The sequence below is a fragment of the Neisseria sp. N95_16 genome (assembly GCF_002551535.2).
Taxonomy (GTDB): Bacteria; Pseudomonadota; Gammaproteobacteria; order Burkholderiales; family Neisseriaceae; genus Neisseria; species Neisseria brasiliensis.
On sequence record NZ_PDBT02000003.1, the window covers coordinates 1 to 57,402 of the forward strand.

Annotated in this window: 58 protein-coding genes, 2 tRNA genes and 1 other RNA gene (1 of these 61 only partly in view); 31 read left to right on the forward strand and 30 right to left on the reverse strand. The window is 49.9% G+C overall.

Features of this window, described 5'->3' with window-relative positions; translation table 11 throughout:
• Positions 1-185: 185 nt before the first annotated feature.
• Positions 186-521, reverse strand: coding sequence for a hypothetical protein (locus CRG49_RS00850; RefSeq protein ID WP_095502823.1), 336 nt, complete (start codon positions 519-521; stop codon positions 186-188).
• A gap of 223 nt (positions 522-744) precedes the next feature.
• Here CRG49_RS00850 and CRG49_RS00855 point away from each other — a divergent pair, with 223 nt between their 5' ends.
• The 4 genes from CRG49_RS00855 (at position 745) to CRG49_RS00875 (ending at position 6,711) form a co-directional block, all read left to right on the forward strand.
• Positions 745-1,596 (forward strand): mechanosensitive ion channel family protein, encoded by an 852-nt coding sequence (locus CRG49_RS00855; RefSeq protein WP_095502806.1) that lies wholly within the window; start codon positions 745-747, stop codon positions 1,594-1,596.
• A 321-nt stretch (positions 1,597-1,917) separates the two neighbouring features.
• Positions 1,918-3,969, forward strand: a complete 2,052-nt coding sequence (locus tag CRG49_RS00865; RefSeq protein WP_095502808.1) for a M3 family metallopeptidase — start codon at positions 1,918-1,920, stop codon at positions 3,967-3,969.
• Positions 3,970-4,095: 126 nt separating this feature from the next.
• Positions 4,096-5,163, forward strand: coding sequence for an AI-2E family transporter (locus tag CRG49_RS00870; protein ID WP_198515130.1), 1,068 nt, complete (start codon positions 4,096-4,098; stop codon positions 5,161-5,163).
• A gap of 306 nt (positions 5,164-5,469) precedes the next feature.
• A complete protein-coding gene (locus CRG49_RS00875) occupies positions 5,470-6,711 on the forward strand; it encodes an aromatic amino acid transporter (RefSeq protein WP_095502809.1) in 1,242 nt (413 codons plus the stop codon).
• Between the two features lie 137 nt (positions 6,712-6,848).
• Here CRG49_RS00875 and CRG49_RS00880 read toward each other — a convergent pair whose 3' ends face one another.
• On the reverse strand, positions 6,849-8,246 hold the full coding sequence (locus CRG49_RS00880; RefSeq protein ID WP_095502810.1) for a TonB-dependent receptor: 1,398 nt from the start codon (positions 8,244-8,246) through the stop codon (positions 6,849-6,851).
• 464 nt (positions 8,247-8,710) lie between these two features.
• Between CRG49_RS00880 and CRG49_RS00885 the strand changes: the two genes are divergently transcribed.
• The 6 genes from CRG49_RS00885 to CRG49_RS00910 all read left to right on the forward strand — a co-directional run bounded on the left by CRG49_RS00885 (position 8,711) and on the right by CRG49_RS00910 (position 13,335).
• Positions 8,711-9,967 (forward strand): NAD(P)/FAD-dependent oxidoreductase, encoded by a 1,257-nt coding sequence (locus CRG49_RS00885; RefSeq protein WP_095502811.1) that lies wholly within the window; start codon positions 8,711-8,713, stop codon positions 9,965-9,967.
• 123 nt (positions 9,968-10,090) lie between these two features.
• Entirely contained in the window at positions 10,091-10,534 is a 444-nt protein-coding gene (locus CRG49_RS00890) for a cell surface protein (protein WP_095502812.1), read from the forward strand.
• 43 nt (positions 10,535-10,577) lie between these two features.
• A complete protein-coding gene (gene gmhB, locus CRG49_RS00895) occupies positions 10,578-11,153 on the forward strand; it encodes a D-glycero-beta-D-manno-heptose 1,7-bisphosphate 7-phosphatase (RefSeq protein ID WP_095502813.1) in 576 nt (191 codons plus the stop codon).
• 34 nt (positions 11,154-11,187) lie between these two features.
• Complete coding sequence (locus CRG49_RS00900; RefSeq protein WP_095502814.1) at positions 11,188-11,922, forward strand: 1-acyl-sn-glycerol-3-phosphate acyltransferase; 735 nt, start codon at positions 11,188-11,190, stop codon at positions 11,920-11,922.
• 3 nt (positions 11,923-11,925) lie between these two features.
• On the forward strand, positions 11,926-12,621 hold the full coding sequence (locus CRG49_RS00905; protein ID WP_095502815.1) for a M48 family metallopeptidase: 696 nt from the start codon (positions 11,926-11,928) through the stop codon (positions 12,619-12,621).
• Between the two features lie 183 nt (positions 12,622-12,804).
• Complete coding sequence (locus CRG49_RS00910) at positions 12,805-13,335, forward strand: lipocalin family protein (protein WP_157798097.1); 531 nt, start codon at positions 12,805-12,807, stop codon at positions 13,333-13,335.
• A gap of 60 nt (positions 13,336-13,395) precedes the next feature.
• On the opposite strand, the gene CRG49_RS00915 is transcribed toward CRG49_RS00910, so the two are convergent.
• The gene (locus tag CRG49_RS00915; protein ID WP_095502817.1) at positions 13,396-14,577 is read right to left on the reverse strand and encodes a cytochrome-c peroxidase; all 1,182 of its coding nucleotides are present in this window, start codon (positions 14,575-14,577) and stop codon (positions 13,396-13,398) included.
• A gap of 337 nt (positions 14,578-14,914) precedes the next feature.
• Here CRG49_RS00915 and CRG49_RS00920 point away from each other — a divergent pair, with 337 nt between their 5' ends.
• From CRG49_RS00920 to hpaC, 10 genes are all read left to right on the forward strand, one after another.
• On the forward strand, positions 14,915-15,904 hold the full coding sequence (locus tag CRG49_RS00920; protein ID WP_095502818.1) for an NAD(P)H-dependent glycerol-3-phosphate dehydrogenase: 990 nt from the start codon (positions 14,915-14,917) through the stop codon (positions 15,902-15,904).
• 112 nt (positions 15,905-16,016) lie between these two features.
• Complete coding sequence (locus tag CRG49_RS00925; RefSeq protein WP_095502819.1) at positions 16,017-16,343, forward strand: hypothetical protein; 327 nt, start codon at positions 16,017-16,019, stop codon at positions 16,341-16,343.
• Between the two features lie 9 nt (positions 16,344-16,352).
• On the forward strand, positions 16,353-16,655 hold the full coding sequence (locus tag CRG49_RS00930; protein ID WP_095502820.1) for a cell division protein ZapA: 303 nt from the start codon (positions 16,353-16,355) through the stop codon (positions 16,653-16,655).
• A gap of 5 nt (positions 16,656-16,660) precedes the next feature.
• Positions 16,661-16,840: non-coding RNA, 6S RNA (ssrS, locus tag CRG49_RS00935), on the forward strand.
• Positions 16,841-17,036: 196 nt separating this feature from the next.
• A complete protein-coding gene (gene rplM, locus CRG49_RS00940) occupies positions 17,037-17,468 on the forward strand; it encodes a 50S ribosomal protein L13 (RefSeq protein ID WP_095502821.1) in 432 nt (143 codons plus the stop codon).
• A 9-nt stretch (positions 17,469-17,477) separates the two neighbouring features.
• Positions 17,478-17,870: a 30S ribosomal protein S9 gene (gene rpsI, locus CRG49_RS00945; RefSeq protein ID WP_095502822.1), complete on the forward strand. Its 393-nt coding sequence runs from the start codon at positions 17,478-17,480 to the stop codon at positions 17,868-17,870.
• A gap of 269 nt (positions 17,871-18,139) precedes the next feature.
• Complete coding sequence (locus CRG49_RS00950) at positions 18,140-18,385, forward strand: GlsB/YeaQ/YmgE family stress response membrane protein (protein WP_095502326.1); 246 nt, start codon at positions 18,140-18,142, stop codon at positions 18,383-18,385.
• A gap of 71 nt (positions 18,386-18,456) precedes the next feature.
• Positions 18,457-18,966 carry a protein disulfide oxidoreductase gene (locus tag CRG49_RS00955; protein WP_095502329.1) on the forward strand — a complete coding sequence of 170 codons (510 nt, stop codon included), beginning with the start codon at positions 18,457-18,459 and terminating at the stop codon, positions 18,964-18,966.
• Between the two features lie 358 nt (positions 18,967-19,324).
• Entirely contained in the window at positions 19,325-19,762 is a 438-nt protein-coding gene (gene hpaR / locus CRG49_RS00960) for a homoprotocatechuate degradation operon regulator HpaR (protein WP_095502325.1), read from the forward strand.
• Positions 19,763-19,776: 14 nt separating this feature from the next.
• Complete coding sequence (hpaC, locus tag CRG49_RS00965) at positions 19,777-20,277, forward strand: 4-hydroxyphenylacetate 3-monooxygenase, reductase component (RefSeq protein WP_095502324.1); 501 nt, start codon at positions 19,777-19,779, stop codon at positions 20,275-20,277.
• A gap of 51 nt (positions 20,278-20,328) precedes the next feature.
• Here the strand turns inward: hpaC and CRG49_RS00970 are convergent, their stop codons facing one another.
• Positions 20,329-20,808, reverse strand: coding sequence for an META domain-containing protein (locus CRG49_RS00970; RefSeq protein ID WP_095502323.1), 480 nt, complete (start codon positions 20,806-20,808; stop codon positions 20,329-20,331).
• A 218-nt stretch (positions 20,809-21,026) separates the two neighbouring features.
• On the opposite strand from CRG49_RS00970, the gene murU reads away from it, so the two are divergent.
• Positions 21,027-21,725 (forward strand): N-acetylmuramate alpha-1-phosphate uridylyltransferase MurU, encoded by a 699-nt coding sequence (gene murU / locus CRG49_RS00975; protein ID WP_095502322.1) that lies wholly within the window; start codon positions 21,027-21,029, stop codon positions 21,723-21,725.
• 138 nt (positions 21,726-21,863) lie between these two features.
• On the opposite strand, the gene ftsZ is transcribed toward murU, so the two are convergent.
• The 18 genes from ftsZ to mraZ form a co-directional block, all read right to left on the reverse strand.
• The gene (gene ftsZ / locus CRG49_RS00980) at positions 21,864-23,072 is read right to left on the reverse strand and encodes a cell division protein FtsZ (protein WP_095502321.1); all 1,209 of its coding nucleotides are present in this window, start codon (positions 23,070-23,072) and stop codon (positions 21,864-21,866) included.
• A 235-nt stretch (positions 23,073-23,307) separates the two neighbouring features.
• The gene (ftsA, locus tag CRG49_RS00985; RefSeq protein WP_095502320.1) at positions 23,308-24,552 is read right to left on the reverse strand and encodes a cell division protein FtsA; all 1,245 of its coding nucleotides are present in this window, start codon (positions 24,550-24,552) and stop codon (positions 23,308-23,310) included.
• Positions 24,553-24,599: 47 nt separating this feature from the next.
• On the reverse strand, positions 24,600-25,316 hold the full coding sequence (locus CRG49_RS00990; protein WP_095502319.1) for a cell division protein FtsQ/DivIB: 717 nt from the start codon (positions 25,314-25,316) through the stop codon (positions 24,600-24,602).
• On the reverse strand, positions 25,306-26,217 hold the full coding sequence (locus CRG49_RS00995; protein ID WP_095502318.1) for a D-alanine--D-alanine ligase: 912 nt from the start codon (positions 26,215-26,217) through the stop codon (positions 25,306-25,308). The genes CRG49_RS00990 and CRG49_RS00995 overlap by 11 nt, the downstream gene beginning before the upstream one ends.
• 59 nt (positions 26,218-26,276) lie before the next feature.
• Complete coding sequence (gene murC, locus CRG49_RS01000; protein ID WP_195714675.1) at positions 26,277-27,683, reverse strand: UDP-N-acetylmuramate--L-alanine ligase; 1,407 nt, start codon at positions 27,681-27,683, stop codon at positions 26,277-26,279.
• A 153-nt stretch (positions 27,684-27,836) separates the two neighbouring features.
• Entirely contained in the window at positions 27,837-28,904 is a 1,068-nt protein-coding gene (gene murG / locus CRG49_RS01005; protein WP_095502316.1) for an undecaprenyldiphospho-muramoylpentapeptide beta-N-acetylglucosaminyltransferase, read from the reverse strand.
• Between the two features lie 5 nt (positions 28,905-28,909).
• On the reverse strand, positions 28,910-30,103 hold the full coding sequence (gene ftsW / locus CRG49_RS01010) for a putative lipid II flippase FtsW (RefSeq protein WP_095502328.1): 1,194 nt from the start codon (positions 30,101-30,103) through the stop codon (positions 28,910-28,912).
• Positions 30,104-30,220: 117 nt separating this feature from the next.
• On the reverse strand, positions 30,221-31,558 hold the full coding sequence (gene murD / locus CRG49_RS01015; protein WP_095502315.1) for a UDP-N-acetylmuramoyl-L-alanine--D-glutamate ligase: 1,338 nt from the start codon (positions 31,556-31,558) through the stop codon (positions 30,221-30,223).
• Between the two features lie 35 nt (positions 31,559-31,593).
• Complete coding sequence (locus tag CRG49_RS01020) at positions 31,594-32,076, reverse strand: group II truncated hemoglobin (RefSeq protein WP_095502314.1); 483 nt, start codon at positions 32,074-32,076, stop codon at positions 31,594-31,596.
• Positions 32,077-32,127: 51 nt separating this feature from the next.
• Positions 32,128-33,210, reverse strand: coding sequence for a phospho-N-acetylmuramoyl-pentapeptide-transferase (mraY, locus tag CRG49_RS01025; RefSeq protein ID WP_095502313.1), 1,083 nt, complete (start codon positions 33,208-33,210; stop codon positions 32,128-32,130).
• Positions 33,211-33,324: 114 nt separating this feature from the next.
• Positions 33,325-34,692 carry a UDP-N-acetylmuramoyl-tripeptide--D-alanyl-D-alanine ligase gene (murF, locus tag CRG49_RS01030; RefSeq protein WP_095502327.1) on the reverse strand — a complete coding sequence of 456 codons (1,368 nt, stop codon included), beginning with the start codon at positions 34,690-34,692 and terminating at the stop codon, positions 33,325-33,327.
• 118 nt (positions 34,693-34,810) lie between these two features.
• Complete coding sequence (locus CRG49_RS01035) at positions 34,811-35,332, reverse strand: M23 family metallopeptidase (protein ID WP_095502312.1); 522 nt, start codon at positions 35,330-35,332, stop codon at positions 34,811-34,813.
• 49 nt (positions 35,333-35,381) lie between these two features.
• Complete coding sequence (locus tag CRG49_RS01040) at positions 35,382-35,750, reverse strand: hypothetical protein (protein ID WP_095502311.1); 369 nt, start codon at positions 35,748-35,750, stop codon at positions 35,382-35,384.
• Positions 35,751-35,767: 17 nt separating this feature from the next.
• Complete coding sequence (locus CRG49_RS01045) at positions 35,768-37,243, reverse strand: UDP-N-acetylmuramoyl-L-alanyl-D-glutamate--2,6-diaminopimelate ligase (RefSeq protein WP_095502310.1); 1,476 nt, start codon at positions 37,241-37,243, stop codon at positions 35,768-35,770.
• Positions 37,244-37,267: 24 nt separating this feature from the next.
• On the reverse strand, positions 37,268-39,019 hold the full coding sequence (locus CRG49_RS01050) for a penicillin-binding protein 2 (protein WP_095502309.1): 1,752 nt from the start codon (positions 39,017-39,019) through the stop codon (positions 37,268-37,270).
• A gap of 83 nt (positions 39,020-39,102) precedes the next feature.
• Positions 39,103-39,366, reverse strand: a complete 264-nt coding sequence (gene ftsL / locus CRG49_RS01055) for a cell division protein FtsL (protein WP_095502308.1) — start codon at positions 39,364-39,366, stop codon at positions 39,103-39,105.
• Positions 39,367-39,419: 53 nt separating this feature from the next.
• Entirely contained in the window at positions 39,420-40,379 is a 960-nt protein-coding gene (gene rsmH, locus CRG49_RS01060; RefSeq protein ID WP_095502307.1) for a 16S rRNA (cytosine(1402)-N(4))-methyltransferase RsmH, read from the reverse strand.
• On the reverse strand, positions 40,376-40,831 hold the full coding sequence (mraZ, locus tag CRG49_RS01065) for a division/cell wall cluster transcriptional repressor MraZ (protein WP_095502306.1): 456 nt from the start codon (positions 40,829-40,831) through the stop codon (positions 40,376-40,378). The genes rsmH and mraZ overlap by 4 nt, the downstream gene beginning before the upstream one ends.
• Positions 40,832-41,180: 349 nt before the next feature.
• Between mraZ and CRG49_RS01070 the strand changes: the two genes are divergently transcribed.
• The 3 genes from CRG49_RS01070 to CRG49_RS01080 all read left to right on the forward strand — a co-directional run bounded on the left by CRG49_RS01070 (position 41,181) and on the right by CRG49_RS01080 (position 42,689).
• Positions 41,181-42,332 carry a class I SAM-dependent methyltransferase gene (locus CRG49_RS01070; protein ID WP_095502305.1) on the forward strand — a complete coding sequence of 384 codons (1,152 nt, stop codon included), beginning with the start codon at positions 41,181-41,183 and terminating at the stop codon, positions 42,330-42,332.
• A gap of 162 nt (positions 42,333-42,494) precedes the next feature.
• Positions 42,495-42,571: transfer RNA gene (locus tag CRG49_RS01075), tRNA-Met, on the forward strand.
• 42 nt (positions 42,572-42,613) lie between these two features.
• A tRNA-Ala gene (locus CRG49_RS01080) sits at positions 42,614-42,689 on the forward strand.
• A gap of 138 nt (positions 42,690-42,827) precedes the next feature.
• Here CRG49_RS01080 and CRG49_RS01085 read toward each other — a convergent pair.
• Entirely contained in the window at positions 42,828-43,427 is a 600-nt protein-coding gene (locus CRG49_RS01085; RefSeq protein WP_095502304.1) for an RDD family protein, read from the reverse strand.
• Positions 43,428-43,578: 151 nt separating this feature from the next.
• On the opposite strand from CRG49_RS01085, the gene asd reads away from it, so the two are divergent.
• Positions 43,579-44,691 (forward strand): aspartate-semialdehyde dehydrogenase, encoded by a 1,113-nt coding sequence (asd, locus tag CRG49_RS01090; protein ID WP_095502303.1) that lies wholly within the window; start codon positions 43,579-43,581, stop codon positions 44,689-44,691.
• 100 nt (positions 44,692-44,791) lie between these two features.
• On the opposite strand, the gene CRG49_RS01095 is transcribed toward asd, so the two are convergent.
• The 6 genes from CRG49_RS01095 to CRG49_RS01120 form a co-directional block, all read right to left on the reverse strand.
• On the reverse strand, positions 44,792-45,199 hold the full coding sequence (locus CRG49_RS01095; RefSeq protein ID WP_095502302.1) for a ClpXP protease specificity-enhancing factor: 408 nt from the start codon (positions 45,197-45,199) through the stop codon (positions 44,792-44,794).
• A gap of 22 nt (positions 45,200-45,221) precedes the next feature.
• Positions 45,222-45,827: a glutathione S-transferase N-terminal domain-containing protein gene (locus tag CRG49_RS01100; protein WP_095502301.1), complete on the reverse strand. Its 606-nt coding sequence runs from the start codon at positions 45,825-45,827 to the stop codon at positions 45,222-45,224.
• 192 nt (positions 45,828-46,019) lie between these two features.
• Entirely contained in the window at positions 46,020-46,808 is a 789-nt protein-coding gene (locus CRG49_RS01105; protein ID WP_195690064.1) for a cytochrome c1, read from the reverse strand.
• Between the two features lie 14 nt (positions 46,809-46,822).
• Entirely contained in the window at positions 46,823-48,172 is a 1,350-nt protein-coding gene (locus CRG49_RS01110; protein ID WP_095502299.1) for a cytochrome bc complex cytochrome b subunit, read from the reverse strand.
• A gap of 18 nt (positions 48,173-48,190) precedes the next feature.
• Positions 48,191-48,772 (reverse strand): ubiquinol-cytochrome c reductase iron-sulfur subunit, encoded by a 582-nt coding sequence (gene petA, locus CRG49_RS01115; protein ID WP_095502298.1) that lies wholly within the window; start codon positions 48,770-48,772, stop codon positions 48,191-48,193.
• A gap of 124 nt (positions 48,773-48,896) precedes the next feature.
• On the reverse strand, positions 48,897-49,646 hold the full coding sequence (locus CRG49_RS01120) for a Nif3-like dinuclear metal center hexameric protein (protein ID WP_095502297.1): 750 nt from the start codon (positions 49,644-49,646) through the stop codon (positions 48,897-48,899).
• 186 nt (positions 49,647-49,832) lie between these two features.
• Here CRG49_RS01120 and CRG49_RS01125 point away from each other — a divergent pair, with 186 nt between their 5' ends.
• The 4 genes from CRG49_RS01125 (at position 49,833) to CRG49_RS01140 (ending at position 54,723) form a co-directional block, all read left to right on the forward strand.
• A complete protein-coding gene (locus CRG49_RS01125) occupies positions 49,833-50,762 on the forward strand; it encodes a LysR family transcriptional regulator (protein ID WP_095502296.1) in 930 nt (309 codons plus the stop codon).
• Between the two features lie 239 nt (positions 50,763-51,001).
• The gene (gene mgtE / locus CRG49_RS01130) at positions 51,002-52,459 is read left to right on the forward strand and encodes a magnesium transporter (protein ID WP_095502295.1); all 1,458 of its coding nucleotides are present in this window, start codon (positions 51,002-51,004) and stop codon (positions 52,457-52,459) included.
• Between the two features lie 134 nt (positions 52,460-52,593).
• Positions 52,594-53,853 carry a putative DNA modification/repair radical SAM protein gene (locus tag CRG49_RS01135; RefSeq protein WP_095502294.1) on the forward strand — a complete coding sequence of 420 codons (1,260 nt, stop codon included), beginning with the start codon at positions 52,594-52,596 and terminating at the stop codon, positions 53,851-53,853.
• 75 nt (positions 53,854-53,928) lie between these two features.
• The gene (locus CRG49_RS01140; RefSeq protein WP_095502293.1) at positions 53,929-54,723 is read left to right on the forward strand and encodes a TIGR03915 family putative DNA repair protein; all 795 of its coding nucleotides are present in this window, start codon (positions 53,929-53,931) and stop codon (positions 54,721-54,723) included.
• Positions 54,724-54,993: 270 nt separating this feature from the next.
• Here the strand turns inward: CRG49_RS01140 and CRG49_RS01145 are convergent, their stop codons facing one another.
• On the reverse strand, positions 54,994-55,677 hold the full coding sequence (locus CRG49_RS01145) for a 2,3-diphosphoglycerate-dependent phosphoglycerate mutase (protein ID WP_095502292.1): 684 nt from the start codon (positions 55,675-55,677) through the stop codon (positions 54,994-54,996).
• A gap of 305 nt (positions 55,678-55,982) precedes the next feature.
• Between CRG49_RS01145 and CRG49_RS01150 the strand changes: the two genes are divergently transcribed.
• Entirely contained in the window at positions 55,983-56,291 is a 309-nt protein-coding gene (locus CRG49_RS01150; RefSeq protein WP_095502291.1) for a YfcZ/YiiS family protein, read from the forward strand.
• Positions 56,292-56,502: 211 nt separating this feature from the next.
• Positions 56,503-57,402, forward strand: the 5' portion of a protein-coding gene (locus tag CRG49_RS01155; RefSeq protein WP_095502290.1) for a hemolysin family protein. It continues 396 nt past the right edge of the window; 900 of the gene's 1,296 nt are visible here — the first part of the coding sequence; it begins with the start codon at positions 56,503-56,505; the stop codon falls past the right edge of the window.

The window sequence follows — 57,402 nt, forward strand, 5'->3', positions numbered from 1 at the left end:
CCGCCGACCGAGAAAGACATTGGACTATGAGACACCGGGTGATCTGTTTTCAGCAGCCCTTGCCAATGGCATTTGAGCGTTGCACTTGAAATGCGAATGTAAGGCCGTCTGAACGGGTTAAACGAAATCAATCGATTTCCAAACCTGTTCAGACGGCCTTTTAATAGTGAAGCGTTGAATCTGTTTTATTTGACGATTTCTACCGGACCATGGTCATCGCAGTGGTCGCCGTGTTGGTGGTGCAGGCGGCCGTTGACGATGTAGTCAACGTGGTCGCCGTGTGGCACGGCTTCGTGGCCACAGCCTTCGCCGTGAACGTGGTCGCCGCAGTCGCTGACCGGATGGCAGCCGTCTGGATTGGTGTCGTTAACGGCTAAGGTGTGTTCGTCGTAGTGGCCGTCGTGTTCGTGGTGCAGATGACCGTCGTGCAGGTAGTCGATGTGGTCATCGTGTTTGATGGCAGTGTGGCCGCAACCTTGGCCGTGAACGTGATTGTGTTCGTGATGTGTTTTGCAGGTCATGATGGTTTCCTCCATAAGATGGTCGCCTGTTCAGGCAGAATTAGTATGTGTTATCTTATTCTCTTCTCGAAATTTAGTCAATAACTTTTTGATTTTAAACAGTTTTGTTATATTATATCAGTTATGGTATAGCATTCTCATATGAGCGGCACAAGCATTTTTTTCAGACGGCCTTTATAATGCGTGTTCATCATAACATGCTGTCTGAAACGGAAAACACAATATGTGGGATACTGTAAAACTTTGGCTGCAAGAGATTCCGGTCAGCTATGAAATCATTGAATCGGTGCTGATGATTATCGGCATTTTGGCGGTGCGCTCGCTGCTTTTGAGCGCGCATTTCCGCAGCCATCCGGATTTGTCGATTGATGCCAAGCGCCGCGCGTTGGTGGTGAGCCGCAATGTCACGCTGATTTTGGTATTGCTCGGTTTGGCGATGATCTGGGCGGCGCAAATTCAGACGGTGGCTTTGTCGATGTTTGCGGTGGCGGCGGCGATTGTGGTGGCCACCAAAGAATTGATTATGTGCTTGTCGGGCAGCATCCTGCGCTCGATTACCAAGCAGTATTCGGTGGGCGATTATATTGAAATCAACGGCTTGCGCGGGCGGGTGGTCGATATTAATTTGTTGAACACGTTGATGATGGAAATCGGCCCCAATGCTTTGGTCGGCCAGCTCTCGGGCGACACGATTTCGTTCCCCAACAGCCTATTGCTCAATCATAATGTGCGCCGCGACAATGTGTTGGGGCCTTATGTGATTCACACGGTGCAAATTCCCGTGCCGATTCATTTGGATTCGGATGCGGTGGTGCCACGTTTGAAAGCGGTGCTGGAGCCGTTGTGCGCGCCTTATATTGCCGATATTTCCAAGTATCTGGAAGCGGTGCAGGTGGAAAAGCTGTTTATCACGCCTGCCGCCGAGCCGCGCGTGACCCGTGTGCCGCATGATGACAAGGTGTACAACATTATCGTGCGTTTTGCCGCGCCGGTGGCGAAGCGTTTGGAAATTCAGCAAACGGTGTTGGATGAATTTTTGCGGGTGCAGCATCAATTATTGCATGCCGATTCATAATCCGCGCTGATGCTTAAACCACCCTATCGGGTGGTTTGATTTTTTTCAGACGGCCTGAGACCTTTGCAAAATCCTAGATTTGAGTACAGTTCAAAGTTGTAGCAGCGCAGAAAGCGCAGACATATCAGCAAGATAGGCAAGCTTTCGAGCAGCGCACAACGAAGAAATGTGCCAAAGATAGGGATTTTGCAAAGGTCTCGGCCTGACTGTTTTCAATGTTGAACTTGAGTTCAACCAAATTGGCTCTATATATTGTTTATCGTTTTTTCGTTCAGACGGCCTCACATCACAAGGCCGTCTGAAAACACAAAGGAAAGCCCCATGACCGACAACGTTTTATTATCTCTTGGCGACGAGCCGAAATTCGACCAAATCCAAACCGAACTCATCAAACCGGCCATGCAAACCGCCATCGCCGAAGCGCGCGAGCAGATTGCGGCGGTTAAAGCCGAGCCCGACACCACTTGGCGCAACACGGTCGAAGCGCTCACCGACATCACCGAGCGCGTCGGCCGCATTTGGGGCGTGGTGGCGCATTTGAATTCGGTGGTCGATACGCCTGAATTACGCGCGGTGTATAACGAATTGATGCCGGAAGTCACCGTATTTTTTACCGAAATTGGCCAAGATATTGAATTATACGATCGTTTCAAAGCGATTAAAGCCTCTGCCGAATTCGACCGCCTGACCGAAGCGCAGCAAACCAAGCTGGCGCACGATTTGCGTGATTTTGTGTTGAGCGGTGCGGAACTGCCGCCCGAACAACAAGCCGAACTGGCCGCGCTGCAAACCGAAGGCGCGCAATTGTCTGCCCAATTCTCGCAAAACGTTTTGGACTCAACCGATGCGTTTGCGCTGTATTTTGATGATGCCGCGCCGCTGGCCGGTATTCCTGAAGATGCGCAAGCCATGTTTGCCGCCGCAGCCGAAGCGGAAGGCAAAAGCGGCTACAAAGTCGGCCTGCAAATGCCACATTATCTGGCCGTGATGCAATACGCCGACAACCGCGAACTGCGCGAACAAATCTACCGCACCTATGTCACCCGCGCCAGTGAATTAAGCAACGACGGTAAATTCGACAACACTGCCAACATCAACCGCACCTTGGAAATCGCCTTACAAACCGCCAAGCTGCTCGGTTTTGCCAACTATGCCGAATTGTCGCTGGCCACCAAAATGGCCGACACACCGGCGCAAGTCACCGATTTTCTGCGCGATTTGGCCAAACGTGCCAAACCGTTTGCCGAAAAAGACTTGGCTGAAGTACGCGCCTTTGCCGCCGAAGAATTGGGTTTGGCCGATCCGCAACCGTGGGATTTGACTTACGCAGGCGAGAAATTGCGCCAAGCCAAATATGCCTTCAGCGAAACCGAAGTGAAAAAATATTTTCCGGTCAGCAAAGTGCTGCACGGCCTGTTTGCCCAAATCAACCGCTTATACGGCGTGAATTTCATCGAAAAACGCGTTCCCGTGTGGCATCCTGACGTGCGCTATTTTGAATTGGAAAACGGTGGCGCGATTATCGGCGGCGTGTACATGGATTTGTATGCCCGCGAAGGCAAGCGTGGCGGTGCGTGGATGAACGACTACAAAGGCCGCCGCCGCTTTATGGATGGCGACCGCGCCGGTCAAATCCAAACCCCGACCGCGTATTTGGTGTGCAACTTCACCCCGCCGGTGGGCGGCAAAGAACCACGCTTGAGCCACGATGAAATCCTGACCCTGTTCCACGAAACCGGCCATGGACTGCACCATTTATTGAGCCAAGTGGAAGAACTCGGCGTGAGCGGCATCAACGGCGTGGAATGGGATGCGGTCGAGCTGCCGAGCCAGTTTATGGAAAATTTCGTGTGGGAATACGATGTCTTAGCGGAAATGTCTGCCCACGAAGACAACGGCGCTGCCCTGCCGCGCGAATTATTCGACAAAATGGTCGCCGCCAAAAACTTCCAACGCGGCCTGTTTATGGTACGCCAAATGGAATTCGCCCTGTTTGACATGCTGATTCACAGCGAAACCGATGCAGGCCGTCTGAACAACTGGGCGCAAGTGCTGGATAATGTGCGCGAAGAAGTCGCCGTGATTCGTCCGCCGCAATACAACCGCTTCGCCTTAAGCTTCGGCCACATCTTCGCCGGCGGCTACTCGGCCGGCTATTACAGCTACGCATGGGCGGAAGTATTAAGCGCGGATGCCTACGCCGCCTTTGAAGAAAGCGACGATTTGCGCGCCACCGGCAAACGCTTCTGGCGCGAAATTCTGGCTGTCGGCGGCTCCCGTCCTGCTGCCGAATCGTTTAAAGCCTTCCGCGGCCGCGAACCACAAATCGATGCCCTGCTGCGCCACAGCGGCTTTGATGTCGATGCGGCTTAATTGAAGGTTGATTGAGTGGTGATAAAGGCCGTCTGAAACTGTATGTTCAGACGGCCTTTTTTCCACCATCTACCTACTTTTACGGCATAATACGCCTTAACTTTACGCTTAAAAACTACACACACCATGAGCCTACACCCTCCTTCGCCCACGCTTTACCGCAACGCTACTTACCTGATGATGGCCGTCAGCTTATGGGGCATTTTGTATTTCCGTTTGCTGCCGTTGTTGTTTGCGGTGATTCTGACCTATGTGTTCATCACCAAAACCAACGGCATCATTTTGTGGTTGCGCCGTCGTTTGTTGTCACGCAATACGCTGCTCGACCGCTCGTTAAGCGTGCGAAACATCAACCTGCTCTCAACTACGCTGACCATCGGCATTGTGTCGCTGATTTTGTTTTTACTGTCGATGGGGATTTATCATTTGATACACGGTGGCAATGTGTCGGTAATGATGAATAAGCTGGCGGCGATTTTGGCCGATACCAAAAGCAGCGAGAATTTGCCCGAGTTTGTGTTGAACCTGCTGCCTGATAATTTGGAACAAATCAAGCAATACGGCATTAAGCTGATCGAAGAATACAGCGCCGCGCTGACCCGCATCAGCACCCACAGTATCGCGTCTTTCGTGCATATTCTGCTGGGCATCATCATCGGCGTGATGTTGAGCTACCACCGTTTGCGTATGCGCCGCCAACGCCGCAGCATGCCGGCCTTTAAACGTGAAATGGTACAGCGCATTGTCAATTTCGAGCTGAGTTTTGAACGCGTGTTTATCGCGCAGGCAAAAATCTCCTTGGTCGATACTTTCCTTACCGGCCTGTATCTTTACCTGATTCTGCCGCTTTTTGATATCGAGCTGCCGTTTCGGGTGACGGTGTTGATTATTGCCTTTATCGTCGGGCTGATTCCGGTAGCGGGCAACCTGATTTCCAACACCATCATCATCATTTTGAGCTTGGGCATTTCGCTGTATGTCGCTATCGCTTCGTTGGTGTTTTTGGTGGTGATTCACAAATTGGAATATTTTTTAAACGCCAAAATCATCGGCTCAGAAATTGAAGCCAGCGCGTGGGAGTTGCTGGTGGCGATGATAGTATTCGAGCGCATATTCGGCGTCGGCGGCATTGTGGTCGCGCCGGTTTATTATGCGTATGTGAAAAACGAAATGAAGTGGCAGAAGCTGATTTAAGCTCATACTAAAGGCCGTCTGAAAATTATTTCAGATGGCATGAGAGACCTTTGCAAAACCCCAGATTTGAGTGCAGTTCGAAGTTAGAGCAGCACAGAAAGCGCAGGCATATCACTTAGATAGGCAAGCTTTCGAGCAGTGCACAACGAAGAAATGTGCCCAAAATGGGGATTTTGCAAAGGTCTCGGCATTTTTATTTTCATTCCCACCACTTTACGGCATAATAACCGCTTTACAAATATTAATACTTTCAGACGGCCTACCCCTTTGCCATGCCGTCTGAAACCTCATCCCAGAAAGTTAATTATGTCTGCCAAACAACCGTCGCTCTTGGGCGGCGCGATGATTATTGCCGGTACGATTATCGGTGCCGGCATGTTTGCCAACCCCACGGCCACCTCGGGCATTTGGTTCACCGGCGCGCTGCTGGTGCTGCTCTATACATGGTTTTCCATGCTTTCCAGCGGCCTGATGATTTTGGAAGTAAACACGCATTACCCGCATGGTGCAAGTTTCGACACCATGGTGAAGGACTTGCTCGGCAAAGGCTGGAACATGGTGAACGGCTTGGCGGTGGCGTTTGTGCTGTATCTCTTAACCTATGCCTATATTTTTGTCGGCGGCGATTTGACCGCGCAAGGCTTGGGCAGCCTGACTGGCAGCGAAGTGGCCTTGCCGGTCGGCCAATTGGTGTTTTTCGGCGTATTGGCGTTTTGCGTGTGGGCTTCCACCCGCTTGGTTGACCGCCTGACCACCATCTTAATCGGCGGCATGGTCATCGCCTTTATCTGGGCGACCGGAGGCCTGATTTCCACGGTGAAGCTACCGGTGTTGTTCGACACCCAAGCCGCGCCGCACACCAGCTATTTGATTTATGTGGCGGCCGCGTTACCGGTGTGTTTGGCCTCGTTCGGCTTTCACGGCAATGTGTCCAGCCTGCTGAAATACTTCAACGGTGACGCGCCTAAAGTTGCCAAAGCCTTAAGAATCGGCACGCTGATTGCCTTGGCGATTTATGTGTTGTGGCAGTTGGCGATTCAAGGCAATCTGCCGCGCAACGAGTTCGCCCCCGTGATTGCGGCAGAAGGCCAAGTATCGGTATTGATTGAAACCTTATCCAAATTTGTACCCACCGGCAGCATGGGTAAAGTGTTGTCGTTCTTCGCCTACATGGCGATTGCCAGCTCATTTTTGGGCGTGACTTTGGGCTTGTTCGACTACATCGCTGATATTTTCAAATGGAAAGAATCCGCTGCCGACCGCAGCAAAACCGCCGCCGTGACCTTTCTGCCGCCGCTGGTTTGCTGTTTGCTGTTCCCCACCGGTTTCGTAACCGCCATCGGCTACGTCGGCTTGGCCGCAACGGTGTGGACAGCATTAATCCCTGCCATGCTGCTCTACAAATCACGCCAAAAATTCGGCCTCGGCAAAGGCTACCGCATCAGCGGCGGCGTATGGCTGATGGTGTGGGTATTCGCTTTCGGCCTCATCAACATTGCCGCGCAAATTTTGAGCCAAATGGGTGCTGTGCCTGTGTTTAAAGGCTGATATCAGGCCGTCTGAACAGTTATCTCCCATCATTCAACGCTGTTCACTTTAAACATAAAACCTGAGTTCCTCACAGAACTCAGGTTTTTTTATTGCACTCCACCGTTTTTCAGACGGCCTCAATAATCTTGACTCAATTAAAACGTCATGTTCACCCCGAACACAAAATTGCGGCCGATTTGCGGCACATACGGTAAAAACGAAGTATGGGTGTAGATTTTCTTGTTCAACACATTATTGGCATCGGCGTAAATGCGGTATTTCATCGAGCCGACTTTGTTGCGGTAAGCAACACCTAAATTCAGCAGATGGTAGCCTTTGGTTTTACGCTCTACCAAATCAGGGCGTTCATCGCTGAATGACTCAAAAAACGACACTTTGTTTTGCGTAAACACACGCGTGTAGTCGATTTTGGTTTGCCAGCGTTCGTTCCAATTGTTGTTGATGCGTAAGCCAATGCGGGCAGGTGGTACGCGCGGTGCATTGCGGTCGGCCTTTTTATGCACTTCATCGACGCTGCCTATGGTGTCGTAGCGGATATAATCAGGTAGGTTCACCAGTTTGCCACGCACATAATCGCCCCACAGGGTGATTTGGTGTTTGTCGTCCGGACGGTAGCTCACGCTGCCTTCCAGACCATGAAAACGGGCTTGCGATTGGGCATAGCGGTATGTGGCCAAGGTGCCGTATTGGAAAATGGTTTGTTTGTAAATATAGTTTTCAAAGCGGTTGTGGTAGGCGCTGATGTTGTAATCCCATTTGTCAGACGCATGACGCAGGCCGATTTCAACATTATCTGATTGCTCTTTATCCAAATCTTTTTTGCCGTATTCAAACGAATTGGTGGCCAAGTGTTCGCCGGTATAGTAAAGCTCCATCGGGCTGGGATGACGCTCGTTGTGCGAATACATCAGCGACAGGGTGTAATCGGGATGAAAATCCCAATTCATAGAAGCGGCATAAGAATTGGCGCGTTTGTTGTATATTTCCGGCGCAGGGGCATATACGGTCGGCTTAGGCCGCCAGCACAGCCAGCTTGTTTTCGGGTCGCAACCGCGTTGGATAATCAATTTTTCGCGCTCGTATTCAATCGGGATTTCCTGTTTCTCGGTGCGGCCGCCAAATTCAAGCGTTAAATCTTTCCAACGCCATTGGCCGGTGGCAAACAGGCCGAATTGTTTGTTGGTGTTTTCTACCAGCATCCAGTTTTCTTTCAACTCGCCCGATAGGATTTTGGAATGGTGGGTGCTGCTTTTATTGCGCTGCCATTGTGCGCCCCACACGCCGGTAAAGCCGTGATATGGTTTGTGATGCACTTCGATTCTGCTGCCAAAACCTTTGTTTTTGAAAATATTATTGGCTCGATCGTAATTATCGGCGGTGCCGTGTGAATCGTAGGGATTCAAATCGATTTCTTTGCCGGCATCTTTTTCGTCGTGGTAGTAATCGGTGTGCGACAAACGCAGACTGATTTTGGCCACACTAGGCAAAGGTTCTTTCCATTCACCGTGCAAATCGGCGCGGCGGGTGTTCATGTCTACCCACGGCCCCGGTTTGGTATGGTCGAATTTAGGGCCTAATTCTTCATACTCTGCATCGTTTGGTGTTTTCCTTTGACTTCTACCGTTTGCAACTCGGCAGTGTGCGCAGATCCATCAACCACTTCTGCCTATACGGTCTGCATAGCAAATAAAGACAATACGGCCGCAGCCGCAGGCTTCACTGTAAACATTTCGTTATCCCTTGTTAAAAAATAAAATGTTATAACATAACATTTTTATATGCAATAACCATGTTTTCAAATTTAAGGCCGCCTGAAACCTTCTAAACTCAATCCGCAGCAAACGCTTCAATATTCATGCTTCCAGATTATGACCATCACATAAGCATTCAATTTTAAATAAACGCTGATTTTTCAGACGGTCTCAACAAATCTTCCCTATGCCGTCTGAAAACACGGATAATAGCCATCTCTTTAGATAATTTTATTCAGCACACCATGCTCCAAACTTTCCACACCGCCATCATCGGCGCCGGCGCAGCCGGTATGTTGGCCGCCGCGCGTATCGGTCAGGCCGGACACCGTGTTGCACTGATTGACCACGCCACCAAAATCGGGGAAAAAATCCGCATTTCCGGCGGTGGCCGCTGCAATTTCACGAACCGCCACCTCAACGGCCACGACGGTTCGGCTTATTATGTGTCGCAGCAGCCGCGCTTTGTGCGTCATGCTCTGGCGCAGTTTCATGCCGCCGATTTTATTGCTTTGGTGGAAAAACACGGCATTGCCTATCATGAAAAGCACAAAGGCCAGCTTTTTTGCGACGGCAGCGCGCAGGAAATCATCGCCATGCTGCAAAATGAATGCGAACAAGGCAACGTGGCATGGCATACGGCTTGCACAGTCGAAACCGTCAATCTGTTTCAGACGGCCTCTGCTGATGCGCCGCGCTTCCAACTCCACACCAGCCACGGCGAATTTCAGACGCACAATTTGATTGTGGCCACCGGCGGCTTGGCCGTGCCTGCGATTGGCGCGTCGCCGTTTGGTTATGAATTGGCCAAACAATTCGGCCACAGTATCGTGCCGCCTGAAGCGGCGTTGGTGCCGTTGCGTTTCGAGCATTGGGCGGAACACGGCTACGACCAGCTTTCCGGCATTGCCCTACCCGTGCGCATCAGCGTGGGCAGCGGCAAAGCACGGATATCGTTTGATGAAGATTTATTGTTTCGCCACAAAGGCTTGAGCGGCCCGGCAATTTTGCAGATTTCCAGCTATTGGCACAGCGGTCAAACCATCGCCATCGATCTGGTGCCCGACACCGACCTTGCCACGGCATTGTGTGAAGGCAAAAACGGCCAAAAAATCCAGCTCAACACCGCCTTGAAATCACTCTGCCCGACCCTGCCCGAACGTTTGCTGGAAACATGGCTTGGCCGCGCGGAGTTTGCGCCGTATGCCGCGCACAAATGGGCGGATGTGCCGAATGCAGTCTTAACCCGACTCGGCCAAAGCCTGAACCAATGGACGCTTCTACCCAGCGGTTCAGACGGCCACAAAAAAGCCGAAGCCACGCGCGGTGGGGTAAATGTAAAAGAAATCGACCCGAAAACCATGCAAAGCAAATTGCAACCGGGCTTGTATTTCATCGGCGAAGTGATGGACATCACCGGCTGGCTCGGCGGCTATAATTTCCAATGGGCATGGTCGTCGGCCGTGTGCGCGGCAGCAGCGGTTTGCCGCGAATCGGCGTAAATATTAACCGCGTTCAGACGGCCTGAGTTTGCAGATTAACGATGCGAAATACAGCAGATTACTGATAAAATAGGCCGTCTGAAACCTTGTTGTTCAGACGGCCTCAACACACGAAAGCCCACCATGTACGATCACTTTCAATTTCATATCGAAGAAGACTACCCCGCCGATTTGTCGCCCGACCATGCCGCCACCCACATGGGCATGTATTTCCAATGGGCGGCCGGTCAGGGGCTGGTAAACCCGGTGTGGCAGACTGCCCCTGAAACCGCCGCCGATTTCGCTGCCATGTTAGACGGCACGTTCAGCGGCGCGGCGTTTGTGCGCAACCATTTGAACAGCGTGCTCACGCCTGAAGATTTTACCGAGCTGGGTCAACGCTTTACCGATTTTTATTACGACGATGAAGACGAAGGTTACGGCGCGTTTATGGAAGACTACATCACCACGCTCGATACACCGCAGCTACCGAGCTTTTACCATGTCGCCGACACACCGCAAAACTATGCCCTGCTCGCGCCCGTTTTTCAGGCGGCCTTTGAGCGCTGGAAACATTCTTTAAAATAATCTGACACGGCCATCTTAAAACAGGCCGTCTGAAAGGCACACTATGCCCACCCACAACAAACTCATCATCCTCGACCGCGACGGCGTGATTAACCAAGACCGCGACGACTTCGTTAAATCCGTTGACGAATGGATCCCGATCGACGGCAGCATGGACGCCATCGCCTTTCTCACCGAAGCGGGCTACACCGTCGCCGTCGCCACCAATCAATCGGGCATCGGCCGCAAATATTTCACCCTGCAAGATCTTACCGAAATGCACGCCAAAATGCACCGCTTGGCACTACAGGCCGGCGGCGTAATTGACGGCATTTGGTTCTGCCCACACTTGGCCGACGATAACTGCAACTGCCGCAAACCCAAGCCCGGCATGATTCAAGATATTTTAGACCGCTTCCAAGCCCAAGCCGCAGATACTTGGCTGGTCGGCGACAGCTTACGCGATTTACAGGCTATCGATGCCGTGGGCGGTAAATCGGCTTTGGTATTGACCGGCAAAGGCAAAAAAACCTTGCAGGAAAAAGAAGAAGAATTGCCGGAAAACACGCAAATCTTCGACAATCTGCTGGCTTTTGCGCAATACATCACGCAAGAAGAATTGAAACCAGATGAAGCTTAAGGCCGTCTGAAAGCCACATTTAAAGAAACTGACTATGCTGTTGATTAAAAACCTGATTTACTGGCTGATTTTATCGGTCAGCCTGATTGTATTGTTCCCCTTTATGCTGTTGGCCGCGCCCTTTCTCGGCGGCGCACACAAAATGGCACAAGTTTGGGTGTCGATTTTGAATTGGTCGCTGAAAAACATCATCGGCCTGAAATACCGCTTAATCGGTGCGGAAAACATCCCGTCCGAGCCGTCGATTATTTGTTCCAAACACCAAAGCGGCTGGGAAACCTTGGCTTTGCAGGAAATTTTTCCGCCGCAGGTCTATGTCGCCAAACGCGAGCTGTTTAAAATTCCGTTTTTTGGCTGGGGCTTAAAACTGGTGAAAACCATCGGCATCGACCGCAGCAACCGCCGCGAAGCCAACGACCAATTGATGAAGCAAGGCCTAGCGCGCAAAAACGAAGGCTATTGGATTTCCATTTTTCCCGAAGGCACGCGCCTGCCGCCCGGCACGCACGGCAAATACAAGCTCGGCGGCGCACGCATGGCGAAAATGTTTGAAATGAACATCGTGCCCGTCGCGCTCAACAGCGGCGAATTCTGGCCGAAAGATTCATTTATGAAATACCCCGGCGAAATCACCGTCGTCATCGGCAAACCGATTGCGCACGACAGTGGCAGCGACGCCGAACTGATGGCCAAATGCGAAAATTGGATTGAAGCACGTCAAGCCGAAATCACCGGTCAGGGTCCGTTCGCACCCAAAAAGACCGTCTGAAACATGCCGCGCTTCACCCACACTTTTTCAGACGGCCTTGAAATCGACATCGATTTAAAACGCAGTGCCAAGAAAAACCTCATCCTGCGCCCCATCGACGACCAAACAGTCAGCATCAATATTCCGCCGTTTCTCAGCGCCGCGCGTTTGCAACAATGGCTGTCGGAAAACGAATCTTTACTGCGCCAAACTTTAGCCAAAACGCCTGCCCGTCCGCTTACCAACCCTTCGGAAAAACCGGCATGGATTTGGTATCAAGGCGTTCAGACGGCCTTAACCGATGCGCCGCAAGCCACCATCGCGTTGAGGCCGTCTGAAATTTGTTTGCCGAAAAAAAACTGGCCGCAACAGCAAACCCATTTGCGCCGTTTCCTGCATGAACGCGCCGCCGAATATCTGTTGCCGCGTTTGGCCGATCACGCCGCTGCCATGAATATGCACCCTGCCGCTACTGCTTTGAGCAACGCCAAAACCTTTTGGGGCGTGTGCCGCCACCGCACCGGCATCCGCTTGAATTGGCGGCTGATTGGTGCGCCGGAATTTGTCGCTGATTATGTGTGCGTCCACGAACTCTGCCACCTGCCCCATCCCGACCACAGCGCCAAATTTTGGGCATTAGTTAACCACCACACTCCGCACACCGCCGCCGCCAAAGCATGGCTAAAAGCGCATGGACAGGAATTGTTTGTGTTGGGCTGAATCATGCGGTACATTAGCTTGAGACACTTTGCAAAATCCCCATCTTTGGCACATTTCTTCATTATGCGTTGCTCTAACTTCAAACTGCACTCAAATCTGGGGCTTTGCAAAGATCTCAACTTTATCTTTCAGACGGCCTCAATTTCCGAGCAGGTTGTCTGATTCTCCAAAGAAAGGATGAATATGCGTTTTCCTGCCGAACTTGCCGCCTTGTCTTTAGGTATCCTTGCCGCGACCGCCCAAGCCGCCGAGCCGCAAACCGTGGCCAAAGTGGATATTCCGCGCTACATGGGCACATGGTACGAACAAGTCCGCCTGCCTATGCGTTTCCAAGACGATTGCGTATCGGATGTCAAAGCCCAATACCGTTTGACCGACAAGCAAGTGGTGAAAATCACTAATTCCTGCCGCAAAAAAGACGGCAGCATGATGAGCGCCGATGCGGAAGTGAAAAAAGTGGATGAGAGCGGCAGCAAATTGCGTATTTCATTCTTACCCAAAGCCGTCAACTGGGTGCCGATTGCCCGCTCGTCTTACTGGATTTTGCGCTTAGACGACAATTACCAAACCGCTTTGGTTGGTACGCCAAACCGCAAATATATGTGGGTATTGTCACGCTCACCGAAGCTGGATGAAGCCACTTTGCAAAGCTACATCGAAACCGCTAAACAACAAGGCTACGATGTTTCCAAATTGGTACGCAGCGTACAATAAAGATTGTTCATTATAAAAAAGGCCGTCTGAACATTCAGACGGCCTTTGTTTGACTGCATATTATTTGTTGTCAGGATGAGATTCCATCGGGCTAGACAACGGCAATTCAGGCATGGTGCGCGCTTTTTCTGAAACGGAGCCAGACAAGGTGTGTAAGAATGCAACGATGTTGTCCACATCTTCTTGTGGCAAGTCTTTACCCAATTGCGCTTGACCCATAATTTTCACCGCTTTATCCAATTCCCACACGCTGCCGTTGTGGAAGTAAGGATAAGTTTTGGCTACGTTACGCAATCCCGGTACGCGGAAGAAGTATTGGTCGGCTTCGTTTTTGGTCACGTCAGCACGGCCTTTATCTTGGTTCGGGTCTTCAATAAATTTCCAGTAAGGTCCTTGTACCAAACCAAATTTTTGGAATGAGTTACCGCCCAAGCTTACGCCGGTATGGCAGGCAATACAGCCGTTATCCATAAACGAGCGCACGCCTTTGCGTTCTTGTTCGTTCAGGGCATTGATGTTGCCTTTCAGGTATTCGTCCCATTTGGTCGGCGTCAGCAAAGTACGCTCAAACGCGGCAATCGCGGTGGTGATGTTTTTGAAACTGATGGCGCCGTCTTGAGGGAAAGCCGTTTTAAACGCTTCTTGGTATTCCGGAATATTCACGATTTTGGCCACCACGGCTTCTTCGCTGTCGTTTGCCATTTCTACCGGATTCAGCAACGGACCGCCCGCTTGCTCTTCCACGTCAGCCGCGCGGCCGTCCCAGAATTGCATGTCTAAGGTTGCCGCGTTCAACACGGTCGGTGAGTTACGGCCACCAAAGCTGCCTTTGTGACCTTGGCTGGTCGGCATATTGTCGACACCGGCAGAAGCCAAGTTGTGACAAGAGTTACAGCTTACAGTATTGCCTTTCGACAAACGTGGCTCATACCACAATGATTGGCCAAGCTCCACTTGCTCAGGCGTGAAAGGACGCAGCTTTTGCATTTCTTCAGGAGTCGGCAGTGGTTTGAAAATGCCTTGCGCACGTTGCAGCAAATCTTTGTCTTCTTGCGAAGCGCCGCTGTTGTCATAAGCTGCTTGAGAAGCCGGTGCCGCAGCAGGCTCAGAAGCCGCCGGCGCGGTGGCTGGTGCAGAAGCAGCAGGCGCAGCTGCTTGCTCGGCCGGCTTGTCGCCACAAGCAGCCAATGCCGCCAACACTGCCAGAGAAAGGGTAATTTTGCCGAAAGTTTGGTATTTCATGGCGTATCCCTTTATATATAAAAAGGGAAGACACTGCTCACCTGAAGCAGCCGAACCCTATGGTTAGGTTTGATAAAATCCTACATTTGTTTACTGCTGTTTGTTATTGCTTTGGTTAATTTATGTATAGAGTATAATCAGACTCGGCTAACGGCTTTTTGCGATAAATCAATTTTGATACCGCTATAGCCAAACCCTATATACCAGATAGCTGAAATTTTATTTTCTTATTCATTTCTAAGAGTTGCCCGTATTTAAGCGCAAATCACATCGTATTACTTGCACCCGATGGCCGATTGTTTTAAAGTTAGGCGCAAATCTTATTAGGAAGATTTCTATGAAAATTACTGTTATGGGTGCAGGCTCTTGGGGCACTGCACTGGCTGTTCACTTTGCCCAACACGACAACGAAGTCGCTCTGTGGGCGCGCAATGCCCAACACATCGAAACCTTGCAAAACGACCGTGAAAACAAACACGCGCTGCCGGGTTTCTCCTTCCCCGAAAGCCTGACCGCACACGTTGATTTGGCCGATGCCTTAAAAGGCTCCGAATTGGTGCTGATTGTGACCTCTGTTGCCGGCTTGCGCAGCAGCGCAGAATTATTAAAAGCCAACGGTGCCGCCGATATTCCGGTTCTAGCCGCATGCAAAGGCTTTGAGCAAGACACAGGTTTATTAACCTTCCAAGTCTTGAAAGAAGTCTTACCGGAAAATAAAACTCTCGGCGTGTTGTCCGGCCCAAGCTTTGCACAAGAGCTGGCGCAACAATTGCCTTGTGCCGTGGTATTGGCTTCCGAAAACAAAGCATGGATTGAATCGCTGGTTGAACAATTAAACAACAACGTGATGCGCTTATACGGCAGCACCGATGTGATTGGGGTGGCCGTCGGCGGCGCAGTGAAAAACGTGATGGCCATTGCGACCGGCCTTTCAGACGGCCTCGAATACGGCCTGAATGCCCGCGCCGCTTTAGTAACCCGCGGTTTGGCCGAAATTACCCGTTTGGCCGTTGCCATGGGCGCGCAGCCGAAAACCATGATGGGCTTGGCAGGAATTGGCGACTTGATTCTAACCTGTACCGGTGCCCTTTCGCGCAACCGCCGCGTTGGTTTGGGCTTAGCAGAAGGCAAAGAGCTGCACCAAGTGCTCAAAGAGATCGGCCACGTTTCCGAAGGCGTGAGCACCATCGAAGAAGTGTTCAACACCGCCTGCAAATACCAAATCGACATGCCAATCACCCAAACTCTGCTGCAACTGATTCGTCAGGAAATGACGCCGCAGCAAGTGGTTGAGCGTTTGATGGAACGCAGCGCACGTTTCGAATAACACCAAACTTGGAGGCCGTCTGAAACCCTATTTTTTCAGACGGCCTTTCATTGACAGCCGCCGAGCATATCACTATGCTTACTGTTACGACCTTTCTTACGAATGATTCCCCATGAACCAAGCCCTTGACCAACTGGAAATCAACGTTTACCAGCTCACCCAAAAGTTTGAAACGCTGATTGGCGAAAACCGCCGTTTACACGAAGAAATCAACCGCCTCAAACTCGAGCAAGAGCAACAAAAGCGCGAGCACGAAACCGCCGTTGACGAATTGAGCGAAGCCTTGCTGGTGCAAGTAGGCAAATTGAAAGAAGATTTGCAGACCAAAATCGACAGCCTCACCGCCGAAAAAGACCAATACCGCAGCGCCTTAGAACAAAGTGCCGAAGAAGTGAGCCGTCTGCTCGCCCGCCTACCGCAAGAAGAATCTTCACATTAAGGACAACACATGAGCATCGAACAAGTCAATCTCGACATCATGAATGTCAACCTGTCCATCAACACACCAAGCGAAGAAAAAGACACCCTGATTCAAGCCGTTGAAATGCTGAATAAAAAAAGCGAAGCCATTAAAGAAAATGGCCGCATCGTCGGCACCGACAAAATCGTGGTCATGGCCGCTTTAAATGTTGTACACGATTTATTAAAAGTCAGCCTCAAAGATGATTTGGCAATCGGCGAATTTCAGCGTAAAATAACAGACATGAACAACGCTTGCCAAAAAGCATTGTCCCGCTTAGAGCAAAATTGATTTTCTTTTCCCTGCAGTGTACGCGAAGGCATATATTCCTTTGAACCAATAAGTTCGCTTCAGGTTGCCGGGAGCAGTAGTGGGTGCGATCGTCTTTTATAGATGAACCCGAAACTACCCGAGGTGACCGCCTTGTCAGACAAGGTTCAAGCGGATTCAGCCGAAACGGCATGTGCGGGGATTCCCTATATAAAGCCATACCCTCGCGGTATGGCTTTTTCAGTCTCTCATTCAATCGCGTAAAAACAACAAATTCCCATCGAAAAAACTTTTATTGCCGTTTTATTAAAACAATTACTTTCAGACAGCCTCAATACGATTGACAAAAGCCAGTAGCGTCTTTAAAATCCATAACTTTCTATATCTATCTGGATTTCCACTATGAAAACCTTTTCAGCGAAACCGCATGAGGTGAAGCGCGAATGGTTCGTCATCGACGCTCAAGACAAAGTTTTGGGTCGCGTTGCTGCCGAAGTCGCACACCGTCTGCGTGGCAAACACAAACCTGAATACACCCCTCACGTCGACACTGGTGACTACATCATCGTCATCAATGCAGACAAATTGCGCGTGACCGGTGCTAAATTCGAAGACAAAAAATACTACCGTCACTCAGGCTTCCCTGGCGGTATCTATGAGCGTTCATTCCGTCAAATGCAAGAGCAATTCCCAGGCCGCGCTTTGGAACAAGCCGTAAAAGGCATGTTGCCAAAAGGTCCTTTGGGTTACGCCATGATCAAAAAACTGAAAGTGTATGCCGGCGAAGAGCACGGCCATGCTGCACAACAACCTAAAGTTTTAGAATTGAAATAAGGACACGACATGAACGGTAAATACTACTACGGCACAGGCCGCCGCAAAAGTTCAGTGGCTCGTGTATTTCTGACCAAAGGTAACGGTCAAATCACCGTTAACGGTCGCCCTGTTGACGAATTTTTCGCCCGCGAAACCAGCCGCATGGTTGTTCGCCAGCCATTGGTTCTGACTGAAAACGCAGAATCATTCGACATTAAAGTTAATGTTATCGGCGGCGGCGAAACCGGCCAATCTGGCGCTATCCGTCACGGCATCACCCGCGCCCTGATCGACTTCGATGCTGCTTTGAAACCTGCTCTGTCTGCTGCCGGCTTCGTAACCCGCGACGCCCGTGAAGTGGAACGTAAAAAACCAGGTTTGCGCAAAGCACGTCGCGCAAAACAATTCTCAAAACGTTAATTCGTTTTCAGATATTATCCAAAAAAGCCCGCAATTATTGCCGGGCTTTTTTATTACCTTTGCCACCCGTTACCGAATTTTTCAGACGGCCTACCCACCCATTAACGCCCCTTTCATCTAAAGTTCGATGATCCAATCTTGCAAAATATCTTAATTTTTGAAAAGATATGCAATAAAAAAAGACTTCAACCCGCCGTCTCGGTATGATAAAACCATCCGCACTACATCAAAACAGGCGGCAAGAATATATTAATGATGAAAGGAATATTATGGGCTGGTTAGGCACAATTTTAGTAGGTTTTATCGTTGGCGTATTGGCTAAATTTTTACATCCGGGTAACGATAAATTAGGTTTCATCATGACCACGCTTTTGGGTATTGCCGGCGCGGCATTGGCCGGCGTGGTTGGTGAAGCGTTAGGTTGGTACCAAGTCGGCGAAGGCGCAGGCTGGATTGCTTCCACCATCTTCGCAATCATCATTTTGGCTGTGTACACGCGCATTGTGAAAAAATAATGATTCACTAGATGCCAAAAACAAAAGCAGGCCGCGCATGGCCTGTTTTTCTTGCGATGAAACTTCTTACTATGTCACGCACACTACTCTCTTATCTCAAATCTTTTCTACAAGCCGCGCTGATTTTTGCGCTGATTTCTATTGCTATTGACTGGTGGCGCAAACCCAACCAGCCTATTGCTTTTGCTGAACAGAATCTAATTACCCTTAATCAAAACCACACTTCACTAAATCAACTTAGCCAAGACCGTGTCGCAATTGTGTATTTCTGGGGAACATGGTGCGGGATCTGCAAATATACCTCTCCGACGGTTGAGAAACTTCACCAAAACCATATTCCTGTGATTAGCATTGCCTTGAAATCAGGTGACGATACAGCATTACAACAATACCTCAACCAAAATCAATTATCTTTCCCAACCGTCAACGATTCAGACGGCCTGATTGCCCAACAATGGGACATCAATGTCACACCCACCATTGTTTTCGTGAAAAAAGGCCAAATGCTCCACGCCACTACCGGCATCAGCAGCTATTGGGGCTTGCGCCTGCGTATGCTGATCAGTAATCTAATGTATTGATATTTGTATCTAAGAAATCCGATTATTTTAAACATAAAATCGGCTTGTCAAAATTAAACGGTATTATTGTGTAAATCATCGTTATTTTTAAAATAAACAAACTATCTTAACATTAATACTTAATGATTCTATTGAGATTATTTCTAAAATATACTAATATAGGCTTAGAGGATAGCTCAAAAATCTTATCATTATTATCATCAAAACAAATTAATACCGTATTCAATCAAAGCTCAAGCAGCATGCCATTTGTTTCAATCTGAATTTGTACAACGGCATCCCATAACCTTAGGCGTAAGCCCTTATTACCCTGCCACGCTTCCATGATTTGAACCATAGTTACAACGGAGAACTTCTCATGCCTAACCAATCTAAACACGCATCGATTAATATTGCCCTGATTCAAGCGCGAGAAGCCTTGATGACGCAATTTCGCCCAATTTTGAACCAAGCCAACGTGACCGACCAACAGTGGCGTATTATCCGCCTACTGGCCGAAAACGGCACCTTAGATTTCCAAGATTTAGCCAACAAAGCCTGCATCTTGCGTCCTAGCCTGACCGGCATTCTGACCCGTTTGGAAAAAGCCGGCTTAGCCGTACGCCTGAAACCTTCCAACGACCAGCGCCGCGTGTATCTGAAGCTGACCCAAGAAGGCGAAAAGCTTTATCAGACCATTGGTGCGCAAGTGGACGACCGCTACGATGCCATTGAGGCCATTTACACCAAAGAAAAATTAGACGCACTACAAAAATTGCTGGCCGAGCTCTCTGAAATCGAGCAGGCTTTAAAATAAAAAGTTATCACAGAATGACTGATTCCACACACACACTTAAGCAACCGTTTCGTGATGCCATGGCTTCTGCAGCAGCAGGTGTACATGTCATTACGACAGACGGTGCTGCTGGGCGTTACGGCATTACCATGACCGCCGTAACATCTGTAACCGACGAGCCGCCTACCATTATGCTGTGCATCAACCGTGAAGCGGCGATTATCCCGATTTTGCTGCAAAACCGTGATTTATGTATCAACACGCTTTCAGACAGCCAGCAAGACATTGCCGAGCATTTTGCCGGCATGACCAATCTCTCACCGGAAGAGCGCTTTGAATACCATATTTGGCATCGCGGCCAAACCGGTCAACTCGAAGTAGAAGGCGCGTTGGCTCATCTGCATGGCCAAGTTATCGAGCAGCATGAAATCGGCACGCACTATATTTTTTATGTCCGTCTCAATGAAATCAAAGTGGCCGACACCATCTCGCCTGCTTTATTGTATTTCCGCAGACAATTTAAATCATTGGCATAGCAAAAGGCCGTCTGAACAACAAAGTTTCAGACGGCCTTTTCTTATCCATACTTAATTGCGGCGTGCATCCAATAAATAAGGCGTCTCACCCGAATCCGCTTGACCTGTGGCTTTTTCAGTACGCAAACGCTTACCCACCAACACTACGCGGCCTTGTTCATTCAACAATTCCAAATGACGCGAATTGAAGCGGTAGCTACGCACATTTTGCAATTCACTTGGCAAATAGCGTTCGGCCACATTTTCAGTGCATTGATTATCCGCTTGAATTTGATTAAACGTCAGCGCATGGTTACCACCCACATTGTAGCGGCCGGATACCTTCATACATTCCGACACCGCGCTAAAGCCATCATCACTATTGTTAATGGTAAAAATCGCATTAGGATCATTCGGTGAATAGCCGCCGACATCGCTTAAGCGCCAAGCACCATAAATATTCGGTGCTTTATCCAAAGGATTCGCTACCGGAATTACCACTGGGAAACAGGCTGACAACAACAAAGGTAAGAGGAGTGCAGTTTTCTTCATCTTTATTCTTTCTGAATGGTTTAAAATCACGCAGACCCCATAATCATTATTTCTTTTTTTATGCCGATACTATAATAGATGATAAAAAGGTCATCTGAAATTTATGCTTATCGGAAGTTAAACTCGATAAACTGCATGAATCATTCATACCCCAACTTGTCGAAGTATGCTATCGGCTATACAATTTCAAATATTTCATAATTTTTTTGGACACACACATGAAAGCAATGATTCTGGCTGCCGGCCGTGGCGAGCGCATGCGCCCCCTGACCGATACCTGCCCCAAACCGCTGTTAAAAGTTGGTAAAGAGCCACTGATCGGCTGGCATTTACGCCGCCTGAAACAAGCCGGAATCACAGAAATTGTCATCAACTACGCATGGCTGGGCGAACAAATCGAACAAACTTTGGGCAACGGTGCACAATACGGCGTCAATATTGCCTATTCACCCGAGCTATCCGGCGGCCTGGAAACTGCCGGTGGCATCGCCACCGCTTTGCCTTTATTGGGCAATGATCCCTTTTTGGTCATCAATGGCGACGTTTTAACCGACATTGATTTTCAAGCAGCTGCTTCTGTGGCGCACACCTTAACGCAAAAACAGCAACTAGCGCATTTATGGCTGGTTAACAATCCGGCACACAACCTAAAAGGCGACTTTGGCCTGCTTTCAGACGGCCTGATTGCCTCCGATCCACATAACGGCCAAGGATTAACATTTAGCGGCATGGGTGTTTATCACCCTGACTTATTTCAGCACACCCCTGCCCATCAAGCCGCCAAATTAGCGCCACTTTTACGAGCAGCAATGGATCAACAACAAATCAGCGGCCAAAAGCATAATGGGCTTTGGCTGGATGTCGGCACCATCGAACGATTAGAAGAAGCCAACCACCTGGCTGAAAACTGGGCGTAAATCCCGTTTTATCTGATGGTTCAGCAAACGACAACATACGAAGGCCATCTGAAACATAACATTCAGACGGCCTTTCATTTCAATTATCTCAAACAAAAAAGCCTGCTATTTCAGCAGGCTTTTTAAAGGTTCATCTAATCAATTATCAGAAGAATTTTGACGACGCAAAATAGCCGGAATTTCAAAATCATCCAAAACCGATTGATTACCGAAGTCAGCAGCAGTCAGGTTCATACCGCGTGTGCCACGGCCTGAACGTACCAAACCATCGATGTTGTGCGATTGCTGTGCTTGTTGTGGTGCATACTCTTCGCGACCACCCAAGCTTTGCTGTACGCGTGAAGAAGTGCGTACTGGTGCGACTTGTTGATGGCCGTGTTCTTGCAAACCGGTGGCAATAATGGTCACTCGAATCGCATCTTCGCTCATGTTTTCATCTTCAGCGGTACCAAACTTACATTCGGCATCAGGGTGAGCATTGCTGTTCACCACTTTCATAATTTCGCCGTATTCAGACATTTTCAGGCAACCTGGTGCAGTGGTCACATTCACCAATACACCGCGTGCGCCATCCAAGGTTACGCCATCCAGCAATGGGCTGGAAATCGCTTGTTCGGTCGCCAAACGTGCACGATCAATACCTTGAGCAAAGCCCGAGCCCATCATGGCCATACCTTTAATGCCCATCACGTTTTTCACGTCGGCAAAGTCAACGTTGATGAAACCAGGGTTGGTCACCACTTCAGAAATACCGGCAACGGCGTTACGCAATACATCGTCTGCCGCACGGAATGCTTCACGCATGGTGGCATCTTCACCCAAGACGGTGAATAATTTGTCATTCGGGATCACGATCAGAGAATCCACTTGGCTCTTCAATTGCTCCAAACCGTTTTGAGCGATATGTCCGCGTTTATTACCTTCAAAATTGCTCGGACGGGTTACCACGGCAACGGTCAGAATACCCATTTCTTTGGCGATTTCTGCCACTACAGGTGCCGCACCGGTACCGGTACCACCACCCATACCGGTGGTAATGAACAACATATTGGCGCCACGAATGGCATCTTCGATGGCTTCACGCTCTTCTTGAGCAGCCGCACGTCCAATTTCAGGATTGGCACCCGCACCCAAACCACGGGTCAGATTTGTGCCCAATTGAATACGTTTGGCCGCATTGTTTTTACCCAATGATTGGGCATCTGTATTGGCACTGATGAATTCCACACCTTGAATGGTGTTTTCAATCATGTTGTTGATGGCATTGCAGCCACCGCCACCCAAACCAATCACTTTAATGACTGCAGGGCTTGCGGCTGATTCCGCTACGTCGTAAACAAATTCCATTCAATACTCCTCCGCGCCCTGCTGTGAGGACGGTTAAAAATAAATTCTCACTGTATATTATATAAGAAGTATCCGATCACTTGCAAAATACTTCTGCCATGAACCATATCTGTTCGTTTTCCTCAGCGCTTTTTAAACAAAAAACATACAGTCTGCTTTCAGACAGCCTAAACAATGATACCAACCGAATAGGCCGTCTGAACATCTACCATAACAAATTAGCAACTTTAACGGATTAAAAATTATCTTTTAAGAATTTTTGGAAGCGCGCCCACAAGCTGAGTTTTTCACCGCTATCACCGCCAACATGTACCGCGCCGGTTACCGGGCTACCGTCTTCTTCGCCGCGTGCTACTTGTAATAAGCCGATGGCAGTCGCATAGCGCGGATTACGGATACGCTCTGATACGCCTCCCATTTCTTGCGGTACACCGATACGCGCCGGCAGATTGAAGATTTCTTCTGTTAACTCGACAATACCGGTCAACATAGATGCACCACCGGTCAACACGATACCGGAAGTCAACACTTCTTCAGGGAAGCCTGAGCGGCGCAACTCGTTTAAGGTCAATTCCAAAATTTCTTCCACACGCGGGCCAATCACACTAGCCAATACACGGCGTGAAATTTGGCGCGGCAAACGGTCGCCCACGCTTGGCACTTCAACCATTTCGTCCAAGCCTTCCATGGTTGGAATGGCCACGCCGTAATGGATTTTGATGTATTCGGCGGCGCTGTGCGGCGTACGTAAAGCTTGCGCCAAATCTTTGGTGATCAAGTCGCCTGCTACCGGAATGACGGCGGTATGGCGAATGGCGCCGTTGGTATAAACCGCAATGTCAGTCGTGCCACCACCGATATCGATCACACACACGCCCAAATCTTTTTCATCTTCAGTCAACACGGCTTGGCCGCTGGCCAAAGGTTGCAGCATGATTTGATCCATCTGCAAATCGCAACGCTGAATGCATTTTTGGATGTTTTGCAAAGCGGTATTGGCGCCGGTAATGATGTGCACCCGCGTATCCAAGCGCACGCCGCTCATGCCGATTGGCTCCTTTACGCCCGGCTGGTTATCGATGATGTATTCCTGCACCACGGTATGCAAAATATTGTGGTCAGGCGGGATGTTGATGGCTTTGGCGGTTTCGATGGCGCGGTCGATATCGGCCTGCGTCACCTCGCCGTCTTTGATTTTCACCACGCCTTGCGAATTCAGGCTGCGGATGTGGTTACCGGCAATACCCGTGGTGACACGGGAAATTTTGGTATCGGCCATTAATTCGGCTTCATTTACTGCTTGTTTGATGGCTTGTGCAGTCGCATCGATATTGGTCACCATCCCGGCTTTCAAGCCGCGTGATGGCGCCTGACCCAAACCGACAATATGGATTTCATTGTCTTCTTGCACTTCCCCGATGAGTGCAATCACTTTTGACGTGCCGATGTCTAATGCACTGATGTATTTGCCTTGTTCCATAAATTCCCATTCATTTCGCTAATGTTGTATTTTTTTACTGAGCCTGATTATTCAGACGGCCCATCCAAAGGTTGTTTGTATCGCACCGAAAAACCGTCTTTATAACGCATATCGACATACGATAAACGGTCGCGATGTTTTTGCAGCAGGCTTGGCCAAATTTCGGCGAAAAACTGCAAGCGTTTGATTTCATGCTCGCGCCCTAAGCGCACGGTAATGCCGTTGTCCAACACCACCGACCAAGCCGAACGCGGCGTGTAAATCAGCTCTTTCACTTTCAAATCACGCGCACCGAGAATGCCGGTAAATTCGTTGTAGTGTTTCACCATATCTTTACCGGTACCGGGCTGGCCTTCGAAAACCGGCAAATCCTGCTCCAGCGTGGCTTGGAACACATTGCCTTTGGTATCGACCAAACCCGATTTTTTCCATTTTGCGATGGCTATGCGCTCGGTCAGATGAATTTCAACGGTATCCGGCAAGCGTCGGCGCACCAAAGCCGAATCCACCCAAGGCAATTGTTGAAAAGCTTCTTGCGCGGCATTCATGTCGGCGCGAAAAATATTGCCGACCAAATGTTTTTGCGCAATGGTTTGCAGCTCTTTGCCATCAATATGGGTCAGCTTGCCTTCAATAGCAACCTGTTTGATGGGAAAGTGGTCTGAATGATACACCCATGCCACACCTGTGCCGATGAGCAACAGCACCACCAACACACTCAACCATCTTGTTAACCGCCTCAAGGCGCCGGCATCATCCCACATGAGCAGTTTTCAAAATTTCAAGACATAAATCGGCAAAATCCAAGCCGGTTTGTGCGGCGGATTTCGGTACTAAACTGTGACTGGTCATACCCGGCAAGGTATTGATTTCCAACAGATACAGCTTACCATCTGTATCTTTCAGAAAGTCAACGCGCACACAACCTTCCGCGCCAATCGCCTGCGCACCGCGTACCGCCAACTCGCGCATCAAGGCTTCATCGCTCTCGCTCAAATCAGATGGACATTGGTAAACGGTATCGTCGCGCTGGTATTTGGCTTCCCAGTCGTAGAACTCGGTTTGCGGAATAATGTGGATGCTCGGCAAACCGCGGTTGCCCAATACCGGACAAGAATATTCACCGCCGCCAATGAAACGTTCGGCAATAATCTCACCCTGCAAATGCTTTAATTCTTCGTAAACCGCTTTCAGACGGCCTGCTTCTTTCACTTTTACCACGCCGACGCTGCTGCCTTCTGCCGCCGGTTTGACAAACATCGGCAAACCTAAGGTTTTTTCAACCGCATCGAAATCGCTGTCGTCACGCAAAACAGCAAATTCCGGCACAGGCAAGCCCAAAGCCTGCCAAATCAGTTTGCAACGGTATTTATCCATACCGATGGCCGAAGCGGCCACACCGCTGCCGGTGTAAGGCATGTTCATCAATTCCAACGCGCCTTGAATCACGCCATCTTCGCCGTAAGTGCCGTGTAAGATATTGAAGGCCGTCTGAAAACCTTGGGTTTTCAATTCGCCTAACGGGGTTTCTTTCGGGTCGAACGCATGCGCATCAACACCTTTGCTTTTCAGAGCCGCCAAAATCGCGGCGCCGCTATCTAAGGAAACGTCGCGTTCGGTTGAGAAACCGCCCATCAACACGGCCACTTTGCCAAAATTCTGCATACTGCTTGTCTTTCTAATCTTTCAGACGGCCAAACTTATTCAGACGGCCTTTCCCATTATTATTGTTTGCTCGCATCCAACATGGCTTGCGGTACTTTATTGATGCTGCCAGCACCCATGGTCAACACCACATCGCCATCTTGCAACACATTCAGCAACATTTCCGGTAATTCGGCTACGTTTTCGCAGTAAATCGGCTCTAGTTTACCCAATACGCGAATGGCGCGCGCCAAGGCACGCGAATCGGCGGCGGCAATCGGTTCTTCACCGGCGGCATACACTTCGGTCAACACCAGCGAATCAACGGTATTCAATACCTTGGTAAAGTCTTCAAACAAATCGCGGGTACGCGTGTAGCGGTGTGGTTGGAATGCCAACACCAAACGCTTATCCGGATACGCACCACGCGCGGCGGCCACAGTGGCGGCCATTTCCACCGGATGGTGGCCGTAATCGTCAACCAACAGCGCTTTACCGCCTTTTGGCAAGGCCACTTCACCATATTTTTGGAAACGGCGGCCAACACCGGCAAAGCCGAGCAAGCCTTGTTGGATGGCTTCAACCGAAGCGCCCACTTCTAAGGCCACACCGATGGCGGCCAAAGCGTTCAATACATTATGGCGACCCGGCATATTCAACACCACTTCAAACGGCGCTTGCTCGTGGCCTTTCATGTTGACATGCACGGTAAATTTCATTTGCGCACCGACGTTTTCAATATTGGTGGCGTAAATATCCGCAGTATCGTCCAAGCCATAAGTGGCAAACGGTTTGCTCACTTTTGGCACAATCGCACGCACGTATTCGCTGTCGATACACAAAAATGCTTTACCGTAAAACGGCATGCGGTGAATAAAATCGATGAAGGCCTGATGCAGCTTTTCCACGCTGTGGCCGTATGTATCCATGTGATCTTCATCGATGTTGGTCACCACCGACATAATCGGCGTCAAATGCAGAAAAGACGCATCCGATTCATCGGCTTCGGCCACGATGTATTCGCCCTGACCCAAACGGGCATTCGAACCGGCGGCAGTAAGTTTGCCACCAATCACAAAAGTGGGATCCAACCCGGCGGCCGCCAAAATCGAAGCGGTCAGGCTGGTAGTAGTAGTTTTACCGTGGGTACCGGCAATAGCGATGCCGTCACGGAAACGCATCAGTTCCGCCAGCATCAGTGCGCGCGGAATCACAGGAATATGCTGCTCATTGGCCGCCACCACTTCAGGATTATCGGATTTTACGGCGGTAGAGGTCACCACCACATCGGCGCCATTCACGTGTTCGGCGGTATGTCCGGGGTACACTTGAATACCCAAGGCCGATAAGTGCTCGGTGGTGGCGTTTTTCGACTGGTCGGAACCGGAAACCTTAAAACCCAAATTGTGCAACACTTCAGCAATGCCGCACATGCCGACGCCGCCGATGCCGACAAAGTGAATATTGGTTACTCGATTTTTCATCATGATTTCTGTCCCGAAGTCAATTTTTACGTAAAAGCGTTATTCTAAAGGGCTGCTGCGTTATGCGCCATTGTTTTATTGTAAAGGATAATTAACATAGCATGTCAGGCCGTCTGAAAACTGCCCTACTCTTTTCAAACGGCCTATTTAAAAGACTCAACCCACTATATCAATCGCGGCTTGTGCCACATCATCCGCGCTGTGCGGCAAGGCCAATGTGCGTGCTTGTTCTGCCCATTGCAAACATTGTTCGCGCGTTAAACCGCTCAACACTTCGGCCAATTTTTCCGGCGTCAACTGCGGCTGTGGCAACAGCAAACCGGCTTGCGCGCGCACCATAAAACGGGCATTGGCAGTTTGGTGGTCATCCACCGCATGCGGATACGGCACCAACAACGCGCCGACACCGGCAGCAGTCAATTCAGCAATCGTCAGCGCACCGGCGCGGCAAATCACCAAATCAGCATCGCGATACGCCGATACCATGTCGGTAATAAATTCCACGCACTCAGCTTCCACGCCCAAGGCATCATAGTCGGCCTGTAGGCTGCCCAATTTGTTGCGACCGGATTGATGATACATTTGCGGGCGCTCATTCTCAGGCAATAAAGCCAACGCTTTCGGCAAGGTTTGGTTCAGAATATCTGCACCCAAGCTGCCGCCCATCACCAATATTTTCAGACGGCCTGCTCTACCGGCAAAGCGTTCTGCCGGTGTCGGCAAATTGGCAATATCTGCGCGCACGGGATTGCCGACCAAACCGTTTTCGTGTTCAAACGCTTTCGGGAAGGCATACAGCACGCGTTTCGCCCAGCGTGACAATTGGCGGTTGGACAAACCGGCCACGGCATTTTGCTCGTGAATCACAATCGGCACGCCGCACAATTTGGCTGCCACACCGCCCGGAAAAGTCACAAAACCACCAAAACCAATCACGCAGGCCACGCGGTGTTCTTTGATGATGCGCTGTGCCGCGCGAACGGTTTTAAACAGCGTAAACGGCAGCATCAGCTTGCGTTTCAAACCATTGCCGCGCACACCTTTAATCGCCAAGGTTTCCAATAAAATATTGTATTGCGGCACGATACGTGTTTCCATTGCGCCTTCGCTACCCAGCCAAATCACATGATGGCCGCGCGCACGCAAGGAGTCGGCCACAGCCAATGCCGGAAAAATATGGCCGCCGGTACCGCCGGCCATCAACATAAATGTCTTACCGCCCATTTATTCTATCCTTCTATCTGATAACCGCGCATTTTTTGGCGGTTTTCATAATCAATCCGCAACAACAATGTCATGCAGATTAACATAATCACCACAGCCGAACCACCGTACGACATCAACGGCAAGGGTAAGCCCTTGGTTGGTAGAATACCGATGTTTACACCGATATTAAAGAAACTCTGAATCCAAATCCAAATGCCGATACCGTTGGCTACATAGGCGCTGAAAATCAAATCCAAATCCCGCGCCTGCTTGCCGATGGAAAAAGCTCGCACCACCAGCCAGCCATAACAAAACACCAGCACACACATGCCCAAAAAGCCGAATTCTTCGCCAATCACGGCGAAAATAAAGTCGGTATGCGCTTCAGGCAGGTAAAAGCGTTTTTCCAAACTCGCCCCTAAACCCACGCCCAACCATTCGCCGCGTGCAATCGCCATCAAGGAATGGGTCAACTGATAGCCCTTGCCCAATGGATCTGCCCATGGATCAAGAAAGCCAGCAAATCGTGCCATACGGTAAGGCGCAGCCACAATCAAGCCGCCCATACCGATCAACACCATCATCGACATCATGGCAAAATATTTCGGCGGGAAACCGGCCAAATACAGCATTCCCATAATGATGCCGATAATCACCGCAAACGAGCCGAAATCGGGTTGTGCCATAATCAAAATCAGGCCGACCACCAACAGCGAGCCCGGTTTGATGATTTTTTTCACACTCTGCAACACTTCCGCTTTGCGTGTAAACAAACTGGCTAAATACAGAATCACAGCCAATTTAAACATTTCGGTCGGCTGCAGGTTAATCGGACCGATGTGAATCCAGCGCGTCGCACCGTTAATCTCACGCCCCACGCCCAATACCACAACCAACAATATCCCGCACAAGGCGAAATACCACGGCATAAACTTTTTCCAAGACGTCATTTTGAAAAGAGAAATAATGCCGCACACAACCACACCCAAAATGATAAAAATTGCCTGCTTATACAAAAAAGAATACTGATTACCGCCTTCAGCGGCCGCATACGCAATCGAAGCCGAATAAATCATCAGCAGACTGAATGCCGTCAGCAGAATAATCATCCACAACAACGAAACATCGATTTTTTGACCGCTGCGTACAATAGGCCTGTCTAAGAATCGGGATACATGACGGGATATATAATTAGAAAGTTTAGTTAGGACATTCATGTTAAAAAAGCATTGCAGCTTGAGTAAAGTGTTCAGACGGCCTGACATATTCAGGCCGTCTGAACAGAGATTATTCTTATGAATTAAATGGTTATTTCAGTGGCGCGTTCAGACGGCCTACAAAGCCCGAAATGCCTCGATAAACACTTCCGCCCGATGCGCATAACCAGTAAACATATCAAAGCTGGCGCAAGACGGACTCAACAACACCACATCGCCCGCTTCAGCTTGGGCATAGGCCGTCTGAACCGCTTCTTGCAGAGTAGCGCAATCGGTCATCGCCACGCCGCAATCGGCTAAATCACGGCGAATCAGCGGCGCGTCTTCGCCAATCAGCAACACGCCTTTAGCCTTGCCTGCCAACACGTTTTTCAGCGGCGAGAAATCTTGGCCTTTACCCACACCGCCCAAAATTACCCACAGCGGATTTTGCAAACCGGCAATTGCGGCAGCGGTGGCACCGACATTGGTGCCTTTGCTGTCGTCGATAAAAATCACGCCGTTTTTCTCACCGATTTTTTCCACGCGGTGCGGCAGGCCTTGGAAGGTTTTGACGTGTTCCAACAAAGCTTCGCGCGGCAAACCAATGGCTTCACACAAGGCTACTGCCGCCAGCACATTGGCCGCATTGTGCAGACCTTGCAGCGGAATATCGGCTGTGGCCAGCAAATTATCGCTACCGTGTTTCAGACGGCCTGTTTCGCGTTCCAGCCAATAATCGGCCGTATGTTCAATCGAAAACCATTTTACTTCGCACTCGGCCCGTTTCATGGCGCGGCAGAATACATCGTCCGCATTCAATACCTGCACGCCTTCGCCACGGAAAATTTTGTCTTTGGCATGGGCGTAATCAAGCAAATCATCGTAGCGGTCGAGATGGTCTTCGGAAATATTCAATACCGTCGCCGCGCTCGGGCGCAGGTTTTCGGTGTTTTCCAATTGGAAGCTGGACAATTCCAACACCCACACATCGGCTTTTTTGCCTTCACGCTGCAATTCGGCTTCCAACACCGGCGTACCGATATTACCCGCAATCACGGTATCCAAGCCGCATTTGATACACAAATAGCCGACCAAACTGGTGACGGTGGTTTTGCCGTTGCTGCCTGTGATGGCAATCACTTTATCGCCGCGCTCGTTCAACACACCGGCCAATATTTCAATGTCGCCCAACACGCGGCCGCCATTGGCTTTAAATTCGGCAATATCCGGCTGACGCTCGCTGATGCCCGGACTGATGGCCAGCGTATCGAAACCTTCTGCCAACGCATCTTTCAGACGGCCTGTATAAAACTTCAAGCCGTCAAACATTTTACCGATTTGCGCCACGCGCTCAGGCTTAAGTGCCGCATCGTAAGCCGCCACTTCGGCACCGGCTTGACGCAGAAATGCAATCATCGAAATGCCCGAGCCGCCCAAACCTGCGACCAATACTTTTTTATTTTGCCAATTCATTTTGTGTTCGATTCAATAGGTTTTATTGTGGATATTCAGGCCGTCTGAAAAAATCCGTTTACATCATAACGCGGCAGCATTTCCTGCAACGCGGCCAGTCTGTCTTCCGGGCTGCTGGCGCCGGGTGGCATCGGCGGCGCAACACCGTCTTCATGTTGATTGCGCATCCAATCGGCCATGGCATAGATTTGCAGCAGCAAAGGTTCGGCCAGCTTTTTGTCGACTTCTAATTCACTCAAGGCTTGGGCAAAACAGGCCACCCATTCGTCGCGCACTTGGCTTTTTACGGCAAACGGCATATGGCGCGCACGAAGTTGTGGATGGCCGTATTTTTGTTCAAACAAAGGCGGCCCACCGAGCCAACCGCTGAAAAATTCGTAGAGCTTGTCGCGAATCAAGGCCATATCGTCGCCATGCATTTCGCGCAAGGCTTGATATTTTGGCTCGAGTTCCATTAAGTCGTAAAAACGGTCAGTCAAGGCACGCACACCTTGCTCACCGCCTAATGCGTGATACATAGCTGCTCCAAAGCCGTCTGAACGATAAAGCATTCAGACGGCCTGTTTTCATTAGCGAATTTTCAAGGTGCTCAAACCAATCAGCACCAACACAATGGTGATAATCCAAAAGCGCACCACCACTTGCGTTTCTTTCCAGCCTTTTTGTTCGTAATGGTGATGAATCGGCGCCATCAGGAAAATGCGTTTTTTGGTGCGCTTATACCAGCCGACCTGCAACATCACCGAAATCGCTTCCACCACAAACAAACCGCCCATGATGAACAACACGATTTCCTGACGCACAATCACGGCCACCGTACCCAAAGCCGCGCCCAAGGCCAATGCACCCACGTCGCCCATAAAGACTTGCGCCGGATACGCGTTAAACCACAAAAAGCCCAAACACGCCCCACACATCGCCGCGCAGAATATCACCACTTCATTGGCGCCGGCCACATAAGGCAATTGCAGATAGCGGGCAAATTCGGTGTGGCCGCTGGCATAGGCAAAAATGGCCAAACCGCCGGCTACCAACACCACAGGGAACGCAGCCAAACCGTCCAAACCGTCGGTCAGGTTCACCGCATTGGATGTGCCGACAATCACCAGATAAGTCAGCACTACAAAGCCGATGCCGCCCAAAGGATAAGCAATTTGCTTGAAAAACGGCACGATAAATTCGGTGCTAGAAGGCAGTTCGGCCGCGTAAAACAGGAAAATACCGGCCAGCAAAGCCACAGTCGATTGCCACACCATTTTGAATTTGGCCGATACGCCGTCTGGGGCTTTATAAACCACTTTGCGCCAGTCGTCGTAGAAACCCAGCGCGCCGGTTGACAGCAACACCGCCAGCAAAATCCAGATATACGGATTGCCCCAATTACCCCACAGCAAAGTCGATACGGCAATCGCGGTCAAAATCAGCGAGCCGCCCATGGTTGGCGTGCCGTTTTTCACCAAGTGGGTTTGCGGACCATCGGTACGCACCGCTTGGCCGACTTTCAACGCCGTCAGCTTGCGAATTGTCCACGGACCGAGCAGCAGTGAAAACACCAGCGCGGTCAATGCCGCCATCACCGCACGGAATGTGGTGTATTGGAAAACGTTCAGCGCAGTAAACCAATCGCTGAAATGGGCAAGCCATAAAAACATTCAAACTTCCTTTTTTACTTTTTGGTCAGCAAGGCAACACCGCTGCCCTGCTAGGTTAAATGATGATGACAGGCCGTCTGAAAAACCAATCGGTTCAGACGGCATTCAATAATTTCAGACGGCCTCTGCATTGATCAATGCTTCGACCACTTCTTCCATTTTCATAAAGCGCGAACCCTTCACCAGCACATGCGCGTTTGGCGGCAAATCATGGCTCATCACTTGAATCAGCGGGTCTTTGGCCGCAAACCACAAGCCATCGGCACCAAATGTTTCCGCTGCTTCCACGCTGTCGTCGCCGACAAAATAGGCAAACTCAATACCTTTGTCACGCGCATATGCACCGACTTCGGCGTGCATGGCGGCAGCTTCGTCTTCGCCCAACTCACCCATATCGCCCATCACAAACACGCGCGGTGCAGGCAGGGCGGCCAATACGTCCAGCGCGGCTTTCATGCTGTCGGGATTGGCATTATAGGTATCATCAATCAGAGTCGCGCCTTTAATGCCTTGTTTGATTTGCAAGCGGCCTTTGATGTTGCTGAAATGTTTGAGGCCGTCTGAAATCTGTTGCAGGTTCAAGCCCGCTGCGTGCGCCAAAGCGGCTGCCGCACAAGCATTGCTGACATTGTGTTTACCTGGCACCGGTAACACCACCGCCGCACGTTCGCCGCCGCACACCAAATCAAATTCGCATGATAAAGGCTTCAACACGATATTTTCGGCGTGCACATCGCCACTTTCCGCTCCGAAAGTTTTCACGTTCAGACGGCCTGTGGCGGCTTTGAAAGTGTCGATATTGGCATCTTCACAAGGAATCAAGGCGAGGCCGTCTGAAGCCAAGCCTTCGTAAATTTCGCTTTTGGCTTTGGCAATATCGCCCACGCCGTCAAAACCGCAACCGACGTGCGCGCGCAAGGCATTGTTTACCAGCGCCACATCGGGCTGGGCGATGCGGGTCAACAGCGACAATTCACCGAAATGGTTCATGCCCATTTCAATCACGGCATAACGGTGTTTCTCATTTAATTTCAACAAGGTCAGCGGCAAGCCGATGTGGTTGTTGAAATTACCGGCGGTGGCCAACACGGCTTCATCGCCGAACTGATGGCGCAACACACCGGCCAGCATTCCTTTTACCGTGGTTTTGCCGCTTGAGCCGGTCACGCCGAACACAAACGGATCCACATTATCCCGCCACGCTTTGGCCAAAGTTTGCAAGGCCGCCAAGGTATCTTCTACCTTCAACGCACCTTCCAGCCACGCACAATCTTCACGCGATACCACTACTGCCGCCGCACCGCATTCCAACACATCGCCGACAAAATCATGCGCGTCGAAATGTTCGCCTGCCAGCGCAAAAAACACATCGCCGCTTTGAATGTCGCGGCTGTCGGTCACAATGCGCTGCACCGGCTGATTTTCAGACGGCATAGACAGGTTGAGGGCTTGGCAGATGAAATGTAAATCTAAAGGTTTCATGGTTTCTTTGGCTGGTTTATTTTTTTTCAGACGGCCTATCAAAAGCTGAGGCCGTCTGAAAAGATGGCTGTGTACGCCAATAATTAGGCGGCGCATTTTTTAGGGCGGATAATTTTACCTACTTATTCTGATTAATCAAGGGATAAGGATTCACCGCACCGCTTGGCAGATAAACGCCGTAATGCAAATGCGGCCGCGTGCCTTTGGCATTGCCCGTGTCGCCAACATAACCGATGGTTTGTCCGGCTTTCACGCGCTGGTTGAGTTTGATGTTGGCAAATTTATTCAAGTGGGCATAATAATGCCATGCGCCGGGGCCTTGAATACCGATGACTTTGCCGCCAAGTTTGTTGTTGCCGATTTTGGTCACCACGCCGTTGGTGGTGCTGCGGATTTTAGTATTTTTCTTGGCGAAAATGTCCACACCTTCATGTCGGCGGCCGTGACTGCGGGCAGCCTGCCATGTATCGCTGAAGCGATGACCTTTGACCGGATTCATCAAGCTGCCGGCAGTTGGTGGCGTTTGCGCGCGCAAATGGGCGATTTCGGCATTGGGGCGCGGCAGTTTTCCGCTGCTGCAACCAAACAATAAAACGAAGGCGGCACCGATTAAAAAAGCACGGTGAAGTGTGTGGGGCATGAATATTCTTTCTTGTTCAGACGGCCTGCTTCATCAAGGCCGTCTGAAATCAACCTTGTACTTTTTCTGCTTTCAAAATCACCTGATATTGCTCCATGGCCGAACGGAAGGCTTCATCGGCCGCTTCTACTTGGTCGGTTTGGAACGCATTTTCGGCACGGCGGAAATGTTCTTCGCCCAGCGCCCATTGGTCAGGGTGTTTTTTGGCGTATTTTTTGGCATAGGTGCGGTTGTTCATCACCAAATGGCGCAAGCCGTATAAAGTGTATTGTGGATTGACGCTGTGGCTGGTTTTATTGAATTTAAACACTTCGCCGCTGCTATTTTCTGCTTGGGCAGCCGGCTTCTCCACTGCTTTTTCGCCGCAGGCAGTCAATGCCAATATGGCAGCCATGCACAGGCCGATGGTGTATTTCATGGTGTCGCCTTTCCGGATTAACGCTCGTCCAACGCGGCTTTGGCAATTTCAAAGTCGGAAAAATGATGCTTCACGCCCTGCATGTCTTGGTAGGTTTCGTGGCCTTTTCCGGCAATTAAAATGATGTCGTTTGCCGCCGCATGGGCAACGGCATATTCAATTGCCGCTTTACGGTCGGCTTCGACTTTTTCAGGCTGGCGCACTGCAGGCAGAATATCGTTGATGATGTCTTGCGGATGCTCCATGCGTGGATTGTCGCTGGTCACGACCACTTTATCCGCTCCAGCCACTGCCGCCGCGCCCATCAGCGGGCGTTTACCGCGGTCGCGATTGCCACCGCAGCCAAACACACACCACAGCGCGGCATCGTTCGATTTGATTTCCTGCAAGGTGGCCAAGGCTTTTTCCAACGCATCCGGCGTGTGCGCGTAATCGACCACCACCAAAGGCTTGCCACTATTCATGATGCAATCCATGCGACCGGTAGCCGGTCGGATTTGCGCCAAAACCTGCAATACTTTATCCAGCGGATAACCATTGGCACACAGCAAGCCGACACATGAGGCCAAATTCTGCGCGTTGAATCGGCCCAGCAAACCGCTGTTGCATTCGCCTTTGCCCCATGGCGTATCAAACACCACGGTCATGCCGTCTGAAGATGCTTGAAACTCAACAATACGGATATCCGCATCAGCATGAAAACCATAGCCATACACCGCCAATTCAGGCTTATCTTGTTTCAGACGGCCTACTAAAGCCGCGCCGTATTCATCATCGACATTAATCACGGCGTGTTTCAAACCCTGCCAGTAAAACAGACGGGCTTTGATGTCGCCGTACGCTTCCATGGTGCCGTGATAATCGAGATGGTCGCGTGTGAGGTTGGTAAAAATGGCCGTCTGAAACGGTACGCCGTTGACACGGAATTGATCTAAACCGTGGCTCGACACTTCCATCGCTGCCACAGTAGCACCTTGTTGTTTGAATTTATGCAGCAAGGTTTGCACGGTGACCGGATCAGGGGTGGTGTGGCTGGTTTCTTCCAGCTTACCCCAAAAGCCATTGCCGACTGTGCCGATAATGGCGCATGGTTCACCCAATAAATCAGCAGCTTGCGCCAGCCATTGGGTGATGGAGGTTTTGCCGTTGGTACCGGTTACGCCCCATACTTTGAGGCCGTCTGAAACATTGCCGTACACTTCGGCCGCTAAAATACCCGCACGGTGTTTCAAATCTCTAATGCCTTGATTGGGCACATTCCATTCTGGATTCCAAGTAAAGCGGCCGTCATCGTCCCAAAACACAAATACCGCGCCATTGGCAATCGCCGCCGGAATATAGCTGCGGCCATCGGTGTATTCGCCTTGGCAGGCAACGAAAATATCACCGGCCTTGATTTGGCGGCTGTCTGAATGCAACAAACGCCCTGCTGCGTTTTCACACAGCAGAGCAGGTAAGTCGGTTTCAGCCAATGGAATTAACTCGCTGAACATAATATTCTCTTTATTGCTTAAAAATTAAGAGGATGCTTTTTCTTTCGGCTTCAGTGCGCTCAGTGGTTTGGTTGGTGAGACACCCAAAATATTCAAGCTGCCACCCATCACTTCTTTAAATACCGGACCTGCCACCACGCCGCCGTAGTAGCCGTTTTTGGTTGGTTCGTCCACCGTGACTGCCACAATCACGCGCGGATTTTTGGCAGGGGCAAAGCCGATAAAGGTGGCAACGTGCTTGTTGTCAACATAGCGACCGCCAACCAATTTACGCGCCGTACCGGTTTTGGCACCAACATCGAAACCATCCACCGCACCGGCCATACCGGTACCGCCTTCTTCTGTTACCGATACCATCATTTCACGTACTTGTCTCGCGGTCTCAGCCTTGATAACGCGCTTGCCTTTAGGCGCGACAGCTTGTTTTTCAAAGCTTACCGGCAACAAAATGCCATCGTGGGTCAACGTGGTGTACGCGCGCGCCAACTGCAACAAGCTCAATTGCAAACCATAACCGAAAGACATGGTCGCCTGCTCAATCGGCTGCCATTTTCGCCAGCTACGCAACAAACCGGCAGTCTCACCCGGGAAGCCCGAATGCATGCGCACGCCTACACCCAATTCGTGATAGAAATCATACATTTCTTTCGGCTTGAACATCTTCGACAGCTTACTGGTGCCGACGTTAGACGATTTCTGCATGATGCCGCGCACATCTAATTTCGGATAAACATGAGTATCGCGCACAGTCGCATTACCGATGCGATACGGCATGGTATCGAATACTTCATGAGGTGTGGTTTTGCCCGCATCCAAAGCTTTGGCAATGGTAAACGGCTTCATGGCCGAACCCGGCTCAATCATGTCGGTTACCGCTCGGTTACGGCGCTGCTCACTGCTGGCTTTACCTGGAGTATTTGGGTCGTAAGCCGGGCTATTCACCAACGCCAAAATCTCGCCGGTTTGCGCATCCAACACCACCACAGTACCTGCCTTAGCCTGATGGTAATCCACGGCTTTATTCAATTCCTCGTAAGCCAAGGTTTGAATACGCTGATCCAGCGACAACACCATATCCTGACCATTTTTTGGCTCGCTGTTGCGTGGCGAATCCAAGCTGTCAACGATATTGCCCTTGTTATCGCGCAATACGACTTTGGCACCGGCCTCACCGCGCAAGCTGTCTTCGCGCGACAATTCCAAACCTTCTTGGCCTTTGCCATCAATATTGGTAAAGCCGATGACATGCGCAAACAAATTACCCATCGGATAATGGCGTTTCAATTCTTTTTGGAAACCCAAACCTTTGATGCCCAAAGCAGTGATGGTGTCTGCCGTTTGTTGGCTTAATTGGCGTTTCAAATAAACAAAATCGCGATCTTTGCGGTTTAAGCGCTCATGAATGGTTTCAACCGGCATATCCAAAATAGCCGACAATTGCGCCATTTGGCTGGCATTGGGCATTTCATCAATACTTGAAGGCATCGCATACAAAGATTCAGTCGGCGCACTCAACGCCAAGGTTGCACCGTTGCGATCGGTAATCATACCGCGCGATGCAGGCAAGGTCAGGGTGCGCACAAACCGTTGATCTCCCTGATTCTTTAGAAATTCATGCTGCGTGGTCTGCAAATAAAAACCGCGGCCCAACAAACCGACAAATGCCGCGACAATCAGCACCAAAACCACACAAATCCGCCCATCACTGGTGATGGGTTTCTTGGTTTTAACCGGCTTTTGAATCATCTGTGGCTTATATTCATTCTTAATTAACATCGTAAACTTCTCGTTGTGAATACCTGCGCGGCATGGCCGCATGGACGTTTTCTCTCGTTTTATTCTTAAAATGCAGGAGTTTATTATTTACGACGCTCAACCATTACGGTATTACGCGACGTCGGCGGCTGCAGGTTCTGCTTTTCCGCAGCCACTTTAATCAATTTATGATTGGCCAAACGCGCCTGTTCCAGCTTCAAGCGGGCGTAATCTTGATCCAGTTTGATTTGCTGCTTTTGTGCCTTATCTAAGGCGATAAAGTGTAAGCGCGACTGGTTTTGCACAGTCACCACCGCCACACCGGTCGCAAAAACAGCCACTAATAATAATGCGTTTAATTTATTCATTTCACTTCAACCGACCGCCTGACTTTCAGACGGCCTGACAAACCGTAGAGAGATTATTGGGCAGTAAAGCTGCCTGATGTGCGTTCCGCCACCCGCAATACTGCGCTTCTGGCACGCGGATTGGCCGAGGTTTCCGCCTCGCTGGGTTTGATGGCTTTCCCCACCAACACCAAAGGCGGCTGCGGCAAATCAGATTCTTTTACCGCCGCCCAGCGCGGCAATGGCGCATGTTGTGAATGCTTTTTCATAAACTGCTTCACAATACGGTCTTCTAAGGAATGAAATGCAATCACTGCCAACCGACCGCCTTCGTTCAGACGGCCTACCACTTGCGGCAATACGGCCTCTACTTCTTCGAGCTCACGGTTAATAAAGATGCGAACTGCTTGGAAGGTGCGCGTTGCAGGGTCTTGTCCGCGCTCACGAGTACGGACGTTTTGCGCCACGAGCTGCGCCAGCTTGCGGGTTGTATCGATGGGCGCTTCTTCGCGCGTTGCAACAATGGCGCGCGCAATCTGGCGACTAAACCGCTCTTCACCATAATTTTTTATCACCTCATGTAATTCTTGCTCACTCGCCACGGCCAGCCATTCCGCTGCCGACATGCCGCGAGTCGGATCCATACGCATGTCTAAAGGCGCATCGAAACGAAAGCTGAAACCGCGTTCGCCCTCATCAATCTGCGGCGATGAAATACCCAAGTCAAACAAAGCACCGTCAATCTTTTCGATGCCCAATTGATTCAAGGCCGTCTGAAAAGTCGCAAAGCCGTCATGCACCACGCTAACCCGTTTATCCTGCTCGGCCAATTGATTGGCTACTGCAATTGCTTGTGGGTCTTTATCAAACACCACCAAGTGCCCTGCCTCACCCAGCTTCGATAAAATCAGGCGAGAATGCCCTCCCCTACCGAATGTGCCGTCAACGTAAACGCCGTCTTCACGGATATTCAAACCATCCACTGCCTCATGCAGCAGCACGGTAATATGTTGATAATCTTCAGCTTTACTCACAGTTGCAAATCCGTTTGACTCAATTGGAAGGCCAACTCATCAGGATCGATATCCAAAGCCTGATTCATCTCTTCTTCCCAATGTTGGCGACCCCACAGCTCCAAACGGTTGGCGCGGCCTACTAAGGTAACTTCTTTGTCGAAATCGACACGCTTGCGCAAATTGGCAGAAATCAGAATACGGCCAGAACCGTCCCATTCCAGCGTCTCCGCATTGTGCAACAGTAAATTCTGATAACGCTGCAAAACGGGATTACCTGCCACCTTCATGCCCAGCAGTTGCGCCGAAACACGCGCCCACTCAGCTTCAGGATAAAGCAGCAGCTTTTGGCGCGAATCCAGCGTCACCACCAGCGAAGGAGTGTATTGGCGCGACAAAAGGTCACGGAATTTAGCCGGAATGGCCAACCGCCCTTTGCTGTCTATGCTCAATTCATGAGAACCGCCAAACACGTTTCTACCCTCTAGCTTGGTTAATCAAAATCTGGGGACATCTGACACTTTCGCCCACTTTACCCCACCAGCCTACACTATAAGAAATTTTCATACTTCGGTCAAATCAACCCCAGCCCCAAAATAGAGTCGCATTACAAAAAAACTTATTAAAATACAATGATATAAATATAAAGCAGCATTACACCAATCCGTTCCGCATACGCATAAGCCATAAAAAAATACAATATCTTGTGTTTAAAATATAAAACAAACACAAAATATTGTATTTAAAGCCGCTGTTTCGAGACTTATTCATTCACGCTATAATGTTGCGGCAAATTCTGAATTTTTACATTATCTAACAGTCATGAAGCCACATATTCCCCAGCCATCTGACGAAGCCCGCCAATCAAGCCAGCAACTTTGCCAACACATCCGCCAAGAAATTATTGCCCACGACAACTGGCTGCCATTCTCTTGCTTCATGGAACTCGCACTTTATCACCCCGAATTTGGCTACTACACCGGCGGCAGCCATAAAATCGGTGCTTCCGGCGATTTCATCACCGCCCCGACACTTTCCCCTTTATTCGCTCGCACATTGGCGCGCCAACTCAACACCCTTTTACCGCAAACCGCCGGCAATATTTACGAATTCGGCGCAGGTACAGGCCGATTGGCCGCAGATTTGCTAAACCATCTTTCAGACGGCCTAAAAATCTACTATATCATTGAGTTATCAGCTGAATTAGCACAACGACAACGCACTTGGCTAGACCAGCAGCTAAGCCCAGAATTAAGCAAAAAAGTCATCCACCTTTCTGCTTTACCCGACACCTTCGACGGCATCATTTTAGGCAATGAAGTGCTCGATGCCATGCCAATTGAGCGCGTACACTACCAAGCAGGCGAATTTCATCAAGTTGGTGTCAGCATAGAAAACCAGCAATTCATACAAACCGCCAAACCTTTGCTATCCCCAACATTAATGCAAGCCGCACAATCCTACCTCCCCCTTATCGAAGGCTATACTAGCGAACTACATCCCGCGCAATATGCGTTTATCGCCACGCTTTCGCAAAAATTAGCACGCGGCGCAATGATTTGGATTGATTACGGCTTTGATGCGCAACAGTATTACCACCCGCAGCGCAACGACGGCACGTTCATCGGCCATTACCGCCACCACACCATTCACGACCCGTTTTTCCACATCGGCCTGACCGACCTGACCGCGCACGTCAATTTTACCGACATCGCCCAAGCCGCCACCGTTGCCGGGCTGGACTTTATCGGCTACACCACGCAAGCGAATTTTCTGCTCAATCTGGGCATTACCGACTTACTGGCCGCAACCGGTGATGTCGATTCTGCGGCCTATTTACGCGAAGCGGCAGCAGTACAGAAATTGCTCAACCAACACGAAATGGGCGAGCTGTTCAAAGTCATTGCCTTTGGCAAGCACATTGATGTCGATTGGCAAGGCTTTCAATTTGGCGACATCAGCCATAAGTTATGAGCAAGTTTGTAGGCCGTCTGAACATTTTTCAGACGGCCCACTAAGCTGATTTTAGATATTTGACAGATTTTTTTACCATTTAAAATCAATCAACAAGAAAATTTTTAGCAATTAACCCTTGCCAATGATTCAAAAAAACATATAATAGCGACTTCACGAAACGGCGAATTAGCTCAGTCGGTTAGAGCAGAGGAATCATAATCCTTGTGTCCGGGGTTCGAATCCCTGATTCGCCACCATATTTAAACGAGTTGAAATCTGATTTCAACTCGTTTTCCCAAGGGGGTATAGCTCAGTTGGTAGAGCGCTTGCATGGCATGCAAGAGGTCAGCGGTTCGATCCCGCTTACCTCCACCAGATTTAAAAAAGCTCTTGCTTTATGCAAGAGCTTTTTTATTGGCTATCAAATTATGAATCACCAATAGCCGCACCCAACATATTACCTTCCCTTCGCAGCATAAAAGGCCGTCTGAAACATTCAGACGGCCTCATTACTTAACGCTTCGGCAATTCCACCACAACCGTATTCGCCAAATAATCCTGTAAGGTGCGGCGGTCGCTTTTCACTTTAAACAACATCACCACACACGCCACATAAGCAGCAAGCTGGATAAAGTTACTCAACAAATCAAACATATCGGGATTATCGGTAATCGATTGCGCGACATAGGCAATAATTCCTGCGGCCAAGCCCAATAAGAAGTAATAAGCTACTTCGCGCATAAACACCGTACCGAAAAAGCCGGGATTGGTACCATCGGTTTTCAACACCCGAATACCCAGCATTTTTTTGCCCAATGATTGACCGTCTTTACTCATAAAATAAATCTGCGCCACACCATAAATCACCAACACAGCAATGCCAATCATCACCCAAGTCATGTTGATTTCAGGCAAAGTGAATTCTTTTGACGCGCTGGCGCGTTGCAAATAGCCACTCTCTCCGGTCAACACCGAAATAATCAACGGAATATAAGCAGCAATATTCAACATACTATTGATGATGACCGCCCCTATTCGCTTCATCGGCGGCGCCAAATCCACTTCAATTTGCGGCTCCATCATTTCAGACGGCATCGAATTCATATCATTCATACGTTCACCTTTTGATGAGATTCAAACACGCATATTTGCGCATTTGCAAAAAAATTCAATAAAAACCTTTACATTTTTTTCAGACGGCGTTAAAACACTTACTTTATTCATTTCAGAATTTTGTTAACAATTTTCCCTCAAGGAGCACAGAATGAAAGTAGGTTTCGTTGGTTGGCGCGGCATGGTCGGCTCAGTATTGATGCAACGCATGAAAGAAGAAAACGATTTCGCCCACATTCCTGAAGCGTATTTCTTCACCACGTCCAACGCCGGCGGCACCGCCCCTGATTTCGGCCAAGCAGCCAAAACCCTGCTGGATGCCAATGATGTGACTGAATTAGCTAAAATGGACATCATTGTCACCTGCCAAGGCGGCGATTATACCAAAGCGGTTTTCCAACCACTGCGCGACAGCGGCTGGAATGGCTACTGGGTCGATGCAGCCTCTTCTTTGCGCATGGCCGATGACGCTATTATCGTCTTAGACCCGGTTAACCGCAACGTTATTGATGACGGCCTGAAAAACGGCGTGAAAAACTACGTCGGCGGCAACTGTACCGTATCCCTGATGCTGATGGCATTGGGCGGCTTATTCCAAAACGATTTGGTTGAATGGGCCACCAGCATGACCTATCAAGCCGCATCCGGTGCCGGCGCGAAAAACATGCGCGAACTGATTGAAGGCATGGGCGCCATCAAAGCGCAAGCGGCCGATGAATTGGCCGATCCTTCCAGCGCTATTTTGGACATTGACCGCAAAGTTTCCGACTTCCTGCGCAGCGAAGACTATCCAAAAGCCAATTTCGGCGTACCTTTAGCCGGTAGCCTGATTCCTTGGATTGATGCCGACTTAGGCAACGGCCAATCCAAAGAAGAATGGAAAGGCGGCGTGGAAACCAACAAGATTTTGGGCACTGAGCAACCAATCGTGATTGACGGTTTGTGCGTGCGCATCGGCTCAATGCGTTGTCACAGCCAAGCCATCACGCTGAAGCTGAAAAAAGATTTGCCGGTTGAAGAAATCGAACACATTTTGGCCGAAGCCAATGATTGGGTGAAAGTGGTGCCAAATGAAAAAGAAGCCAGCATGAACGACCTGACTCCCGCTGCGGTAACCGGCATGCTAACCGTACCGGTCGGCCGCATCCGCAAGTTGGGTATGGGCGGCGAATACATCAGCGCGTTTACCGTTGGCGACCAACTGTTGTGGGGCGCAGCCGAACCCTTGCGCCGTGTATTGCGCATTATTTTGGGCAATCTGTAAGCTAACAAACAAAAGAGCAACGATTCAAGACGTTGCTCTTTTTATGATTCAAAGGCCGTCTGAAAATATTCAGACGGCCTTTTTGTTTTTTTAGGAAAGCTTATTTCACCAGCTTCAAACCTTTTTTCGGTTTAGATTCTGTTTCCGCTTCAGCAGCAGGCTTCTGCTCGGCTGCTTTATTGGCTGAATCAGGCGCATAAGGTTCGACTTCAAAGCCCATACCTTCGCCACTTTCTCTGCCAAAAATGCTGACAATATGTCCCACCGGAATCCAAATATCGTGCGCCACACCACCGAAACGGGCTGAGAAATTAACCCATTCGTTATCAATATTCAAATTATGGCTGGCAGTTTGGCCGATGTTTAACACAATCTCGTTTTCACGCACATACTGCATCGGTACGCGCGTATGCTCGTTTACCCACGCAACGATATGTGGCGTTTGGTTGTTATCCAAACACCATTCATATAAGGCACGGATTAAATAAGGTTTGGTACTGGCAGTCATCTGCCCTCCTAGAAATCAGCGATTAACGGCGCATGGCTTTTTCAGCCGGCGTCAAAGCTTCGATAAAGGCTTCGCGTTGGAAAATACGCTCGGCGTATTTCAACAATGGCGCAGCGGTTTTGCCCAATTTGATGTCGTAATAATCCAAGCGCCACAACAATGGCGACAAGGCAACATCAATCATCGAAAATTCATCGCCTAATATGTATTTGTTTTTCGAGAATGCGGGCGCTAACAAGGTTAGACCGTTACCAATCGCTTCACGCGCTTTGGCTTGCTCTTTATTGGTTGATTCAGCGTTTTCCAAAATCTGTACCAAGCTGAATAATTCTTTTTCCATGCGGTGCAAAACCAAACGGCCGCGACCACGCATTACGGGATCACCCGGCATCAATTGCGGATGCGAGAAACGCTCGTCAATGTATTCGTTGATGATGTTTGATTCATACAAAATCAAATCGCGCTCGACCAATACCGGCACTTGGTTATACGGATTCATCACCGCCAAATCTTCCGGCTTGTTAAAAATATCGACGTCTTTGATTTCAAAATCCATGCCTTTTTCGTACAACACGAAACGGCAGCGCTGACTAAACGGGCAAGTAATGCCTGAATATAAAGTCATCATAGCGTTTGGCTCCTAATTGCGTACCGCCTTTCAGACGGCCTATATATAAAGTTAATGGCTTGATTATATACGATTGCGTGATTTAAAGCTAGAAAATCGAGTTAATGCTTTATTTTTACTGATTATTTTTCAAAATTTCTATTCTGCAAATACAAAAAAGCAAGCCCGAAGGCTTGCTTTTTACTGCACTTCTTAGTGAACGTCTTTCCAGAATTCTTTCTTCAGGAAGTACGCCAATGGCAACATCACTGCCAACAAGAAAATCATCACGATGTAGCCGGTACGGTGGCGTTGCAATTGCGCCGGCTCACCCATGTAGACCATGAAATTCACCAAGTCGCGGGCATAATCGTCATACTCTTTCTCGATGACTTTACCGTTTGGCAAGCGGCGAGAATGCAAACCGGTTGACTCCCAGTAGAGTTTCGGCTCTTTCACGCCATGCTCGTTTTCAACCCAAATCGGTTGGCCTTTGCCGTCCAACTCAACCGCTTTTACGCCTTGTTGTTCCCACAAAGGATGAGGCATGCCGACTTTGTCGAATACGGCGTTGTTCCAGCCGTTAGGACGGGTCGGATCTTTGTAGAAGCCGCGCATGTAGGCATACAGGTAATCTGCGCCACGCGAGCGGGCAATCAGCGTCAAATCCGGTGGCGCGGCGCCAAACCATTTTTCACCATCTTTCGGATGCATGGCTGACAACATTACATCACCCACGTTATCGGTCGTGAACATCAGGTTTTTCTTGATTTCATCATCAGTCAAACCAATGTCTTTCAAACGGTTGAAACGCATGCCGGTCGCTGAGTGACAAGACAAGCAATAGTTGGTGAAAATCTGCGCACCGCGTTGCAAGCTCACTTGGTCACGCAAGTCGATGTCAACTTTTTCGTAAACCGCATGATCGCCGGCAGCCATCGCTGCACTCATCGGCACTGCCAACAATAAGGCAGCAAACCAGTTTTTAAGTGTTTGTTTCATTTTCGCTGCCCTCATTAGATATTCACTGCAAACAGATACGAGCCAATCAGGGTAATCGCTACGTAAACGAAGAACATAACTTTCTGTTTGGTCGTGCTCATGGTTACACGTTCCGGAACCGGTTTGTCTTTATCCAGTTTGGTGTAGAACGGCATACCCAAGAAGAAGGCGAAATAAACAACCGACAAGATACGCGCTACTAAAGTACGGGTATCGGTCGCTACCAATGCACCCAAAATACCCAAGCCGATGAACGAAATCACAAACAATACTACGGCAATCTTAAACAACGGACCACGGTAGCGGATAGATTTTACTTCACCTTTATCCAGCCAAGGCAACAGGGCAATCAATACCACGGCAGCACCCATCGCAATCACACCCCAAACTTGCGTACCCAAGAATGAAGGTACGGCACGCAAAATCGCGTAGAACGGTGTGAAATACCATACCGGTGCAATGTGAGCCGGTGTTTTCAGCGGGTTGGCTGCATCAAAGTTTGGTTTTTCCAGGAAGTAACCGCCGCCTTCAGGTGCGAAGAACATCACGGCACAGAATACAATCAGGAATACCACGACACCCAAGATATCTTTTACAGTGTAGTAAGGATGGAAAGGAATGCCGTCTAAAGGTACGCCGTTTTCATCTTTCAGTTTCTTGATTTCCACACCGTCAGGGTTGTTCGAACCCACTTCGTGCAAGGCAATCACGTGCGCCACGACCAAACCGATCAATACCAATGGTACGGCAATCACGTGCAAGGCGAAGAAGCGGTTCAAGGTTACGTCAGATACGTTAAAGTCACCACGAATCCAAGTAGACAAGTCTGGACCGATTACTGGAATGGCGGCAAACAGATTAATAATTACCTGCGCACCCCAGAACGACATCTGCCCCCAAGGCAACAGGTAACCCATAAAGGCTTCTGCCATCAAGGCCAAGAAAATCAGTGAGCCGAATACCCAAACCAATTCGCGTGGTTTTTTGTACGAACCGTACACCAAGCCGCGGAACATATGCAGGTAAACGACGATGAAGAAGAATGATGCGCCGGTAGAGTGCATGTAGCGGATAATCCAGCCGCCGGATACGTCGCGCATAATATATTCTACCGCGGTAAAGGCCGCAGGCAGATGGTAGGCATTCAAGTTGCCGTCTGGTTTGTAGTTCATGGTCAGGAAAATGCCGCTGACGATTTGAATCACCAGCACCAGCAAGGCCAACGAACCGAAGTAATACCAGAAGTTGAAGTTTTTAGGAGCATAATACTGAGCCAAGTGCTCATTCCACATTTTAGTCAGCGGAAAACGAGCATCTACCCAGCCTAACAATGCTTTTGCTTTGTCATTGGTTTGGTTTGCCATAGTTTCAGTTCCTTATTATTAGTCTTCGCCTACCAAGACGGTTGTATCGCTCAAATATTTATAAGGCGGTACCACCAAGTTGGTCGGTGCAGGAACACCTTTGTACACACGGCCTGCAATATCGAATTTCGAACCGTGGCAAGGGCAAAAGAAACCGCCTTTCCAATCTGCGCCCAAATCAGCCGGTGCAATATCAGGGCGATAGGTCGGAGAGCAACCCAAGTGGGTACAAATACCGATGGCAACCAAAATATTCGGCTTGATCGAACGGGTTGCGTTTCTCGCGTATTCAGGCTGTTGTTCCGCATCTGAATTCGGGTCGGCCATTTGACCATCCAGCGTTTTCAGATCATTCAGCTGCTGCTCTGTGCGATTAACAATCCAAATCGGTTTGCCCTGCCATTCGGCAGTCATCATTTGGCCAGCTTCGATTTTGCTGACATCTACTTCGATGGCAGCACCAGCGGCTTTGGCTTTTTCCGAAGGGAAGAAGCTTGCCACGAAAGGCGTTACCACACCTAAGGCAGCCACACCGCCTGCGCCGCAGGTTGCGAGCGTCAGGAAACGGCGGCGGCCGTTATTGATTTCTTGATTATCCATTATTCAGTCGTCCTAAGAATTTTGGGAATACCGAGCCATTAAACAGTGTAATTCTACCTAGTTTGTTGTAATACTCAAAGCATTATTTAAAATAAGGTAAAGATTTTGTGATATTTCTCAATATTTAGGCGGGATTTTGTTCGTCAAAGCGACATATTTCGACATTAAAGACATCCTCAATTGCCTTGCCCAGCGCCTGCACGCCGTAACGTTCGGTGGCATGATGGCCGGCGCTGATAAATGCCACACCACATTCGTTGGCCAAATGGTATTGCGCTTCAGAAATTTCACCGGTCACATACGCATCCACCCCTTCGTCAATGGCCGTCTGAAAAAAGCCTTGCGCCCCGCCGGTACACCACGCAATGCGTTTGATTTCGCGATTCATGTTACCCACGATCACCGACTGGCGCTGCAATTTGTCAGCCATACTGTCTGAAAGCTGCTGTAAGGTTTGCGGTGTGTTCAGACGGCCTATATTTAATAGGTTTTGATCACCGCATTGGTAATCCAATTCCCAACCCAATAAAGCCGCCAATTGCGCATTATTGCCCCACTCGGGATGCGCGTCCAAAGGCAGGTGATAGCCAACCATATTGATTTGGTGTTGCAATAATGTTTCGATACGTTGTTTTTTCCAGCCGGTAATGGTCAACGGCTCGCTTTTCCAAAACATGCCGTGATGCACCAGCAGCATATCCGCGCCTTGTTCGACGGCAAAATCAATGGCTGCTTTACTGGCGGTTACCGATGTCGCGATTTTGTTGACTGTTTCGCGCCCTTCAACCTGTAAGCCGTTGGGCGCATAGTCTTTAAACAGATTCACTTGCAAATTTTCTCGGCACCAATCCAATATTTCCTGACGTGTCGCCATATTGCCTTCCTTTGCTCACATTCTTCTAAAGTAGCGCATTTTATCTGAAAATCCCCTGCGCTTTTCAATCATTACACTGGAATAACCGTTCTTATTCATATATTTGATTATTAATCGTTTACACGTCAACATGAATTATTTTAATATTCACGCTTCACAAACACAGGCCGTCTGAACGGAAAACTCATGGATTCGATTATTGAACTGCGACACTTAAAAACCCTGCTGGCATTGGAAGAAACCGGCAGCGTTTCCTTGGCGGCCAAACGCGTTTTCCTGACGCAATCGGCCTTGTCGCATCAAATCCGGGCTTTGGAAAACTATTACGGCACTCCCTTGTTTGAGCGCAAATCCACCCCCTTGCGCTTTACACCGGCAGGGGAACGCCTGCTGCAACTGGCACGCGATTTGTTGCCGCAGGTGGCCACTGCCGAGCGCGATTTGGCGCAGATTATTGAAGGAGAAGCGGGTGAATTGCGCGTGGCGGTGGAATGCCATACCTGTTTCGACTGGCTGATGCCAGCAATGGGGGAATTTCGTCCGTTATGGCCGCAAGTGGAATTAGATATTGTTTCCGGCTTCCACGTCGATCCGGTCGGCTTGCTGCTGCAACACCGTGCCGATGTGGCGATTGTTTCCGAAGCCGAGCCGCAACCGGGTATTACCTATTTCCCGCTGTTTTCTTATGAAATGGTCGGCATTTGTGCCAAAGACCATCCGCTGGCGCATAAAAATATTTGGGAAGCGGAAGACTTTGCCGACGAAACGCTGATTACCTACCCCGTTCCCGACGACATGTTGGATTTGGTGAAAAAAGTATTGAAGCCAAAAGGCGTGAATCCGCCACGCCGCCACAGCGAATTGACCATCGCCATTATCCAATTGGTCGCCAGCCGCCGCGGTATTGCCGCCCTGCCTTATTGGACAGTGATGCCGTATTTGGAAAAAGGCTACGTTACTTCATGCAAAATCACTTCAGACGGCCTGCGCAGCGAACTTTACGCCGCCATGCGCACAGAAGACGTGAACAAAAGCTATATTGATAACTTCTGCCAAATTGTACGCGACCGCAGCTTTGCCGATTTATCGGGCTTGAGCGTATTGGAAATGAAATAATTTGATGTTTCATTAACAAGGCCGTCTGAACGATTCAGACAGCACGATTCAGACGGTCTTTGATGTAAAGAATAGTAAACCGCCCCAAAAAAGTGTAGAATACGCCCCGTTTATCACTCTTGTCTCACGCAGACTGACCCGTCATGGACCTTCCCAGTAGTTTATTGACCGAAGACACCATCCGCAACGCCCCTCACTAATCCCGCCGAATGCTCTACCGCACGGCGGGCGGAGCATTTATGAGCCACGAAACAGAACACAAAATCCACGAAGCCACTGATGCCGGTGAAAGCGATGTTGAGCGCATTGCCGCCGATTTCGACCACATCCACGCGCTGTGTGAAATTCTCGAACCTGCTTTCTCGCAAATCGAAGCCGGCACGCCGATCGAAGGCGAAGCCCTGCGCCTCAAGTTCACCGAGCTGACCGTCTTATTAAGCGAATTGCACCCTGCCGACGTTGCCGACGTGCTCGAATCGCTGCCACAGCGCGAACGTAACATCGTTTGGCTGTTGGTGGCACCGGAAGACGACGGCGAAGTCTTGCTGGAAGTGTCCGATTCTGTCCGCGAAACGCTGATTGAATCGATGGACAAAGACGAACTGCTCGCCGCCATCGATGATTTAGACGCCGACGAATTGGCCGAACTGGCCGACGATCTGCCGCACCAAGTGGTTTACGAAGCCCTGCAAACGCGTGACGAAGAAGAACGCGCGCAGGTTCAGGCGGCGATGTCGTATGAAGACGACCAAGTCGGCGCGATTATGGACTTCGAACTGGTGAGCATCCGTGCCGACGTGGCTTGTGAAGTGGTGTTGCGTTACTTGCGCCGTTTTGAAAGCCTGCCCGATCATACCGACAAAATTTTCGTGGTCGATGAAAACGATATCCTCAAAGGCGTGTTGACCATCCGCAGCCTGCTGGTGGCCGACCCCGAAGAATTGGTGGAAAACGTGATGGCCACCGATGTGGTGCGTTTCCGCCCTGACGATAATGTCGAAGAAGCCGCGCAAGCGTTTGAGCGCTATGACTTGGTGACTGCACCGGTTATCGATGAAAACAAAAAACTCATCGGCCGTATCACCATTGACGAAATTGTCGACGTAATCCGTGAAGAATCCGAAGCCGACATGTTGAACATGGCCGGTTTGCAGGAAGAAGAAGACTTGTTTGCGCCGATTTTGGATTCGGTGAAAAACCGCTGGATGTGGCTCGCCATCAACCTGTGTACCGCCTTTCTCGCCAGCCGCGTGATTGGTGCGTTTGAAGGCAGCATTGAAAAAATCGTCGCCTTGGCTGCTTTAATGCCGATTGTGGCCGGCATCGGCGGCAACTCGGGCAACCAAACCATTACCATGATTGTGCGCGCGATGGCGGTCGGTCAGATTACCGGCATTCAAGCGAGCAAACTGCTAAAAAAAGAAGTCGGCGTGGCCTTGGTCAACGGCGTGTTATGGGGCAGCGTGATGGGGTTGATTTCATGGGTGTTGTACGACAATTTGGGCATCGGCTTGGTGATGGTCGCCGCCATGACCTTAAACCTGCTCTTGGCCGCCACCGTAGGTGTGTTGATTCCGGTGGTACTCGACAAAGCCGGCCGCGACCCGGCATTAGGCAGCTCGGTGCTGATTACCGCCGTCACCGACTCGGGCGGCTTCCTGATTTTCTTAGGCTTGGCAACGATTTTCCTGCTTTAATATCCATATCGAGGCCGTCTGAACATAAGTTTCAGACGGCCTTTTCACCCGTTTTTTAATAAACAAAATCTTACAAGACTAAATAAAAATATTGTTTTATAATTCGATAAATAATATTTTTCTTAGTTTTAACTATGGATTACGATAAAATCAACCGCAAGCTGGCGATTTTGGCGGACGCGGCCAAATACGATGTGTCCTGCTCGTCCAGCGGAGGCTCACGCAAAAACGACGGCGGCTTGGGCAACTCTTCCCGTGCGGGCATTTGCCACAGCTTCACCGAAGACGGCCGCTGCGTGTCGCTGCTCAAAATCCTGCTCACCAATCATTGCATCTACGATTGCGCCTATTGCGTGTCGCGCCGCAGTAATGACGTGCCGCGCGCCGCGTTCACGGTGGAAGAAGTGGTTGATTTGACCATGAGTTTTTACCGGCGCAACTACATCGAAGGGCTGTTTCTCAGCTCGGGTATTTTCAAAAACGCCGACTACACCATGGAACGCTTGGTGCGCATCGCCAAAAAGCTGCGCACCGAACACCGCTTCAACGGCTATATCCACCTCAAAGCCATTCCCAAAGCTTCGGATGAAATCCTGCAGGAAGCCGGACGCTATGCCGACCGCTTGAGCATCAACATGGAAATCCCCACCGTTTCAGGCTTGGAGCGGCTCGCGCCCGAGAAAAAACACACCGACATCACCCAGCCCATGCTGTTTGTCAAAAACGAAATCGCCGCCACCGCCGACAGCCGCAAAACCATCAAATCCACGCCGAAATTCGCGCCGGCCGGACAAAGCACGCAGCTCATCATCGGCGCCAGCGGTGAAAACGACCGCCAAATCATCCACGCCGCCGGACGCTTTTATCAAAACTACGGTCTCAAGCGCGTGTATTACTCGGGCTATGTGCCGGTGTTGGAAGACAGCCGCCTGCCGCCCTTATCGGCGCAAGTGCCGCTGCGGCGTGAAAACCGCCTGTATCAGGCCGATTGGCTGATGCGGTTTTACGGTTTTGCCGACCATGAAATTCTCGACCGCGAGCAGCCGTTTCTTGATTTGGATTTCGATCCCAAACTGGCTTGGGCGCTGCGCCATCGAGCCTATTTTCCCGTGTCCTTGCAACACGCGCCGCTGGAAATGATTCTGCGCGTGCCCGGCATTGGCGTGAAATCGGCCAAACGCATCGTGCAGGCGCGCCGCTTCCGTATGTTGACGTGGGCGCAGTTGGTGAAAATGGGCATCGCCCTCAACCGCGCGCGCTATTCCATCACCCTGCCCGAACCCAACCGCTACGCCGCCTTAATCGACAGCCCGAATTTACGCAGCCTGTTGTTGCAGCAAACCCGCTCGAAATTCATGCAAAGCGATGCGGTGCAAGGCGATTTGTTCGGCTAAACACAACAGGCCGTCTGAAAGCCATGCACTGCTTTACCATGACTTTTCAGACGGCCCCTTCGGTGCGAAACAATCATGACCACACCCGACCAATACACACTCATCTACGACGGCAGCTTCGACGGCCTGCTCAGCGCGGTGTTTACCGTGTATGCCGGCAAATATCCACTCGATTTTGTGCACATCACCGCCGCCCCCAACGATGCCGATTTGTTCGGCCACACCGTCTCCGTGACCAGCAACCCCGACCATGCCGCACGGGTGCTTGAGCGTTTGCAGCGGCAATTGGGCAGATGCGGCATTCAAACGCTGCTTTACGGTTTTCTTATCAACGATAAAGACATGCCCGACACTTTCCTGCGCATTGTCCGCTTAGCCTTGGCGCAGCCTGACCGTCCGAATATTCTCAGCGATTACGGTCACCCCGACGTGATGCAGTGGGCGCAATGGGTAAAAACCGTCGGCCGCGAAAAGCACCATATGGAAGCATTTGTGCGCTTTGAAGAATATCATGTTCAGGGCGAAGCCGAGCCGATTTACATCGCCCGCATCGAGCCGCAGTTTGATATTCTGCCGCTGATTACGCGTTTTTTCCGCAATCGCTACGCCGACCAGCAATGGCTGATTTTCGACGTCGGCCGCAGCTACGGCGTGTATTTCGACAAAACCGCCGTACATCAAGTCCGCGATTTGGACACTTCCGGTGAATATGCCGCCCCATCCGAGCGCGAACGGCATTATCAGAAGCTGTGGCAACGTTATTTCAAAAGCGCCACCATCACGTCTCGCATCAACCTGCGCCAACACCGGCAAATGATGCCGCAGCGCTATTGGCGCTACCTGACGGAAAAGCGGCCGATGTTGCCATGAAAAAAGGCCGTCTGAAAACGATTATTTCGTTTTCAGACGGCCTGAGACCTTTGTAAAACTTCATGACCTACCAATAAAAATCAAAACCGCCGTCATTCCCGCGCAGGCGGGAATCCATCGTAACCTAAGAAACCTATTTATTCAACAGTTTCCCATGCTCAAAAATTGATTCCTGCCTGCGCGGGAATGACGGCGGTTTAGGGTATGCTAACTTTTGAAGGAGTTTTGCAAAGGTCTCGGTCTTTTCATCAAACTATTAAACCCAAACCCTTACAGGTAGAATTTCTCAATCACTTTTAAATTGTCATCCAATTTATACACCAGCGGCTGACCGGTCGGGATTTCCAAAGCCATGATGTCATCGTCGGAAATGCCTTCGATGTGTTTGGCCAAGGCGCGCAATGAATTGCCGTGTGCCGCCACCAATACGCGTTTGCCGCTCAAAATGGCCGGTGCGATTTGATCTTCCCAGAATGGCAATACGCGCTCCAGCGTCACTTTCAAGTTTTCACCGTCCGGCACGACATCGGCAGGCAGATGGGCGTAACGGCGGTCGTTATGCGCGGAAAATTCGTCGTCTTTGTCCAACAATGGTGGCAAGGTGTCGTAGCTGCGGCGCCAGATGTGCACTTGCTCGTCGCCGTATTTTTCAGCGGTTTGTTTTTTGTCCAAGCCTTGCAGTTGGCCGTAGTGGCGCTCGTTCAAACGCCAGGTTTTGATTTGTGGAACAAACAGTTGGTCGCTTTCTTCCAACACGATGTTGCAGGTTTTGATGGCGCGGGTCAGCACAGAAGTGAAGGCGATGTCGAACTCATAGCCTTTTTCTTTCAGCTTTTGACCGGCGGCGGCGGCTTCGGCCAAACCCTGCTCGCTCAATTTTACGTCGCGCCAGCCTGTGAACAGGTTTTTCGCATTCCATTCGCTTTGTCCGTGACGGATAAATACCAATTCCATTGTTATTGCTCCATTTGTTTAGGGGGATTTTGAAAGGTTTATTTATAACATAATTTGCACCTGTTTTGCGGATTTGTGTGCAAACATCACGGCCTCCCCTGCCTAATTCATTATTCCCGCATTGTTCAGCCGGCCTTAACAAACCCATTAAAATCTAATAAAGGCCGCTTGACCTATGTTTTCTTAGCCTATTTTAATCAAGCTTCCAGTCAAATGTTAATAAAGTGAAAAGGCAGTCTGAAGCGCTTTCAGATGGCCTTTTTCAGGTTTATACTGAAATTTCTAATCCACAAAGGAGAATCAGCATGGACAAATCAGCCAAACCTTTTGAAAGCGAAGAAAATGGCGTAGGCAAATGCCCGGATTGCTCTGTCGAAGTCGGCACTGTGTTTGACAACAACGATTGCAGCTTTGAAATCGTCCAAATCTACGAAACCGAACAGCTCGCCCGCGAAGCAGAAGGCTATTACACCGAACTGGCGCGCTCGGTAGAAAGCGAAGCCTGCGAAATCATCAGCGACATCGGCGGCATGGAAGAAGGCTTCAAATTGATGATGACCTTCAATTTCTGTTGCGAAAGCGAAAAAGTTATTTTCCAACTGAAGCAACGCTAAGCCATTGATTCACTCGTGATACTCAAAGGCCGTCTGAAAACTTTTCACCGCAAAAGTGTTTTCAGACGGCCTTGTTATTTCATGACACCGCAATGCAAAACACAGGTAAAATAACGCGATGATTTCCTACACATAATATAGACAAAACGGCATTTCCGCTCCGGCGCCGATAATGCTAGAATAATGACCGTCACACATCAATGATAAGTTTATGAATATTTTAGAAGCTTTGTTGCTACTGTTTGTTTTGATCGTCATCAGCGCCTTTGTTTCCTGCTCCGAGCTGGCGCTGGCATCCGCGCGCAAAATCAAATTGCAGGTGATGGCCAAAGACGGCGGCGACGTTCGTGCGCTGGATGTTTTGAACATGCAGCAGCAGCCCGGCAGCTTTATCACCATCGTGCAAATCGGCCTGAACGCCGTCGCCATTTTAGCCGGTATCGTCGGCGAGGCGGCCATGCGTCCGTATTTCGACCGCATGTTTGCCCACATCGGTTCATGGGGCAGCACGCTGGCATCGGTGTGGACATTTATGCTGGTGACCGGCAGTTTCATTTTGCTGGCTGACCTGATGCCCAAGCGTTTTGCCATGACCAATCCCGAAGCGGTGGCGGTACGCGTGGTGCGGCCGATGATTTTCTTGATTTTTATTTTGAAACCGTTTGTGTGGTTTTTCGACGGCTTGGCCAATGCCATTTTCAAATTATTGAACATTTCCACCGTGCGGCAGGAGCAGCTCACATCCGAAGACATTTACGCCGTCGTCGATGCCGGCGCTCAGGCAGGCGTTTTGAAGCAGCAGGAACATTATCTGATCGAAAACGTGTTTGATATGCAGGAGCGCACGGTCACTTCAACCATGAATACGCGCGAATACATCGCCTATTTCGACAAAAACGACAGCAGCGAAACCATTATCGAAGCCATGTCGGAAAAGCCGCACAATAAATTTTTAGTATGCGACGGCGATTTGGAACGCGTCATCGGCTATATCGAATCGCATACGCTTCTGACGCTGTTTTTAAAAGAAAAAGACGTCCGTCTGACCGACAAACGCGTGTTGCGCAAAGCCTTGTTTATCCCCGATACGCTGTCGCTTTTCGATGTTCTG

Bases quoted from the DNA above. Each gene is read 5' to 3' on its own strand.
- CRG49_RS00850 (WP_095502823.1), bottom strand. From the start codon at position 521: ATGACCTGCAAAACACATCACGAACACAATCACGTTCACGGCCAAGGT.
- CRG49_RS00855 (WP_095502806.1), top strand. From the start codon at position 745: ATGTGGGATACTGTAAAACTTTGGCTGCAAGAGATTCCGGTCAGCTAT.
- CRG49_RS00865 (WP_095502808.1), top strand. From the start codon at position 1,918: ATGACCGACAACGTTTTATTATCTCTTGGCGACGAGCCGAAATTCGAC.
- CRG49_RS00870 (WP_198515130.1), top strand. From the start codon at position 4,096: ATGAGCCTACACCCTCCTTCGCCCACGCTTTACCGCAACGCTACTTAC.
- CRG49_RS00875 (WP_095502809.1), top strand. From the start codon at position 5,470: ATGTCTGCCAAACAACCGTCGCTCTTGGGCGGCGCGATGATTATTGCC.
- CRG49_RS00880 (WP_095502810.1), bottom strand. From the start codon at position 8,246: ATGAACACCCGCCGCGCCGATTTGCACGGTGAATGGAAAGAACCTTTG.
- CRG49_RS00885 (WP_095502811.1), top strand. From the start codon at position 8,711: ATGCTCCAAACTTTCCACACCGCCATCATCGGCGCCGGCGCAGCCGGT.
- CRG49_RS00890 (WP_095502812.1), top strand. From the start codon at position 10,091: ATGTACGATCACTTTCAATTTCATATCGAAGAAGACTACCCCGCCGAT.
- gmhB (WP_095502813.1), top strand. From the start codon at position 10,578: ATGCCCACCCACAACAAACTCATCATCCTCGACCGCGACGGCGTGATT.
- CRG49_RS00900 (WP_095502814.1), top strand. From the start codon at position 11,188: ATGCTGTTGATTAAAAACCTGATTTACTGGCTGATTTTATCGGTCAGC.
- CRG49_RS00905 (WP_095502815.1), top strand. From the start codon at position 11,926: ATGCCGCGCTTCACCCACACTTTTTCAGACGGCCTTGAAATCGACATC.
- CRG49_RS00910 (WP_157798097.1), top strand. From the start codon at position 12,805: ATGCGTTTTCCTGCCGAACTTGCCGCCTTGTCTTTAGGTATCCTTGCC.
- CRG49_RS00915 (WP_095502817.1), bottom strand. From the start codon at position 14,577: ATGAAATACCAAACTTTCGGCAAAATTACCCTTTCTCTGGCAGTGTTG.
- CRG49_RS00920 (WP_095502818.1), top strand. From the start codon at position 14,915: ATGAAAATTACTGTTATGGGTGCAGGCTCTTGGGGCACTGCACTGGCT.
- CRG49_RS00925 (WP_095502819.1), top strand. From the start codon at position 16,017: ATGAACCAAGCCCTTGACCAACTGGAAATCAACGTTTACCAGCTCACC.
- CRG49_RS00930 (WP_095502820.1), top strand. From the start codon at position 16,353: ATGAGCATCGAACAAGTCAATCTCGACATCATGAATGTCAACCTGTCC.
- rplM (WP_095502821.1), top strand. From the start codon at position 17,037: ATGAAAACCTTTTCAGCGAAACCGCATGAGGTGAAGCGCGAATGGTTC.
- rpsI (WP_095502822.1), top strand. From the start codon at position 17,478: ATGAACGGTAAATACTACTACGGCACAGGCCGCCGCAAAAGTTCAGTG.
- CRG49_RS00950 (WP_095502326.1), top strand. From the start codon at position 18,140: ATGGGCTGGTTAGGCACAATTTTAGTAGGTTTTATCGTTGGCGTATTG.
- CRG49_RS00955 (WP_095502329.1), top strand. From the start codon at position 18,457: ATGTCACGCACACTACTCTCTTATCTCAAATCTTTTCTACAAGCCGCG.
- hpaR (WP_095502325.1), top strand. From the start codon at position 19,325: ATGCCTAACCAATCTAAACACGCATCGATTAATATTGCCCTGATTCAA.
- hpaC (WP_095502324.1), top strand. From the start codon at position 19,777: ATGACTGATTCCACACACACACTTAAGCAACCGTTTCGTGATGCCATG.
- CRG49_RS00970 (WP_095502323.1), bottom strand. From the start codon at position 20,808: ATGAAGAAAACTGCACTCCTCTTACCTTTGTTGTTGTCAGCCTGTTTC.
- murU (WP_095502322.1), top strand. From the start codon at position 21,027: ATGAAAGCAATGATTCTGGCTGCCGGCCGTGGCGAGCGCATGCGCCCC.
- ftsZ (WP_095502321.1), bottom strand. From the start codon at position 23,072: ATGGAATTTGTTTACGACGTAGCGGAATCAGCCGCAAGCCCTGCAGTC.
- ftsA (WP_095502320.1), bottom strand. From the start codon at position 24,552: ATGGAACAAGGCAAATACATCAGTGCATTAGACATCGGCACGTCAAAA.
- CRG49_RS00990 (WP_095502319.1), bottom strand. From the start codon at position 25,316: ATGTGGGATGATGCCGGCGCCTTGAGGCGGTTAACAAGATGGTTGAGT.
- CRG49_RS00995 (WP_095502318.1), bottom strand. From the start codon at position 26,217: ATGCAGAATTTTGGCAAAGTGGCCGTGTTGATGGGCGGTTTCTCAACC.
- murC (WP_195714675.1), bottom strand. From the start codon at position 27,683: ATGATGAAAAATCGAGTAACCAATATTCACTTTGTCGGCATCGGCGGC.
- murG (WP_095502316.1), bottom strand. From the start codon at position 28,904: ATGGGCGGTAAGACATTTATGTTGATGGCCGGCGGTACCGGCGGCCAT.
- ftsW (WP_095502328.1), bottom strand. From the start codon at position 30,103: ATGAATGTCCTAACTAAACTTTCTAATTATATATCCCGTCATGTATCC.
- murD (WP_095502315.1), bottom strand. From the start codon at position 31,558: ATGAATTGGCAAAATAAAAAAGTATTGGTCGCAGGTTTGGGCGGCTCG.
- CRG49_RS01020 (WP_095502314.1), bottom strand. From the start codon at position 32,076: ATGTATCACGCATTAGGCGGTGAGCAAGGTGTGCGTGCCTTGACTGAC.
- mraY (WP_095502313.1), bottom strand. From the start codon at position 33,210: ATGTTTTTATGGCTTGCCCATTTCAGCGATTGGTTTACTGCGCTGAAC.
- murF (WP_095502327.1), bottom strand. From the start codon at position 34,692: ATGAAACCTTTAGATTTACATTTCATCTGCCAAGCCCTCAACCTGTCT.
- CRG49_RS01035 (WP_095502312.1), bottom strand. From the start codon at position 35,332: ATGCCCCACACACTTCACCGTGCTTTTTTAATCGGTGCCGCCTTCGTT.
- CRG49_RS01040 (WP_095502311.1), bottom strand. From the start codon at position 35,750: ATGAAATACACCATCGGCCTGTGCATGGCTGCCATATTGGCATTGACT.
- CRG49_RS01045 (WP_095502310.1), bottom strand. From the start codon at position 37,243: ATGTTCAGCGAGTTAATTCCATTGGCTGAAACCGACTTACCTGCTCTG.
- CRG49_RS01050 (WP_095502309.1), bottom strand. From the start codon at position 39,019: ATGTTAATTAAGAATGAATATAAGCCACAGATGATTCAAAAGCCGGTT.
- ftsL (WP_095502308.1), bottom strand. From the start codon at position 39,366: ATGAATAAATTAAACGCATTATTATTAGTGGCTGTTTTTGCGACCGGT.
- CRG49_RS01070 (WP_095502305.1), top strand. From the start codon at position 41,181: ATGAAGCCACATATTCCCCAGCCATCTGACGAAGCCCGCCAATCAAGC.
- CRG49_RS01085 (WP_095502304.1), bottom strand. From the start codon at position 43,427: ATGAATGATATGAATTCGATGCCGTCTGAAATGATGGAGCCGCAAATT.
- asd (WP_095502303.1), top strand. From the start codon at position 43,579: ATGAAAGTAGGTTTCGTTGGTTGGCGCGGCATGGTCGGCTCAGTATTG.
- CRG49_RS01095 (WP_095502302.1), bottom strand. From the start codon at position 45,199: ATGACTGCCAGTACCAAACCTTATTTAATCCGTGCCTTATATGAATGG.
- CRG49_RS01100 (WP_095502301.1), bottom strand. From the start codon at position 45,827: ATGATGACTTTATATTCAGGCATTACTTGCCCGTTTAGTCAGCGCTGC.
- CRG49_RS01105 (WP_195690064.1), bottom strand. From the start codon at position 46,808: ATGAAACAAACACTTAAAAACTGGTTTGCTGCCTTATTGTTGGCAGTG.
- CRG49_RS01110 (WP_095502299.1), bottom strand. From the start codon at position 48,172: ATGGCAAACCAAACCAATGACAAAGCAAAAGCATTGTTAGGCTGGGTA.
- petA (WP_095502298.1), bottom strand. From the start codon at position 48,772: ATGGATAATCAAGAAATCAATAACGGCCGCCGCCGTTTCCTGACGCTC.
- CRG49_RS01120 (WP_095502297.1), bottom strand. From the start codon at position 49,646: ATGGCGACACGTCAGGAAATATTGGATTGGTGCCGAGAAAATTTGCAA.
- CRG49_RS01125 (WP_095502296.1), top strand. From the start codon at position 49,833: ATGGATTCGATTATTGAACTGCGACACTTAAAAACCCTGCTGGCATTG.
- mgtE (WP_095502295.1), top strand. From the start codon at position 51,002: ATGAGCCACGAAACAGAACACAAAATCCACGAAGCCACTGATGCCGGT.
- CRG49_RS01135 (WP_095502294.1), top strand. From the start codon at position 52,594: ATGGATTACGATAAAATCAACCGCAAGCTGGCGATTTTGGCGGACGCG.
- CRG49_RS01140 (WP_095502293.1), top strand. From the start codon at position 53,929: ATGACCACACCCGACCAATACACACTCATCTACGACGGCAGCTTCGAC.
- CRG49_RS01145 (WP_095502292.1), bottom strand. From the start codon at position 55,677: ATGGAATTGGTATTTATCCGTCACGGACAAAGCGAATGGAATGCGAAA.
- CRG49_RS01150 (WP_095502291.1), top strand. From the start codon at position 55,983: ATGGACAAATCAGCCAAACCTTTTGAAAGCGAAGAAAATGGCGTAGGC.